This is a genomic window from Legionella rowbothamii (assembly GCF_900639985.1).
Classification (GTDB): Bacteria; Pseudomonadota; Gammaproteobacteria; order Legionellales; family Legionellaceae; genus Legionella; species Legionella rowbothamii.
In genome coordinates, this window is the sequence record NZ_CAAAIM010000002.1 from 1 (window position 1) to 57,671 (window position 57,671).

The window sequence follows — 57,671 nt, forward strand, 5'->3', positions numbered from 1 at the left end:
CCTGCCTATACTATTTGATAGGTTTTTAAGAGTCCCTATAGTTTTTAAGCCATAGCCTATGCCTGCGGTAGCGGCTGTGGCCAGACCGGATATCAATGCCCCGCCAAAATCAACACCACTTTGCATCCCCATAAGATTGGCTGCTGTTTGGCCCGCTATGCTGCCAATGAAGCCTGCCGCAATCCCGACGCCGAGCACAGAGCCAACACCGGCCGTGCCAGTAATAGCTCCCCCCAATGCGGATAGTCCTGCTGAAAATAGAGAACCAGTGGCCCCCATACCCAGGGCAAACGCGCCAGCAGTTACAACAGTTGCAACGGTTGCAACAATTGCAACAATTACCTTGCCCCAGAAATTCCCATGCTTTGGTTTCGGGGGTTTTGGCGTGGGCATCGCGGCGTTCGCACTGGTGTTGCCGAGCATTTTATTCGCATCTAAGATGCGGTGTGTTGCTTGGGTGTGGTGTTGTCCTGTTGCTGCTGGGGGAATGGTTAGGCGTTGGCCTATGTAGAGCTGGCTGTCTCGTCCTGCGACTGCGCCGCGATCGCTGATGCCATTGGCGTCAGCAATTAGGTACCATAAACTGCTGTCTCCGTAGACTTGTAGAGCTATTGATTCTAGGCTATCGCCTGATTTTAAGGTATAGCTACCAATGGTGTCTTGTGGAAGCTCTATTGGAGTAGGTGCTTTGTTAAAGGGATCTTCTGTTACGCCAATCATGGACATGAGCTCACCCATCATCCCTTGTAGCTCTTTGCTCAATTTAACATGCCGGCCCGTGGGGCCTCCAGTGGGGGTAAAGCCGCCGTAGATATCCAGTTCCTGTTTGCCTACCGCATCGACGCGAAGGGAACCTATGGTTTTTCCTGCTATGGATAGATAGCTGGTGGAAGAACCATCGCCGTCTTGTCGGGCACGCAAGCCATCTATAGAGCTGTATAAATACTTAATATTGGAGGAGTGGTTATTTTTATCTACATAGGAATCCACAACATTGTTTAATAAGCCATTTTGGTCGTAGTTACGAGTATTGCTTCCATAGGATGGGCCTTTGCTGTTACTGGCTGTTATGGTTACTGAATCAGTCTTTTGCTGGTAGCTATCCCAGTACTCGTACGTGTACTTATGGGCGATGGTAGAGCCGTCTTTATGCTGAGAGCCACCGTTATTGGTAATTACCATATCGGTAATGTTATCTGCATCATCATACGCATAATTCACATAGGATTTCTCATTACCCTTATGGTCGCGGATCGATTGATGCGTTAGTAAACCGTCCTTGTAAGTAAGAATGGTAACTTGTGATTTATTGCCCTTATTGTCATATGCATGTTCTTCAGTGACACGTCCGGCTAAGTCGTACTGTTTAGATTGGAGCTTCGTCCCATTTTTCAAGGCTTGAACTAACTGATTGGCTTGATCATAATCGTAGTGATATTTCGCTAACGTTCCTTTCTCATAACTTTCTGCATCGCTTACATTGCCCGCGTTATCGTAAGTCAGGCGACTTCCTTTGGCGCCGAGAACAATTTGTCCATTTTGCAGTTCACCTTTATTTAGGGTCATGCGGTTGTTTTCATCGTATAGATAATAAGCGTCACTGGCTGAGCCTGAGCGGGTGCCATTTGCTTTGGCTTGTACTGCAGTATGGCGGATATTGCCTGCCTCATCGTAATCGTAGTCGACCCAAAGTAAGGATTTATCTGCGTCGGGTAAATTATCGGGATTGCCGCGACGTAAGGAGGCTAAACGTCCTAACTCGTCATAGTTGTAGAAGTCGGTTTCGTAGAGCCAATTGTCTTTATTGCTTTGGGAGCGGCTGGATATCTTACTGCGCATTTGCCCTTCCAGATCGTAGCTGTAACGGACCGTTTCCTGACTGGCCTTATCTTCGTAAGTAATTAATTGCCCATCGCCTTGATATTGACGATAAATCTCTTTACCACTAGTAGAAGACTCATGAAGTAGTAGTCCATTGACGTTGTATTTATAAGTCGTGGTGCGATTGCCTAAATCCGTATGCGACAGTAAATGACCGTGCGCATCATAATTCCAGGTTTGTTGCTTTTTGTTCGCATCCGTTTCTTTGGCTTTATGTCCATAGTCATCGTAGTCATAGGAGGTAGTAAGTCCACGAGCATCTGTTCTTTTTATCTGGTTGCCAAGTGTATCGTAGGCAAAGGTTATTTTGTCATTGGCCCCATTTTCCTGAATAAGTAATTGCCCTGCTTCATCATAAGCGTATTTTTGCTTGCGTAGCTCCTTTTGGCTGTTGTAAGTACGCACTTGAGTGAGGCGATTTTCACGATCGTAACTGTATTCGGTGATGCCATTTAATCCATCCACAGAGGAGCTTAATTGTCCTAGGAGATTATACTTCTTGATTCTTGAAATTCCTTTGGCATCGGTTTCCCGGACCACATGTCCTTCCTCATCATAAGCCCTTGTAGTCATATGTTTATTGGTATCAATCGCTGCAATCACTTGCCCTAATTCATCATACGCAAAAGTATTCACTGGCTTAATACGGCTTTTTACACCTTGTGCATTCATGAAGGAAACTTCGGGCAGCTCCTGTTTAGTGACTTGATTAAACAGATTGTATTCATAATTGGTGGTGTATTTCAAAGCATTGGTATGGGAGAGCATATTTCCCCAACGATCGACTGTTTGGGTTTGGTTTGACTCCACGACATTACGCAGCCCATCTTTATCTAGGACATCTACGGTATACTCTCGGGTTTGGGAAAGCAGGTGGCCTAAAGCATCATAGGTATTATTTTGCCGTTGTAGTTGTTGGTGCAAATTGCCATTATCGAAGTCCATGCAACTTTTAAAATAATCGTCGCCTAAATTAGTCCCACGCTCGCCGCCTTGCGGATGAAAACCATTGGCCGAAGTGACAATCTGCGTTACTTCATCTGCGGCATCATAAAGGAAAATTTGATAATAACCTTGTACATTGGAACGCCATGCATGGCCTAAAAGATCGTAATCAATATGAATATGAAGTGCACCGGTCATCCCTTTGTCTGTCATTTCACCAAAAATATTATAGCGCGCCTCCTCTATATGCTGCTGATTATTTTCTTTATAGCTGCAGGTTTTTATTAAATTATTTGTACTATCATACACATAACGCACGTCGCGGACTTGTTTTGAGCCATCAACTCGAGTCACCGTTTGGAAACTGCGTACTAAATTTCCGACCTCATCATAGCTGTAGTTTACGGTATGGTTTATGGCATTAGTTTCGCTAATCACCTGACCAAGGGCATTAAATTCCGCAGAACTTACTTGGTCGGCAGCAGAAGCCCCTTTTACCACAAAGCCCTTATTCTCAGTTAACTCCGCTCCATTGGCCCATTTATGAGTTTGGAGCAAGTTGCCTAAGGCATCATAGTAATACGTCGTCGCTGCACGGGTTTGTTGACCGGGGCCTATTTTCGCCGTTAACTGGCCTAAAGCATCGTAATAGCAATAAGCAGTATTGTTTTTGGCATCCGTAGTTTCAACTAAATGCCCCATCGCATCGTAGCGGTAATAGGTAGGAATATCCTGGCGTATCGTTTCTAACTTACCATTAACTAAACGGGAAAATTCTACATTTTTTAGGGTTTTAGAGGTTACTTGTCCTAAAGCATCATAAGTAAAGCTTACTGTGCGATCTTTGCTATGAGTTGCTGGGGGAGAATATTCATTAACATTGGCTGCTTGCGTACGCGAGGCAAATTCGGTACAGAATTCTACTTCACCAAACGCATTAAGTTGATACGTCGTCAGGTATCCTTCCGCATCAATCTGTGCGGTTTGTTGCCCATCCTGATTATAATACATCATGGTCACCGCATCACGGCTGGAGTCAATCCGCTTGCTTGTTTTAACAACCTCACCAAAAGCGTTGTATTCGTTGCGTGTACTTGGCAGCACTTTGCTGTACTTTTTATCCCGAGGATTATAGGTAAGCACGGCATCGCGTGTGGTTTCAATGAGGCGGTCATCTAAGTCATAGTAATAAGACTCTGTACGATCCGCATCACCTTTACGACGCGCTTGAGCAATTTCCTCGGTGCTGTATTCATCCAATGCCACCTGGCTTTCATAGCGAATTTTGTGGGTTACTCGACCGTAAGCATCATAATCATATTGAGTTAAGCCACCACGAGTGTCTACCTGATAAATGAGCTGGCCTTGCGTGTCATAAGCAAAATGCTGCCAACGACCAGCGCGGTCACTGCGAGCGATTACTTCTCCAAAGGCATTGTAGGTCGTAAGCTCACTCAAGTCTTTGCTGACCTCTTGGCGCTCTGCGGATCTAGCCTGGCTTGCATTATTCACTTTAACACTGGGATAAATCGTTTTCGTGAGGCGGTTCATCGCGTCGTATTCAAAGCAACGTTTTAGGGCAGTACCTTCGGCATCACGTGTTTCACTAATCACATTACCAAAACTGTCATATTCTGTTTTGGTAATACGTGAGCGCAAGGTTACCTGATGCTGATTGTCCATTACCGTTACTTTAGGGGAAACGGTTTCGGTTAACCGATTTAGCTCATCGTAAGAATAAGTCCATTCGGCTTTATTCGCTTCTATTTTTTTCGATACATTGCCATTACTATCATATTGATAACTGGTTTCCAGATTATTGGCATTCACCTCTTTTTCTAAACGGCTAAGGGCATCATAGTTATAAGTGCTGCTGCGTGCTTTGCTGTCGGTGGCGAAAAAAGCATCTAAGCCAGTTAACGTTTTGTCTTTTAATGTAGTTGCTCGTTGGGCGTGGGTAATCTGTGAAAGTACATTACCGACGTCATCATATCGGCGCTCCACTACTTGCCCCTCGGCACTGATGCGATAGCGCTCACGCCCTGCGGTATCATATACAAAATAATTACTGCGGTCTTGATTGCTATGCACCAGGGTATCTAAGGCTAAGCTGGTGGCGTTATCGCCCGTGATTAGGGTGGCGTAGCGCGTGCTGGAAATGACTTGGTTTAATTCGTTGTAAGTATAGGATTTGGCAATGCCTTGAGGGCTGAGCTCTATGGTCATGCGACCGGCTTGATCATAGGCATAGCGGGTTATTTTATTTTGGTTATTGCTTGCGCAATTTTCCTGGAAGTAGTTTAGATCAATTGCACTCTCTTTATTAAAAGCAACGGGCATCATATATTGGATGCGTGCAATAACCTGACCATAGACATCATATTGTGATTCAGTCACATATCCGTTATTAGAACGAAAACGTAGCTGATTTAAACCATCGTAAGCAAAATGTTCATAGCGCGCTTTTGTATGATCTAACTTGGCAATCCTACCTACCTTTAAATCTTCTATAGAAGCAGGTACGGAGTATTTCGTTATGCAGACAACATTATCATTGTGGTCATAGGCATATTCGGTAGCATAACCTAAAGCATCAAATAATTTTTCCAAACGGCCGGCAACATCCCAGATGCGAAAGGTATATTGATCTTTAGCATCCTTGACCAACACCGCACTGAGCCTCGACTCAGAGTAGTTTTCCCCTAATTTTATTGGCTTAGCATAAATAATGGTTTGTGTTTCACAACCATTTGCATTGTAAATGTGCTCGGTAACGACTCCGCGCGCATTGATTTGATAACGGCATTGATTATTCACATCATAGACGTAATAGATACTATTGCCGCGAGCATCCGTTTGGCAAATCAGGTTATCATTTTCATCGTATTGATACTGAGTTCTGAGGCACAAATTGTCAGGATCTTGAATGGTAGCAGTACAGCGATCTAAATTATCCCAGGTGTAAGCAGTTACCTTGTCATGCCCATTACGGTTCAATTCCGTTTTACGTAACAACTGCCCTCGTGCATCGTAGCTGTAGTCGGTAATGAGATTTAATCCTTTAGGGTCAACACAGGATTTAACTAATAATCCCTGATCATTATAAGTAAACTGGGTTACTCGTTTATTTTCGGTGATTTGCATTTGTCGACCAATAGCATCATAGGCATATTCACTAACCAGATTCAGTCCCTCTGGATCAATGGTTTTGGTAAGAACATGGCCTTGAGCATCATAAGTGTACGCAATTTTATGCCCCCCCGAATCCTCTTGCCACTGCAATTGTCCGGCAGCATCATAATGATAAGTTTTAGAAGTATTTTCCGGAGCATCTACGCGGGTGAGTAAACCTCGTTCATCGTAAGTAAATGTTGTGCTATTTTTATTGCCATCAATCAAACTTAGCTTATCACCAAAAGCATTAAATTCGGTGATGATTTCTGAGCTTCGACGAGAGTCTTTCAGGGTTAATTTATTATTTTGATCGTCGTAGATATACTGCTTGATTTCTCTTTGTAAATTATTTGTTTCTGAAACCATCCGACCAAAAGCATCATAACCAATTATTTTAAATTTATTTTTAGGATTAAAAATCTTAATTTGCTCCCCACGCTTATTCCATTTATAGAGCGTAGTATTTTTACGTCCATCAATAAATTTATCCATAAAACCAAAGGCATCGTAATACATTTGTACTGACCGATTTAAGCCGCCTAGATCGTCAGTTCGCTGCAATAAGAAACCACGTCGGTCATAACTATATTGCGTGCTTTTAGCATGGGTCGCGTCAATAGTTTCAATGCTTCGTTCCAATTCACCAAAAGCATTATATTCGGAAGTCACTAATCCTTTTGCTCCCTTGTGTTGAGCGATTACCTGACCGAGTGAGTTATATTCATACCAAGTAGTTTCATCAAAATGCTCGTCTTTTACCTGTTCTAAATAAGCCTGGATATCTTTAAGCGTTACGCTATCCAAGCTCTTTAATGATAGTGGTGCACTGTATTTACGAGTGTATTCAATTTGATTCAAGGCATTATACCGAGTCTCTACGATGCCGCCTTGCGCATTAACAGTAAATTGCAGCTGACCATATTCATTATAAAAATAGCGAGTCGTGCGCTGTAGCGCGTCTATCTTGGAGCGCAGTAATCCGGCATTATCATAAGTATAATGAATGCTATGCTCCTGCCAAATCTGTTCAATAGCCTCATTCGTTAATGATTGTTGCTGCTTGAGTTTAGCACAACCTAATTCATCCAACTCCTGAATAATTCGTCCTAAAGCATCATAACGATATCGTTGTTCTCTTATGGCTTGAGTACGTGCATCCATGCGGCTTTTAATAATGAGCAATCCTATCTCGTTATACGTGTATCTGGTGATTAACCCATTTGGAGATTTCTCTTCACTCAATTGCCCCAAATCATTATAGCTATAATAACTATGATGATCGTTACCATGTTGCTGCGGGCGAACCATTTCCAGAGTTTCGCTGCTCAGTTTAAATGCAGATGCAATTGCGGTGGCATAAGCAATACGTTCGATTAACTGGCCATTCGCATCATAGCGGTATTCGGTAAGGTAGCGCTCGCCATCAACGCTAGCAATTTTTTGTCCTTGTGCATCATAAAAAGTGTACGTATGAATATCCGTGCTTTGGGCACTGGGCTTATCCAGTTGCCAATCTCCGCTCAATTCGTTTGTGATTGCTTGGCTATAACGAATGGTTTCAATCACATGGCCCTGACGGTCATAACGGTATTCGCTCACATAGCCTTCGGCATTCAGCTCAGCAATAACATTACTATTAAGATCGTAATAATAATGAATGCGGCGATCCGTGGCGCTAGAACTTAGATTAAATGAGGTTTTAGATAGCAATGTTTCAGGCTGATAATCCGTCAAGCGTTGTGCGTATGCTGTTTTACTGGCTATTTTTCCTTCAGCATTGTACGTATAGCCAATCACGGCTCCTGTCACGTCAACAGTGTAAGCAACTCGCTGATATTCATCATAAATTATTTGACTAATGCTGTCGTTTTTATTGCTAACTGGGATAATGGATGCAAAAGCAGGATAATGCTCCAACCAACCTGTAGTGCTTATTCGTTGGCTATATTGATGAGTTTGTACTAACAAGCCTTCCTTGTTATACGAGTACCTTGTTAGTTGGCCTTGTTTATTTACCTTGGCATTTAAACGGCCTTGAGCATCATAAAAATAAAAAATGTTTAATCCGTCTACGCCAGTTTCAGAAATCAACCGACCAGCGTCATCATACTGGTACGAGGTGGTACCAAAATCATGATTTATATGCAAACAATGCGTTGCAATTAGCAAACCGCTACGATCATAGATTTTTATTGTTTGTAGACCATTGGCATCGGTTTGGATGATTTGTTGATGGGCATCATCATAGTTAATATTTTGTGTGTGTCCTTGATTATCTATAGTTTGCGTTAAGCGACCCAAATCATCATATAAATAATAGGTGGTACTCCAGCCATTTGCTGTTGGCGTGCTTTTCTCACGCAACCGTCCAGCGGCATCGTACACCATATGACTGCGAGTGGCTTGTGCATCCAAAATGCCAAGGCCTTCTGCCGTTATATGAGAATAATGAGTTTCCTCACTTAATTGACCGCGCCAATCATAGCTGTACTCCACTAAACTGACTTGTTGGGGGTTTTGCTGGGCACTCCATTTCTCCATCTGCTCCTGACTGAGACAGAGATCTTCGCCTAAAGAACTTATGTTATAAGCAGCCTTTAGGTAGCGGCGACTACTCGCCAATTGCCCTTGAAGATTATAACGATATTCAGTAACGATGCCATCCACAGCAATAAGAAAACGTAAATGCCCTTGTGCATCATAAGTATAACGCGTGGTTTTCGGCTTAATGGGATGGTGATTACCATCAAAAGCCTGATAGCTAGTTTCTAAAAGCAAATGATGGTCTGCATCAAAACTACGTTGCGTTATTTGCCCATTAGGTTCCTGGATGTAGATGCAATCGCCTGCCTCATTATAACGATAATGCCATACTTGCGTACCTTGAATAACGCTGATTAATTGAGTTCCTTCATAACGGTAACTAATACGATAATTTTCTGGGCCTTCTACCGCAATCAAGCGATCACGCTCATCGTAAAAATAGGTCCAAGATTCCCCAAGACTATTGGTTAAGGTAGTATGCCCTGATTCATAGATATAGGTGGTACAGCGCCCTTCACCATCGATTAGTTTATGCACTCGTCCTTGAGCATCATACTCAATATTTAAGACTGTACCATCAGACTGTTTTACTGAACTAATACGGTTAGAATCGCCTACATAGTCATAGGTTATCCAATAGATTTTCCCATCGCCTAAATCACGGCTGACTTTATGTAAACGCTGGTGCTCATCATAATCGTAATGTAGGTGGTGCACTTGTTGCGTATCACTGGTCGTTGTGATGTCGGTAAGTAAACCGCGGTTAAATGTCCAAGTCACTTTTTGCCGGTCGCTGGTACTAACAATCGAGCTTAAATGCCCATCAACATAGTTAAATTTAAGGTGATGATTATCTTGATCGCTAATTTGCATTAGCTGGCCATTGCGATCATATTCATAGGTCGTTTTGGCATTGCCATCCTTATAAATCCATCCATTGGCAGTAAAGCGCAAATTAGCAGTGCCGCCCTCTTCAGATACATAGTGCTGACGGGTAGCATTCCAGTTAAAACGAGCCCGATGTCCATCTTCACCAATTCGAATAACATAAGAACCCTCGTGGTTTGCCTCGCCATGCAATTCAATCCGCGATTGCACGTTAAAACACCAGGAGCCACCCCGTTCGCCTAAGGAGTTATAGGTTTGCAATAAGTCAAAGCCAAAACCTATATCCGCGAGAAAACCATCGGAGTGTCGTAGAATTAAGTTGCCATTAGCAGCATTAACGTAGGCCGACTCACCGCCTTGACCTAAGGAGGCGCTACCATGCGTTGCATGGCCTCCCATACCAATAGATGAGCCATAAATTCCTAAACCATTGCCAGTAATTGTTTGTGTCATGATACATCCTACGCGTAATTATTCTTTTTTATACACATCAAGCCGTGGAGTCTCGCCACAAACTTGAACATACATCCATTTTTATCAAGGTACGATTAAAGACAGGGTTATCGGTTTTGAAACGCCCCCGGGAATATTTTTAATCACTAAAATAACTTCTATATCTTTCGTTGCCATTGGAACATTGGCCACTGAAAAAAGTTTATTGTCTTCCAACTTTAGCCATTGTGGCGGAGTGTAATCATCAGCAAAGCTGATTTCATACGGCATATCTTCATATTCAGGCCATACATCACGATTGGCGACAAAATCATGAGCAAAGGGCTGGCCAGGAATCAGTAAGGGTAGTTGTGGATTATCCTGCCTAAATTGAGGAGTAAGGGCTTCGTCGATACTTATTTGCAAAGGGACTCTTATTTTTTCTGAATCGCCGCCAGTATGCGTATTGGCATGCAAAGTAATATAATATTTTTTACCCACCGCGTTTTCAGGAATATAGCCTTCTAACATTTTAGGATTTTGCGCAGCAACCCCTATTTGAAAAGCATATTTATCAGTTTCTTCAAGCTTCGGCTCGACTTGATCAACTCTGATCACAAGAGAGGAGTCTTGGGCGGGATCGTTAAGGTATTGAGATAAATCCGCAGAAAATGACTTACCGGCTCGCCGTTCCAATTCAAACAGCGTGATACTCGGTCTTTTACTGCAGTCATAAGCCACCGGTATTCTCAGTTTATACGGCTCTGAATCGCCACCTGTATTAGAAGTAGCAATAACGGTCAATATTGCCATATCTCCAGCCAATGCAGGGTTTGCTTCACCTTCAAGTACCAAATGATTCTCGGCACTCAGTGCTAGTCCTGACGTGACTTTAGAATTGTCATCAATTTTAAACCTTACTTGATTGGTGGTATTAAATCCGGGCACCTTTTCGAGCAAAGTCATTAAATTGAGCTGATATTTTTGATTAGGCGTGGCACTAAGAATAGGAACTTTCGATTTAAAGAGAGGTTTATTCTCCTCATTATACTTCACCTGAATCGTGAACGGGACGAGCTCTGTTTTACTCTGTCCATTAGTGGCCCCGACATGAAATTTAAATTCACCTGCTTTTCTAGGGTATCCTCGGATGGAAAAGTCATTTTTATCAAAATGCAATCCTATATCATTTAAGGCGGGAGCCTCTCCATCGCCCATCATTAGAAACACAGGGGCCTGACTACTAACGCTTTCCCCATAATTATTTACTGCTTTGCTTAACGGATATTGAAATTCTACACCCAAGGTGGCTATTTGCGGCGCAATGACCTGCATTGATAAAGGTCTACGGACTACCGTGACTGTAAAAAAAGGAGTCTTAAAAGAAAGATCAAAAGATGTACCATCTTTTTCACCAAATACTCGATACACTATCCTACCTTGAATAATATTACCAATGCCGTTTCCGGTTATTACAGCCTCCATATCACACTCACCACTGTGCCAAGTAGCTTTATCTCCCGTAACGTCAGGGCATTTACCTCCCTTATTGCTAACATAAATACGACCATTGTTCTCGTTTGACCATACTTTGTATCTACGCATATGCACATAACTCATATGCATAGGAACACGTAACTCCTGCTCATTATAGATAGTCGCTGGAAATCCTTGGGGGAAGGTTAAGGTAACTTGAGGGGGGTGAAATTTTTTGTAAAAACCCTCAGCCCTGCAAACACCGCACAACAACATCAAACAAAACAACACTAGTTTTTTCACAACGAAATCCTTTAAACAAAAATAATCCGGCACATCAACACCAAGCGGTAAAGTGAATTAATGATTTTTTGGTTTAATACTCATGTGTCACACATGAAGTAGAGAAAAAATAGGATGAGAAAAAAAAAGGTGCGATGTTGGCTAACTAGCGATAACGTGCATTCCATAAGTTGGTTCTTGTATATATTCTTCATGATTTTATTCCGTATTTTCCATGGCATCTTCCAAGCCAAGGCTATCCTAATAAATTGATACTGCAAGGTCAATGAAAATGTTACTTTTTATTAACTTAATTATGTAAAATCAATACTATTTAATATCAAAATGTATGGACCGAAGATAATTTGCATTTTTTTTAACCGGGCCGCATAAGCTCTATGTAGGCCCTTATATCTCCTTAAACTGCTTCAGTGTTTGGTATTTAAACAGTGATATACTTGGAAGGAGCCGTAGCCGCCGAAATATAGGAGGGCAATCTATAGACAAAGCAGAAACTAATGAAAGGGAAAAGATCATAAAAACTTCCGTTAATACTGTAAGATGCATGATAATAATCCTTTATTTAGGTACTTGCTGAGGCTATGGTATATGAATATTTATTCATATTCAATTGCTTCAAAAGTGTAGTGTTTTTAATGTCAAACCTGTTGTTTATTAGCTTATCGTGGCCTTATTGCCAATTAATTCGCTGCGCTCATGGTTCCGGTTGTTAGCAACCGTGCTACCTTTGATTTTTATTTTGATTTAAAATTTGCATATTTTTTTGAACACCCATCTCCCCCCATCCCCCCCTCAAAAATGAGCTATAATTTAACTAACCGCACTATAGCAACGCATAAAGATAAGTAATCTGAACTCAACATCGTTCCATGGTGCGCCCGGGATAATAACCAATGGTGAATCTGTGGGGAACTAGTCGTATGGCAGCGTTAGCAGAGGAAAGTGAAAACAGACAACTCAAGGACATAATCATTCAATTACGAGTGAAATTAGAAGCAAATCATATGGAGATGCAGCGACGCATTGAGAAAGAGCGCTCAGATTATAACCAGATTATTATCCAGCTCCAGACCTCCATCGTTGAATTAAGAAATGAGTTGGAAAATATCAAACACCGGCATTTAAAGAATATAGAAGAATTAAAAAAAGATAAGAATAATGAAATTTATCAGCTGCAAGAAACGATAAGGGAATTGAGAAGCATACTAGAAAAAGGAAATTTCATTGACGACCAAACTAAATAGTTTAGTTCTGGTGTAATTTTAAAAGTCAGAAAAATACTTTTTGAGAAATTAAAATGCGAGATGTTGTCCGTTATAAGAATATGAATTCAAAAAAATTTTACATGCTGTTATCACAGATCTATCGTGATTTGGCAGCCACGTCTAATTTGAAGGAAATCACCAAAAAGCTTATCGACGTCACGGTTGATGTTATCGGCTGTGAACGGGGCACCATCTTTTTGAACGATCAACAAACCAATGAGCTTTATTCGTTCATCGCGCAAGGAGATTTGCATTTCGAAATTAGAATTCTCAACGACAGTGGTCTTGCTGGTTGGACCTTCAAAAACAATGAAGCGGTTTTTTTAACGGACGTTGATGAAGATGAGCGCCATAACAAACAAGTAGATAAAATTACCGGGTTTCAAACCCGAAGTATTCTGTGTGTGCCGCTAAGAAATGCTAATAATGAACTCATTGGCGTCACGCAAATGCTTAACAAAATTGAGGGTAATTTTTCTGACTCCGACGTTAAGTTTGTGCAAACCCTGACTGAACATGCGGCAATGGCAATTCAAAATCAATTAACCATTGAACAAATCGAATTATGTCATCAAAAAGACTTACATTTTTTGGAAACCATTTCTAATGTTTCTTCCGAAATTAATTTGTCTTTATTGTTAGAAAAAATCATCGATACAGTTACCAAAGCATTAGATGCTGAACGTTCGACTTTATTTATCAATGATGAAAAAACCAATGAATTATTTACCGAAGCCGGTATTGGTTTAGCCAAAAAACAAATTCGTTTCCCAAATCATTTAGGGATCGCTGGCTCCACCTTTACTAGTGGGGAAGTGATTAATATTCCGCATGCCTATGCCGATTTGCGTTTTAATCCTTCGGTTGACCGCCAAACTGGTTTCTTTACTCGCTCTATCTTGTCAGCACCGGTAAAAAATAAGAATGGTAAAGTCATTGGCGTTACCCAGGTTTTGAATAAACGCCGTGGTGAATTTAACTCTGATGATGAATCACAACTGCTAGCGATTAACTCACAAATATCTATTTCTATTGAGAATGCTAAGCTCTTTGATGAAGTCCAAAGCATCAAAAATTACAATGAAAGTATTTTGGAAAGTATGACGAATACGGTATTAACCATTAATACCAACAACCAGATTGTCACCTGTAATCGTGCAGGGATGAAAATGTTGAATCTCTCCTCCCTCAATCCATTGATGTTAAAAGATATTTCCATCTTATTTAACGATGATCCCAATAATTTGGTCGAAAAAATAACCACCATCAATCATGAGTCATCACAAGTAAGGCAAGAAGTCATGGTGGATGTCGAGCTGGAATTAATGAATGTAAAAATTACGGCAAACATTACCATTGTTCCCTTAATTAACGCCAATAATGAGCGTTTGGGTACCATGATTATGATTGAAGACATTAGTTCGGAAAAACGCATGAAATCAACTATGTCGCGTTATATGAGCCCCGATTTAACTGAAAAATTATTGCAATCCAGTGATTATTCTTTAGGGGGAACCAGCACCATTGCGACCGTCCTCTTTTCTGATATTCGCAATTTTACCACTATTTCCGAATCGCTGGGGGCGGAAGAAACGGTAAAATTATTGAATGAATATTTTTCCTTAATGGTCGATTGCATTCAAAATGAAGGGGGAATGTTAGATAAATTTATTGGCGATTCGGTAATGGCGGTCTTTGGTAACCCCTTCCCCCATGATGACGATCCCGATCGTGCCTTACGTGCCGCCATTGCCATGATGCATGCCTTGGATGAATTAAATCAACGCCGTATGGAACGTGACTTGCCTCTGTTAGATCACAGTATTGGCATTAATACCGATAAAATAGTAGCCGGTAATATTGGTTCGAATAAGCGCATGGATTTTACAGTGATTGGTGATGGAGTGAACTTGGCCTCCCGCATTGAAAGTCTATGCAAACACTATGGTGCGCATATCCTCATTAGTGAGTTTACCTATGAGCGCTTGAAATCTACCTACCGTATGCGTCCGATTGATAAGGTTATTGTTAAAGGCAAAAATAAAGCGGTTTCGATTTATGAAGTAATTAACTTTTACGATCAACAAATATTCCCTCATCAAATTGATGTCATCACTCATTTTAATAATGGCATCGAATTTTATAACAGTGGGCAATGGGATAAGGCCATTTCTTGTTTTAATGCCGCATTGATCTTGCACCCTAATGATAAGCCTTCAAGCGTGTATATTGAACGCTGCAAGATTCTGAAAGAACAACCGGTTGACCCAGAATGGTGTGGCGTTTGGAAAATGTTGAGTAAATAATTTCCTCTCAAGACACTACTATTAGCGCCCAAAACGATTTGTTTTATTTTTTCTCTCTTCCTAAATTTTAATGTAACTACGGAATCTAAAAGTAAGAGCTAAATACTCACTAAAGATAAGGTCGCATCACGGCGGCCTCATTGCACGGAAAGATTTTGTGACTGGGCTCTAGAAACTTCAAAGCTTGATTTAGACCCCCGCCCCATTTTTCCTCTTGCCCGCCTTTGCTGCGAAATCAATAATCATGTGCTAGAGTAATAATTGTTGCATAAAAGATATTGTTAACAATTAGTTATGGATGAATGGCATTTAACATGGAATCGGCAAAAAAAAATTTATTTAAAACGAGTATGGTTGCCATCTTATTGGTTTTGGGTGCACCTGTGTTTGCAGCACCGCCAAATGCAGGACAATTAGTGATAATTAACGGCTTGGATAATTTAACTACAGCTAATGCACATACTAATTCACGCTCTAACCTTAGGGTTCAGGTGTATGACACTCATACCCCGACCACCCCCTGTTTCACCGCCCAACGACTAGGATATTATAACGTTGCCACGATTAGATGGCAGGCGAATGGCATCCATAGCGCCTCTTCTTGCGCAGGTACAGGTATTGGTACTGCGGCCATTTCTAAAGTAGTAATTACTCCACTAAATAAGCTGATTAATAACCGCATAACCATTGTTTATGATGCCACAGTCGACACCAGCGTCCCTAAGGCAACAGCAGATTCCATTGACTTTACTCCCCCAACAACTATTTATACAAATATGACCTTAGTGATTAATGGCAGTGGCATTCCCAGCACCGTTGGCCAAACCGCGAGCTCAACAAATTGGGGATTTACAGTAACACCAATCGCTCCTGTTTTTGATATGGTTACAGGGGAATTAAATGCAACCGGTGTTCCAGGCGCGGTTGGAGCTTATGGCATAAGCGCTGAAAAACAGATGCGACATTATGGCATTATTCCTTTTCATACAGCCGCGAAGAACGATGGGTTGTTCTAACTAAGAATAAATATGAGCATAAAAAATAATTTATTGAAATCAACGGCTTTTTTTGCATTACTTGGATCGCAAACTATTTTTGCTATAACCCCAAGTACCGGGCAATTAGTCATAATTAACAATCTTGGTAGTGATGGGGGCGTAGGTAATACAGGCTTAACGCAGTCCAACATCATGATCAAAGTGTATGATCATGCAAACAATAGTCAACCCTGCACCACCGTTAAAAGTCTTGCTTACGGGGGCGTCACTATCATCAGGTGGGCATCTACAGGAGTACACCGTACTACTTTTTGTACTGGCACAGGTCCTGGTACAGCAGCCATTTATCAAGTCCAAATTACCCCGCTGCCAAGACTCATTGGTAATACTAACCAAGTCATCTATGATGCAACAGCCACTACCCCCCAATCCAGTGCTAATCCGATTATATTTACACCACCAACAACAATTTATGGAAATATAGTATTAGTGGTGAATGGCAATGGCACCCCTATTACGAGCAGTGGGCAAATGGCAGATGCAACACATTGGGGATTTACGGTAAATCCCGTAACACCCGTTTTTGATTCGGGTAATGGTGGGATATTAACTACTGGCATTCCAGGAGCTTCTGGGGCTTATGGTTTAGAAGCGGAAAAGATCTTAAGGCGTTATGATATTCAGAAAGAGTTGTAGCCTAAATAATGTTTCTGATGCCGGGCTCAACAAGGTATTGAGCCGGCTCAGAAACTGATGTGCAACCAAAGATCCCATATCCGTCTATCTTATCGATTATTTAACAATAACTTTAGTGAATTAGGCATCCATGCGGCACTACCCGCAGCACTACCAAGGTTATTAAACGTTCCTCCATTTAAATAATCTGCAGGCAAGGCAGGCGAAATACCATCCACTCGATAATCCCAAGTGACACCCCCATCACTGCTCACCGCTACTAAAGGATATGAAGTTCCAGATGTCGACCGATATGATCCCGCAGCCATACAATAAACTCCTTGACACGAAGCCGTATTGAAATTACCCCCTTCCATAGTATCGCCAACTAATACAGGATAAGTGCTATTAATTCTATAAGTCCACGTTTTTCCTCCATCAGAACTTGCTGCTAATAAAGGGAAACTAGTTGTGGAATCCTTTAAATAAGAACCTACTGCAATACAAATATTGCCACTACAACTCACACCAGAAAAATAATTATCACTGCCAGCAAAAAAATCTGAGGGAAGCTGGGGTGTCGTAGCATTAATAGTATAAGACCATGTTTGCCCAGCATTTGAGCTGGTTGCAGCTAGAGGATAATACGCACTAGTGGTGCTAAAAGTTCCTACGGCAACACAAACACTACCACTGCAACTTACGGCATTTATTTGTCCAGACACCAAACCAGGCGGAGGAACTGGAACTGTACCTGTAAGAGAGACACTCCACGTCACCCCGTTATCAGCGCTCGACATCACTATGGGTTTTAAATCTCCTGACGTTGGGTAATAGCTTCCAGCCGCAACAAAATTAGTGCCACTGGCAGCAGCGCCAGGAAAATTATTTAACGTCAAATAATCCGAAGGTAATGGAGAACTTGCAGTCACAGAATTGGTCCATTGGGTTCCTTGATTGGTTCCCCTAGCAATTAAGGGATAATTAATAGAACCAGAATATATTCCTATGGCAATGCATACGGAACTCCCACAACTCAGATTAGTGAAATATCCAAAATTAAGATTTGACGGTACATTCGCACTAGTATAGGTAGAAGACCAATTCGCTCCTAAACCCGTGCTTGTTGCCACTAAAGGCACCGTCATACTACCATTATGATATGCACCTCCGGCAATACAAAAAGAATTCGCACATGCTGCAGCATTGAAATAACCATTAGAAGAATAATCTACCGGCAATGCCGTGAAATTAACAGCAGTCCAATTCTGTCCGGAGGAAGAGCTTATAGCCAAGAAAGGACCTGGCGACGATTCCCCACCCACAACACAAAAACTTCCTACACAACTTGCGCCATATAAATAAGTTCCCGCTGCAAGGCTAGCAAGTGATGCCAAAGGATAAGCCCAGGTTGCTCCTGCAACAGTACTATACACAATCAAGGGAGCTATCCCAGAACTAGTATTATATTGGCCTGCAGCAATAAAAAAAGGAGGCGGGCCCGGTGGCGGCGGTGGAGGTGGGGCTGGAGTTACCGATACATTCAAGGGAACGGCTGAAGAAGTACACGCTACCCCTCTACATAAAGCAAAATTACTGGAAACAGCCCCTGTAATGTCCAATTGCAGCACGCAGCTTGCTTTTGCCGCTAAGGAAAATACGGCCGGACAATGACCGTTGCTTGTATTTTGAGCCACAACAGAAGAAGGAAGCCCTTTAATGACATAGCCAGCTCTGGTAGCGCTTGTATTATTAGTAATCGTGTAATAGGCAGAAACAGAACTTCCCTGAACCACTGTAGTAGGCAACGAGGTTCCTGGCGTAGGAACAATATTAAACGTAGAGCCGGCAACGGCCTGATTGGCTATAAAAGCGGCAACTAGTAAAACTAAATTCTGTTTTTTCCCCATGAATAACATCCTGTTTTAATCAAAATAAAATGACCGTGTGTATTGTGTTATTGTTCGTGGTGGGCGGCGCGAGGCTTAACCCAGGCTATGCTTATCTCAGATAACTAATCTGCGCAATCAGTTGGTTTTTACCAACATGATGCATGCCTACAGCAAAAGATACTGGAGTCATATAATCACCTATACCTATCTGGCCGTCGGTTAAAGAGGCATTACCTAAACCACTAAAACGATAACCAAACCCTATACGAACATTTTGGCTCATATCAAAATCAAGACCAGCACCCAGATTATAACTAAATTCAGCCGCAGTATGGTCATTAAAAGAAGGCGTTAAATTGATACCCCCAGTTTCGGTGGTTGATGCACTAAAACGCCCTACTCTATTCCATGCAGCCCCTAAACCCACCTGTATGTAAGGATGTAACGATTTATCATTCGTGGCGAGAATTTTAAATGATGCTAGAAATTGTTGGCTTTGAAATTGATAATGGTAATGATACAAAGTGGAATAATCTGGCTCCATACCCACAGTATGCTCCCCGCGGATTTGGATAGGAGTAAAATAGTTATACTCTAGCCCCGCCTGAGCCAATAAACCATACCAAGGCAATGAATGCTCCATCCCCAAAAAGCCACCTATAATTCCTCCATTTCGGTTATTAGCCCTGGAATCATAAGCAAACAAGCTCTCATCATCTCCTAAAAAATAGGTCTTACCAGTCGCATCCATATTGGCATAACCGCCAGTTAAAGAAATTACTGGCCTATAAGCCGAGAGCATGGACTTAATACCCGACTCACCTGAAATCGCAAAAGAAGAATACAAAAGTGCTCCTACGATGCTCAGAACAGAAATGCCCGAACGCATATAAATCATCCTTAAAATGAAGAAGTTAAACCAAATGAAAATAACATATACTTAGCTATATTCAAAATTTTTACCCTACACCACAAGAACTACGTCATTGGCATAAAGGTGCTTATTGGAAATTTAGTATAATATCTGAGACTGATTGTAACGATAGTTAATTGTCCCGATCAAATTGCATTACGACATTAACCCTCAACGCAGGTGTTATGGATAAAGTGCCTTGAGCCGTCCCCGAATTTTGAGAAAAATCACCGGAAATATCACCATATTCAGTATGAATAATGGTCACTCCATTAACACAGGTTCCAGTTAAATGTTTTTCACTATGTGAAGGACAAAAAAAGCTTCCAGAATCCTTGTGAGAAACCACTTCCACGGTAAAATTACCGGCCTTATCTAAGGGACTAATAACGCCCACTCCATGATAAACACACTCCCCAATTGCCCAATTGCTCGCTGTACCGGTTCCTGACCAATGTCCAGCCAAGTGCTCACAAGCATCTGGAGTTGAAGAATAAAAAGTAAAATCAGCATATGCTATTTGTGTTAAAAATAAGGTTGCGACTGCACATCCCTTTAGTATGTTTTGTTTTCTCATTTTTTCGCCTTGAAAAATTATCCCTAAAAACAAACGCAACATGACTTGCGACCGAAAAAAACCAAACTACCTTACACAAATTAGGGATGCTTGGCAAATTAATGGCGTAGAACAAGTCCAGTGGGATTTAGCGATAAACATGATTGGTGAAAAAAGAGAGCAAAAAAAGGTGTCTATTTACAGCGGGCAACCCAAGCCAAAAGGAATTGATTTTGGCTTGGGATAATAGAAAATGAAAACCAGACCTAAAATATTTTCCTTTGCCCACGCACGACCTCCCAAAACATGACAAAGTCCGCCATCAAACTATAAATAGGGTAAGCGAGCGTGGTGGGTTGATTTTTTTCATAAACAAAATGTCCTATCCAGGCAGGTCCATAACCCGCAATAATCATGAGCAGTAACCAAGTCAAATGTCCGGTGAATAAAAAAAATAGAAAAAATAAACAGGCTAAGGCGGTACCGATAAAATGCAGTCGTTGACTCATGATATTTTGATGTTGGCTTAGATAAAAGGGATAAAACTCATCAAAACTTTTATATTCCTTCATTTTTCCATCGTCGTTCATGGCATTTACCTATTTTGAATAGTAAGAAATAAGGAGTGCGAACATAAATATGTTGACGCCAGCTTATTTAAATTATAGTCCATATTGGTTGCTAAACATCCATCAAGGCACCAGTGCCATTAAGTTAAGAAATTTGGTAATGGCTTGGAAGGAGATCCAACCTACTAGTTCCCGTGAGTCATTAAGTAGGAATTGCTCTAGGGAATAAAAAACGATGCTTGCTGGGCTTGACCCCGCCCAGCCTACGATTATTGCCTTACCACTGCCCCACATTTTGTGCAGAAGCCCAAGGCTCTTGGAGCGGTAAAGGTTCGCCTTTTTGCAGTAGTTCAATAGAAATGTTATCAGGGGAACGGATAAATGCCATATAGCCATCACGCGGAGGTCGATTAATCACCACACCAGCCCTACCCAAGCGTAAACAAGTGTCGTAAATATTATCTACGCGGTAAGCTAGGTGGCCAAAATTTCGGCCTTCGGTGTAGGGCTGAGGGTCCCAATTATAGGTCAGCTCCAGTAAAGGAGCCTGTGCTTTTTTAGCCTGCTCTACATCTCCCGAAGCGGCTAAAAAAACTAAGGTGTATCGCCCTTGCTCATGTTCACTTCGTTTTACTTCAACCAGTCCTAGCTTATTACAATAAAAATCTAAAGACTCATCTAAATTGGTCACTCGAACCATGGTGTGCAAGTAGTGCATAACTTATTCTCCCTAAAAATCGCCTGCGGCTGTTCATAAAAAGTTAGTACATACATAGATGATAACAAAATACTGGTAATCGTAATGTAGTTCCAATCCTCCTTTACACATTCAAATTGATCAATATTTAACCAAAACTCCATTTTAGTGTCTATAATTACAGTGTGGAACTTATTATCCAAGCATGGGTAGTAAGTGATGTTTATTAACCTGTCAAAGGAAATAACATGCCTGATAAGATCCAACATACAGCAGCCAGCCTGCAACAAAAAATGCTAGCTCGTTATGGGGATGAGCTACATCATAAACACAACAAACACCATCTGTCATACCGTAAACACTATCGATCCCATCCGTGCAACCAGAATAACAATGTCGATGAAGAGAACTCTACCGGCTCAACGGGGCTGGTGCGTGAACTTAAACTAAAGAAAATGAGAAAACGACCCGATAAAGGACAAATTCATTAATTGTAAAAACCTAACCTGAGTTCGCATGCGAGCTCAGGTGGAACTCTATTTAATTCTATTTTTGATAAACAAGGTACTTAAGTACCTTAACTACATGACGTACACCGGCGGTATGACGCGTGAAATTAATCACCGTAGCCGCCTCATCCGGACGGACATCTCCCATTAGATAAACAACACCATCGGAAGTAACTACCTTAAACGCATTGGGATCAATAGATGCATCTGCAAAAATTTGACTGCGAATTTTAGCGGTGATCCAATTATCTTCCATAGAATTCGGCGGATTAGTATTAACGCGCACTTCATTAAACATGCGCCGAGCCCCCTGCACTGTATTTAAACGTCGCTGTAATTCTGCATGCATGCTTTGACTGGGGACATGGCCGGCGATAAGAACATCCCCATTAAAAACTGCTATGTCGAGTGGAGAACGGCTGTCCTTAAACAATTTATCAACGGTTATCGCATTATTCACTTTGACGTATAAACGATAGTCGTCCAGCTTTTTATAAACGTCATGACGGTCATATACCAAATTAGCACCGGTCCAGATACTGCTGCAACCAGACAGGCACCAGAGGCTAAAAATAACGAGTATTTGCAAACATCCCTGTTTCAACATGATAGATAACTAACGAATGTATTGAAAAATTTTTACCACCTTTCTCACCCCATTAACGCGTCGCGCCACATCAACTGCTAAAGCTGCTTGTCGATCGGTTACTACTCCCATGAGATAAACCACACCATTTTCCGTCACGATACGAACAGAGCCAGATTCCAATCCTTTTCTCGCAAGCATACTGCTTCTAACCTGTCCTGTAATCCAACTGTCTTTGGTGCGTTGCGTTAACGGTATGGGATAGCCAACCGTTAGTTCATCATAAACACGTTCCACGCCTGGCGCATTATGTGCAATTTTTTCTGCTAAAACGCGTAAGGAGGCGCTTGGAGTTTGACCAACCAAGAGCACTACGCGATTAAAACTAGTTACCTCAATACGTGAATCACTAAATTGACGATTAGTAACAATATTTTTGTGAATTACATGAAATAAGCGGGCATCTGCTTCCATAGTTACTATACCGCGTCGGTCATAAACCATGCCTACCGCAGCACTGGTGACGACAGCCGCCACACAACCTGTGAGTAAACTAGAAACTAAAACAAAGATTATGGATTTTAATTTTAAATTTAAACTCATTTTTTATCCTAAAACTTGGCCAAATAGAGATTGGTCAATTAAATCACAAAAACAATGCAATATGAATAAGTGCATTTCTCTTATGCGTGCTGCATTATCGCAAGCCACCCGTACCTCAATATCTTCTGGACCTAAATGATTAGCAAGTACCCCACCATCACGTCCACTTAGTGCTATCGTGTCCATGCCTCGCTCATTGGCAGCTTGTAATGCATGGATCATACTGTCTGAATTGCCTGCGGTAGTTAATAACAACAAAACATCTTGCTCTTGTCCTAAGGCTTGGATTTGTCGAGCAAAAACCTGGCTGTAGTGATGTTCATTAGCAAAAGAACTGATGGTGGTTGCATCCGCACTTAGATTAAATACTGGCAACGAAGGACGCTCTACCTCAAAATGATTAAACATTGCGCTCGCAAAGTGCATGCAATTGGCACTCGACCCGCCATTCCCACAAATTAATATTTTTCCATCACCCAACAAACAATTCACCAAGCGTTGCCCCGCTTTAGCAATGGTGTCAGATAAAGCATCTGCTAATGCTATTTTTGTTTCAATATGTGTGCCGAAGAGGTGTCTTACTCTTTCTTCCAGTTGAACCATGTTTTAACCTTAATAATTATTCTCTATTGAATAAACTAATAATCCATACCAAAAGCATCTTTTATCCAAGTAATTGATGCTGACTTGCCATCGATGCTAATCACATCAAAACGCAGAGCAAATTTATTCTGTAATTTATGAACCATCGCATAATGCATTGCCGATTTTAATATTTTTTGCCGCTTAGCATAAGTAATACTTGCGAGGCCACCGCCAAAAGCAGCAGAAACACGAGAGCGAACCTCTACAAAAACCAAATGCTCGCGGTCGCGCATAATTAAATCAATTTCGCCCAACTTGCAATAATAATTTTGGCCAATCAACTTAAGTCCTTGCGCAGTCAAATAATTTATCGCCTGTTCCTCGGCGATACGTCCTTTATCCTGCGGAAGCATTTATACAGTCTCACCTAAAGAACGTGCTAAGCCCTGTTTAAACTGTCCCCACTCCAAAACCCGAGCAACCTGTTGGGAAGGTTTAAGGTATAAAATACCATCTCCAGAAAGGGATTCATCTGCGGGAAATAACATTAAGTGATTTAATTGAGTGGCTAAGGCATAGCTATCCTTACCCAAAGCATACAGTCTATTGTAACTGTTAAATTGCTCTGGCCAATTTCTTGCCCTCATTTGATGACCAAAAACCCAGGGGATATCACAAAATATAATACCATCCAAATCTTTATCTTTTAAAGGATTCGCATTCCCCCCATACACACTGGCGGTAGCATACACGGGAACATCAGCAGCATAGTAATAATTTAATAAAGGCATAATTTGCCGTGCTTTTGATGGATAGGCCAAGAGAAAGATCATATCAAAGTCTTGGCGACGGCTAACTATCGAGTGAATTGAATAACCCAATAACTCTTTAATATGTTTTTCTCGCTGTTGGCTGTTGGTTATATGGAGGAAATCCTTCATCTTTTTATTCAGATCGTCTTTAGTGCCATATAAAAGGGTGCCTGCAACCTGGCCACCCTTTTTTTGCCATTGCTTGGTAAATGCATTGGTGACTTCATTGCCCCATTCATTTCCCGGCGCAATAATCAGTGCGCGATGATAACCTTTGCTGCGCGCCCTAATGGCCACTTGTTGTGCTTCATTTACTGGTGACAAACTCAACGAATAAGAATTCTCTTGCGTATTCGTTGCAGCATCATTCAATAATAAGGTAGGTACTGGATGAGGTAATGCCGCAACTGCTGCAACTTGAGCCTTAGTTAATGGGCCCACAATATAATTAGCCCCATCAGTAATAGCAGACTGATACAAAGAAGTAACATCCCCTTTGCTCGTATCATAAGTTTTAACCGTAATTGCAGCACCACCAGAATTATTCTTTTGTGCCGCAATAAAGCCATCACGTATTGCCGCGCCTGGACCTTGTAAAGCGCCACTTAAAGGCAATAAAAGTGCCACTTGCTTTGGCTGATCCACCATTTTATTGACAATCGAATCTAAAGGATTGGGCAAAATGTTATTCGCAGGGTGATTATTAAACTGCGTTTGCCAGTGATCCAAGGCTGCCAGTAAAGACTTGGAGTTATCACGATATTTACGCGCAATTAGTGCTAATTGCAGCCAACCCTGCATTTCGGGTTGGGTTGCTGTTGCCGCGGCATTTTCGAGTTCAGCTTGAGAAAGATGGGTAATGGTTAGCCACAGCTTACGACGATTCTGTTTTTGACGGTTATCATCAAGAAGTAAAGGTTCTAAGCGCATACGCTCGGAAATAGACTCCATGGGCTTATCGGTGGCTCGGTATGCTTGGGCTAATAATTCATGGTATTGTGCTTGTTGGTATCGTGGTAAATCATCTTTTTGAGTAATGCTTGCCAATTTACTTAAAGCCCTTTGTGGCCTATCCCGCATCATATCAATTTGCGCTAATAAAATATTTTTTTGCGCCAGGAGCTCCGGTGTTAAATCAGCAGTCTGTGCTAAAATGGCCGAACCTTGCTGCCATTGGCCTTCAGAAATCGAACGCCCGGCAGCCATAAGCAAGGACTTTTGTTTTTCCTGACCTTGTTGGTTTTGTGCTTGTGCAAGATAACCGGAGGTTGATTGAGGGTAAGGATTTTCTGCTTTTTTCTTCACGACCACGGGTACAGGTGCGGGTGTCGGCACCTCAGGTACTGAAGAAGTAACGGCAGTAGTACACTGACAAAGAAAGAGAGTAGATGTCAGGAAGATAAGTACACGAATTTTATATATTTTTAACATGTTTAAGACACCCAATAAGCGATAACAAAAAGGATAAACTATGACAAACTCACTAGCAACAGGAATAGGTACTCTCTATATCGTTGCCACTCCAATTGGAAACCGTGAGGACATTACCCTAAGGGCATTGCAAGTACTGAAATCCGTTGATTTTATTCTGGCAGAAGACACCCGCCATTCGCTGCAACTATTAGCCGCATTAGGGATAAAAAATAAAGTGCATTCGCTGCATGCTCATAATGAACATGAAAAAAGCCAACAACTTATTGAGCAGTTTCTAGCGGGAAAATCAGCAGCCTTAATTAGTGATGCCGGAACACCATTAATCAGTGACCCAGGTTATGTTTTAGTTAAATTAGCTCGTGAACATGATATTCCTGTCGTTCCCATTCCCGGCGCCTGTGCATTAATTACCGCGCTCTGTGCCGCAGGTGTTCCTTGTGATTCTTTTTTATTTTCTGGTTTCTTACCGGCAAAACATAGTGCGCGCAAAGCAAAACTTGAATCCCTAAGCAATGAAACCCACACCCTTATATTTTATGAATCGACTCATCGCATTCTTGAATGCCTTAATGATATAGCTGCGGTTTATGGCGAGGAATGTAACTTGGTCTTAGCCAAAGAATTAACTAAAACATTTGAGCGTTTTATTAGCGGGAGCGTGCTGGAAGTCAAAAATTGGTTAATGGCAGATGCGGGGCATACTAAAGGTGAATTTGTGCTCATAATCCCGCCACGCCCAGAACTTGCGGAGCAAGAAAATCATGAGGAGTTACTTACTATTTTATTAGCAGAACTACCATTAAAACAGGCAGTGGCTATTGCCTGTAAATTGACGAAGGCCAATAAAAATGAGCTTTATGATTTGGCATTACAAATAAAGAATTAAACCATATGTAATTTAATTAAATCAGATAACTCATGAATAGCAATGTCCTGCACCAAAGGATTTTCATTTAATTTGTTCCATAGTACATCGATCATTTTATCTGCATTGGCTAAATGACGTAAGGATAAAATTAAATCATCACATCCTTTAGGTGGCGCCTCTCGATAAAGGCACGCTTCATTTTGAGGGTTGAGCCGCTCATAAGGCCAGAATGGCTAAGCATTGAATCTAAGCCATTCATTGTTTTTTGTTGTGAATCACGGATCACAAATTGGGACTCAACAACAGAAACCTCAGAAGCAATCAAACCGAAATAAATAATTGAAAGCAAAATAGGAATAACCACAGAAAATAAGAAAAGCCGACTCATTGAATTGACATGATGCATCAATTTTTGCATGACTTCAGAAAGTCGTTATCCATAAATTGCCCCTTCTAAGAACGCTATTTTCGGCCCTAAGGAAACTAATTTTTAAGCAAATTTTCCACAAGAAAATCTTAATGATAAATTTTTATAATAATCCAAATTATCATGAAGTTATAGCGCTGTTTTTAATTAAGACTGGCGAAGTAACCCCGCATGTAGAGAATTTTATAAATTTAGTTTTTGGCTAGGGCTTTCTTCTTCAATATCCTTTCCAACCAAATCATGCAATTTATTATGCAACAGCTTCACATTAATAGAATAACTCTCTATTCGAGTACCATCTTTCAAAACCGTAGCATTCTTAGGTTCTTGACGGGTAAAATGCTCCCCATCCACCAACCATACTCCTGAGCGAGTTAAGCGATTATGACCATCTGCTTGAATAATTACGCCCTGGCTAATTGAGGGGGTCACAATTTGATTAGGATCCATTTCTGGACGGCTTTTAAAAAGAGGCAAGGCCATAGAACTTGAAGAAATAACTTGCACCGCGGGACCAAACTCATCCGTGGAAAACTCATCTGCAAATTGTTTTTTTAAATATTTACCTAAGACCCCCTCTTGAGCATCAATACATACACTACCTGCAATGGTTACTCCCTTAAATTGTTTGAAATAAGCCAAAGGCATCAGCTTCTTATCAACAGAACCCTGCCAGTACGTATTTCGCTCCGCCTCAGACGAGGTTAATTCATTTTCAGGAATATCCGCCGGCCCTTTGTTTAATTTATAACTGGCATAAACAATAACGCCATTTTTGATACCAAGCAGCATATTTGTTTTTTGAATCTTAGACTTATGGCCAATATTCTCCCCTTCAGCATCACTAACCAAACGCGGGGTGGTTGCGGTCATATTAACCATAATTAATAAAGATGGGTATTTTTTACTGACCTCACTATAACCGGCTAATAATGCTTGTTGTGCGCCATAGGGCATGAATAAATGTGTTTTGCCCTCAAAGGCACAATGACTATAAAATTCCGGCATCACACAAATTGCCATTTCATCAGGAAAAAACTTTTTACGGTTCTCCACGAGAAGCTGATTAGATATATCTAAATGTTGATCAAATAAAGCAACTTGCTGTTGAATTGATCTGGGCTCCATTTGGGCATAAGATCCTGTAGGCATAGATACTGTAGCAATATTTAATTGGCGTGGCTCTTGTAATATCGGTCTTTGCTGCAGAGGGCCGGTGGCTTTAACAAATTCAGTCAAATAGTCAATCATGGGATGCGAGTTAACTCTAGGAACCGAAAGCCTGATGAACTCAGGGGTAATTTCCATACTCATTCGCGCACGTATCTTTTCAGGTAGCACAAACAAGTACGCAGTCTTATCCACTTCAGTAAGAGGAATATAAGTTACTGCATCAACATTATAATCATCATCCACCCAGCCGAACCAATCCAGTTTGGTGACATCCCGTAAAAACCTTACGGCTCCAGTATGCGCGGTCTTTGGCATAATAAACTCGAACGGTCACTTTAGCTAAATTATAGACAACAAATTTATTTAATAAGCAAAAGTGGCGAGCAGGATACAAACATGTCCTATAATTTAGATATAGACCCTAGGCCTAAAATAACTAAGCGAACTTAATCATGGATACTGAACTAGTAAAAGAGAAGAAGGGACCTAAAGGGCATCGCGCGTTGGTCATCACGCTCACTATTTTATTGGGCTTATTGATCTATTGGTTTCTTGGTTTTCTAATGGATGATATCGGTGATCAAGCAGGCCCCTCCTTGCAAGAAGTGCAAAAAAAATATCAAGACCCTACTTTAGTTAAAAATAAAGAATCGTTTAATCAACAGCTCACAAAGCTAATAGCTAAGGTCGATGAACAAAAACAACAGCAAGATATATTACAAACAAGCATTAATAGTTATCGAGATACCATGAATCAGCTACTGGACTTACAAAAAGCCAGTATTCAAAAGGGAGTCACCTTTTCTCCCGAATCTGAAAAAAATTTACAGCAGGTAACCAGCTTGTATTTGAATTATCAAAACCAATTTCAAGATTTAAACAGTTCCATCACTAAAGATAATTTGGCTAGACAACAGCTGCAAAATCAACTCAATGACATAGACCACCAATTAGACAAGCAAAACCAAAAAGCAGATAAAGAATACAATGCCTTATGGGTTCGCCATAATTGGGCAATGGCTGGACTGCAATTGCTGGTTTTAATCCCTTTATTGCTTCTATCTGCCTACCTATTTCGCCGCTATAAGAAGAGCATGTATAAGCCCTTAATAATGGCCGCTGGAATTGCTATTTTCTATAAAATATACGAAGTTATGCATTATTATTTTCCTTCTTATATTTTTAAATACATCCTGGTTTTTGCCTTAATCTACATTACAGCCCAAACGTTAATTTCCAGGTTACGCATGGTAGTGACTCCTAAACCCGATTGGTTACAGAAACAATACCGAGAGGCATATCAAAAAGTTCAATGCCCCATATGCCAATTCCCCATAAAACCTGGGTTTACCAAATTTGTTGCCGTGGAAAAAGGAATGAACCCTCCCCTAACTAACTCTAATTTACATGGGATTAATCGTTATACCTGCCCAGGCTGTGGAGAGAGCTTATTTGAGCAATGCACGCATTGTTCGCATATTCGTTATGCATTATTGCCCTATTGTGACTTTTGTGGGGCTGAGAAAGATAATGGAGCAGTATGATTGTAGACACGCTCCTAGCTCCTTAGTAGATATTTGCCTATGGCACCAGCCCATCACAGGAATATAAACTTCCTCTATACCTTTATCATCACTATTTAAGTTCCTCAACCATGAACTAGTCAAAATGCTGTTAGAAAGAGGAGTCAATATTAATACAGTAACAGCCGATGGCGCCACTCCACTGTATCTAGCAGCTCAGAATGATCATGTTGAAATAGTCAAAATGCTGCTAGAAAAAGAAGCCGATGTTAATAAAGTAAGAGCCAATGGCGCCACCCCACTGTTTATAGCAGCTCAGAACGGACATGTTGAGGTAGTAAAAATAGTGCTCGCTGCAAAAGCTAATATGTCGATCCATTTCAAAACTACAGTAAGTAGCCTACGCGAATGGGCAAATAGCACGAATGTAACTGAGCCAATAGAACGGTTAATTATCCAAAAAAATGCAACCGACGAACTCTTCACCTCCCCATTAGAAATTGCTGAAATAATGGGACACCTCGACATCATTGTCTTATTAAAAAATTCGCCCCAATTACCCTGTAATTCTCATGGATCACGTTTTTTCTCGCAGAACGCTGTGTTGCCAACAGAACCAGATTCTATGACCCCGGAATGCGATAACTATTCAAAGCCCGTGCGCACGTCATGGGATATTCTCTGATGACTCGGACAAACGAGACACATAGGTGGTGGAGATAAATAACACTGAGTAGGAAAAAAAATCAATGCATGGCAAACTGAACAGGGTTCATTGATACATTGGGAAGGAACATATGACTAAAGCCAGGTTGAAACTTATTAAGCCTTATGCCGGTTTGAGCGCAATATCATAAGCTTATGATACTGAAGGGTAGCTCTTCGACAGTTCACTTTTTGAATTTCTAACATCAAGGAACAAATTGTGGTGCTTGGCAAGGGCCACATAACCCTTGCTTTGTCTTCAAAGCGCTGGATGCCACCAATTGCTAGGGCTGGAGCGCATGGGTGATGGCAAGGTCTTTTTTATTACTGAGTCGTTCTAAAACATTGCCAAACAACGTATGAGCAAGACTTCCTCCTTCTTTGAAGGTCAACGAGGTCGTTTTCGATTGACCACTGACATAGGCTTCATGAGAATAGGATAAGATATCTAAGCCAATTTCCTCTACAAGCATGGTTCGGCTTACAACTTGTGCCAAAGCCGACGGCCGGCCTTTTTTGTCTTCCAGGTTTTTTTGTAATGCCTTGGTTAACTCAGGATGGTTTATACCAAGGACTCGCGTTACATTCGAACCTTCAAGTGCTTCCGCTAAATCTTTTGCTTCTTTATCCTCTAAGTCTTTTTGCCTTTTTTTCTCTTCTTTGCCAATTTCATAGTCAAGATTATGTAACTGGATATTATTGCAATCGACATTAAGCGTGTGCACATGAGTGTCTTTTAGCTGGCGCGCTAAACGTTCCAGGTCATCAATGAAATTATGACCAACATCAAGCGTGTGAACCAGCGTACGTTGAAGCGCTTCTCCTAATTGTCGTGCTCCTCCCCTAGCCAGGTTAAAATGACGCAACTGCATGTCTTGAGGTTCATCGGCTAACCGTTTACCGATATTATTGCCCCTGAGACTCAGCGTGTGCACTTGGGTGTCTCGAAGTGTTAAAACCAAGACTATGGCCCCGTAATAATGAAGACTATTGCAACTGGCATCCAGCACGTTTATCTGGGTACGTTTAAGTGTAAGCCCTAAATCTTTTGCGCCTTGGGGGCCAATATTATTATTCGCGACATTCAGGGCATACACCTGGGTTCCTTGAAGGGCAATCCCTACGTCTTTTGCACCTGGGGGGCCAATATTATTGTAAGCAACATTCAGGTCGCGCACTTGCGTGCCGCGAAGTGTCTCCGCTAAATCTTTTACACCTTGGGCACCAAGATTATTGCCAGCAACATTAACCGTATGCACCTGCGTGCCTTGAAGTGAACGTCCTAAAATTTTTGCTTGTTGGGCGTTAATTCCCCAGAAAGACAAATCAACTGTGGTCAGCTGAGCATTTCTGAATAACTCGTTTAAAGATGACACGTTTTCGGTTTCAAGATAATCTCGAATTAAACCTCTTAATGAGGACATTTTTTGGGTTTCCAGGGAGTCTTGAGTTGGACTATTTAAAGGCGGGACTTCTTCGATCTTAAGATACTGTTGAATATGGCGGATCATGGTTTTAAGATATTGGTACGATAGACTGAGTACATTGAACATAAAAAATAGCTTTCCAAAATGTTAAAATGTGCAAAATATTACCATTTAATGATCATATTGTCTATAAATTAGAAATTGTTCGTTGTGTTCAAGTTCTTTCAAGGCGCGTAGGCGCACAGGCCGACGTTGTCGGCGACTTGTCGTGTTCCGTGCCACACTAAGCCACTGTATTTTAACCTGTTTTTTGTATGCACCTTACCCTGAAAAAGTTTCTTCTCAAAGATGAGAACTGGTATCGCTATCGTCAATTTTATTCGGAGCATGGAGGAATCAGGGAGAGTGTGGATTACAGCATCAATAAAGTCTTAAGTTGCCGTCATTACATGCGAGGCCATGCGCATTATCATTGCTCCAATCCATCCTGTACGCATGAAAAGCGAGTGCATTTTAGCTGCAAAGATCGTGGCTGTAGTGCGTGCGGCAAAATTGCTACCGATAACTGGTTACAAAAGAATAAAGAGCATCTACCCCCCTGCCCGTGGCAGCACATAACCTTTACCATGCCCAAAGCTTTAAGCGATTTATTTCTGGTGAACCGACATCTACTGAATCAACTCCCTGCACTTGTGGGAAAAATCCTTAATAACCTTGCCAAAGCGAAGGGACTTAAACTCGGTATCTTTATGGCCTTACATACCTTTGGTAGAACCCTCAACTGGCATGTGCACCTGCATGTATCAGTAACTCAGGGCGGATTAACAAAAGAGCAGCAATGGAAAAGTCTCTTTTTCAAAAAGAACACGCTGATGACCATGTGGCTCTATGCGCTCATTACCTTTTTAAGAAATCAGTATCAACAAGGCGCGCTAACAAGAGTCCCTGAGATGAGAAACCAAAGCATAAGCTCCATGCTGGCACAACAATACGTTAAATACTGGCAAGTCCATTGTGCAAAGCCTCATAAAAATCCTAAAAAAGACATCGAATACTTAGGGCGTTACATCAAACGACCCGCCATTGCTAATTCACGCCTCGTTCATTACAACCGCTCTTCTCTGCTCTTTAAATTTCTTAATCATCGCACAAAAAAAACTCAATACACTGAGTTACATCCTTTTGATTTCATTGCCCGATTTATTCAGCACCTGCCTGAAAAAGGCTTTCGCCTCATTCGATACTTTGGATTTCTTGCCAATCGCTTGCGCGCTCAATTATTGCCTGTTGTTTCGTCTCTATTTAACCATCAACCCAATCCCAAACAACGTTCCTGGGCTTTGCGAGTAAAACACCAATCCGGGAACAATCCGCTCGATTGCATCCTGTGTAAACACGCCATGCGATTGTCGTTCCTGCTATTTAAACTCTCCTCAAAACAGCTGATGAATTACACCTCTCAGATCGCATTGCAAAAACCCATTCGTATCAATTAACGAAATTACTTTGTCTTTTTTTCAAAAACTCGACAATTTACATCCCATTTTGGAGTAAATTTATTCTTGGCTCTATCCCTCTTCCCTGATTCACAACAAATAGTCATAAACTACAATAATATTGCTGTACAAATATCATTCTTTTATTCTTTGAATTTCCTATAACCTCGAGCCAACAAACCCAATGTAACCAACTCTAACCTTTTGACTTCTTACTCACGCCAAGTAATTTTCCCATGGGCATGCAACCTGATTGAAAATAAAAAAGAGATGCTGTATGTTGAAAATGGTTAATAAATTAGTAGCAAGTTTAGGATAATAGGGAATGAAACGAGAAGGGATACGTCAGGTTAGTGGACAGTGGGTTAGGTTTATTGGAGTTATCTTTACCAAGTTATGGTCTAAGCGAAAAACCTTAAAACAACGCAATAACCCCTATTTGTTACGGGCAATATTTTTTTTGGGTGTATTTGGACTAACAACCTCTTCCGTTTATGCAGCTAAACCCGTTTTCCTTATTAAACCGATAAGCAAAGCACCTGCCGTTTTGTATTTGGGACAAACTGCTACTGCAAATTATCTAGTAACGAATAATACGCCTTATGTTTTAAAAAATAGTGGCTTATCACAATTACCTGCCGGGATTAGCACAAGTGGCGGAAGTTGTCATGCGAGCTTTGATTTAGCTCCCGGTCAAAGTTGCAACATTCAATTAACAATCATTGCCGATAAGTTAAGTGGCGATATTCACGGTGGCCCCACAGTCTGTAATACCATAAACAATCCAGTTTATTGTGCTCGCCCTACGGAGCAAGATGGTTTAGAAATTAAAAAAATTAATACTCCGCCCCCGACTTCACCTCCCAGCATACCGCAAAATATAATGGCTAATGTCCATATTGCTGCTGATGGTTCCTTGTCGGCGCAAGTAAGGTGGGATCCCCCCAAAAATGATGGTGGTTTACCAATTGTTGGTTATTTAGTAACTGCTGACTCAAGCTTTTTTGCTGCTGCAGATAGCTGTTCCACGGATGCGACTCATCTCAATTGTACTATTAGTGGGCTTAATCCAGGTACTAAGTATATTTTTTCTGTTGCTGCAATCAATACGTCAGGTAAAGGCCAACCGGCTCCCTCCCCTTCAGTTATAACCCCAACGGTGCCTTTTGCACCAACGGCGGTAACCGCTGTGGCCAATGGAAATGGTACGGTTGACATAAATTGGACCACCCCGAGTGATGGTGGCTCTACCATTACCGGGTATATGGTAAGCTCCTCTCCTGATAATGTAACGTGTAGTACCTCTGGTGCAACACATTGTACTTATTCGACCCTGACCCCTGGTTCTAGCTATAGCTTTACCGTAAAAGCAATTAATGTTATTGGTGTAGGAGCTGCATCCGAGCCGACCAATATTGTTAATATACCAGCAGTTCCCGGTGCACCAACTTCGGTAATCGCCACTGTTAGCGGGAATGGAGCAGGTACTATTTCCGTAAGTGTTAATTGGGTAGCTCCCATACATGATGGGGGTACGGCAATCAGTGGTTATACTGTGACCCCATCGCCTTTACCATCTTCAGGAAACACAACCTGCAGTACAAACGGAGCCACCAGTTGTACTTTTACAAATTTAACTCAAGGCTCAACCTATAGTTTTGTAGTAGCTGCTGAAAATTCCGCAGGGGTCGGTATTCCTTCCAGTGTCTCCAACACTATTCGGGTACAAGATTCACAAACGATTACCTTTACTTCGAGTGCTCCTTCGAATGCAGTGGTAGCCGGTAGTTCATATCTGCCCAGTGCTACTGCCTCCTCTGGATTAATGGTAAGTTTTAGTGTTGATACCGCAAGTGCAGGTATTTGTTCTTTGAGTGGTGGTGCTCTTACCTATCAAGCTGTGGGCAATTGCATATTAAATGCCAATCAAACTGGGGATAATAATTACATTGCGGCGACTCAAGTACAGCAAACTATTAGCGTAGGTAAAGGCTCACAAACTATTAGTTATACCAGCACGGCCCCCAGTACCGCAGTAGTTGCGGGCGCCACCTATACCCCAACAGCAACGACTACTTCCGGGCTTACGGTGACACTAACTGTGGATGCTGCCAGTAGCTCAATATGCTCCATGAGTGCTGGGGTGGTATCCTTTATCGGTGCGGGAACTTGTACCCTAAATGCGAATCAGGCGGGTAATGCCAATTACAATGCAGCGCCTCAGGTGCAGCAAAGTTTTACCGTTGCAAAAAGTAGCCAAACCATTAGTTATACGAGTACAGCACCTTCTCTAGCACTAGTGGGTGGAACTACGTATACGCCAACGGCAACAGCAAGCTCTGGATTGGTAGTGACTATTACGGTGGATGCTACCAGCAGCAGTGTTTGCTCTATCAGTAGCGGTGTGGTTTCATTTAATGCCATAGGTATCTGTACTTTAAATGCAAATCAAGCAGGTAATGCTGATTATAATGCTGCTACTCAGGTGCAACAAAGCTTTTCAGTCATCACGACTCCTGGGGCGCCTACCGGAGCTACTGCAGTTGCTGGAAATGGTTTAGCTTTAGTTAGTTGGACTGCGCCTGCATCTACGGGAGGAGCCAGTATTTCTAGTTACCAGGTAACATCTTCACCAGGTGGATTCACTTGCAGTACTTCCGGCCTTGCTCGCTGTAAAGTCACAGGCCTTAGCAATGGAACCAGCTATACATTTACCGTGACGGCAACCAATAGTGCAGGTACAAGTCCTGCTTCTACAGACTCTAATGCAGTAATACCTTTTCCTGATCCCACAACCACACAGTTGTATTCTTCACTAAATCCAGTAGCTGTTAGCAATACAGTGACCTTAAGTGCCCAGGTAACATCGGTGAATGGCTTTTTATCCGTGGGAACGGTTAATTTTTTCAATGCTGGGGTTGCTATTAGTGGCTGTAGCAACATTTCTGTCGTCTCCGGCAGTGCGAGTTGCAACACTTCTTTTGCTAGTGCAGCTACGAATACTATAACTGCAACCTATAGTGGCTCGGCTGCCAATTCAGCAAGTACCTCTGCTGCATTTAGCCAATATAGTGTGCCCGCCATCAGTCAAGTCACTTTAAGCACCGCTCCTCGACAAGTAACAGCTATTCCGGGAGACTCTCAGGTTATAGTTCGCTGGTTACCTCCATTTAATACTGGAGGACAGGCCATTACGGGCTATTCTGTAACCTACGGTCCAACCACAGCCAGCCCCACTTCATCTTCTTATCAAACTGTGGGTTGCTCCACTGGCGGAAGCTTATCCTGTACTGTGACAGGTTTAACCAATGGAACCGCTTATACCTTCCGTGTACTTGCAGTTAATAGCAGCGGCAATGGGATTCCCTCTTATTCAAGTTCGGTAAAACCTGGAAGCGCAGTTATTGTTTCTCCCTCAACTTTGGCGTTGTCTGGATTAGGGAGTGGTATTTATCGTGCATTTACCTTAAAGAATACGACATTATTTCCGGTGACGATTACCCAAACGCCAACAACCAGTGATTTTTCCCCCGCACTGCCTACAGGTACTACCTTGTATACAACCACCTGTACTATCGACACGGTGCTTAATCCTGGTGATTCGTGTAGTGTGACCATTAAACCTGGTTCGATTGCTTCAGCGATGTCTTCACCAAATACTGCTTCTGCGTGTACTGCCAATGTTGCCGGGCGTACAGCACCGGCAGCCAATGTGATTCAATTGCAGACTGATACAGGTACGATTAGTGCCCAAGTCTTAGTATTAGGTTATGGATGCACCTATCAGTCCGGTTATGTCTTTTCCATTGATGATAGCGTGGCAAATATTTTGAGTGTGGCGGGTAAAGTGGCAGCCACCGCTGATCAAGGGTCAAATAAGATTTGGGCTTCTAATGGAGCAGGCTCAGCGGTTAGTCAGGTTAGCTTGGATTTGATTCCGGGTATCGATTATACGTCGACTGGAGCTGCTCCTTCTCCCACTGGTAGCGCTTTTGTCTCGTTTTTTTCTTCCTATTATACGAATATCAATCCCTTTGCGACCGCATCTTTTATTGCTTGTGAAGGAAAGATGGATGGGCAATGTAATTCTTATAATACCCTACTCTTTTATAATCAGTTTATTACCAACTATAACAATTCAGGCTCTCCTAAATTTACCGCTAGTGCTGGACCAACTAATACATCCTATTATGCTGCTGGCTTATGCTCGAATACGATTAGTAGTTATAATGATTGGTATTTACCAGCGATTTGTGAAATGGGATATGATCAATACAATAGTGGTACTGGTTGTGGTTCCTCAGGAACACCTTTTATGCAAAATATACAATCTAATCTGATCAAGTATAATGGTCTTAATCTCTTGAATGCGTTCTCAGCAAGTTATTATAGTTCTTCAGAATTTGCGACGGTTAGTTCAAATAATCCGCGTACGCAAGCTTGTGGGCAACAATTTGACCCCGACGATACTTATGTAGCGCAAAGCCCTTTTACTAAAAACAATCAAGCTTTAATTCGCTGTGTGCGCTTATTCACGCACTAGTTATGATCACTATGGAGTAAACGCTTGATGGTTGAGTTTGGTTAGTGAAAGACCTATGGGGAATCATCATAGGTCTAGATCTCAACGAGATTCTACAGGAAGGATTCCAGACTCTTTTTTTCTTTATTAATCAGGCTTAATTGTATAAATAGTTTCTATTAATCATTATAATGACAAGTTTGTAAAAGATACTTTACCGATTTTGATAAAGGAATTTTTTATTTAAGTTTATGTTAAGCGTATTTTCATTCCTGTTTAATTGATGAATGGTAGGTGTTGAATATGGAAGTTAAATCTCATGTATTAGGCATGTTGATGTTAGTGGCTTATGCCCCAGGCTTCGCAGGGACTATGGCTACTCAAACCAAAAACTTAGCCTATCGTCCTTATGCAGTATTTACTGCTGCAGCTAATTTTACGAACACGGGACGTGCACAGACGCTCACGTTGCTTCCACCATTCAATAATTATTATACCAAGCATTCTTCTTATGCCAGCAGTGCTGACTTTGGTTTGGGCGGAGGAATTGAAGGACGCACGCTCTCATTTTTATCATGGCAGGCAGGGATCTCAGGATATTGGAATACTCCCCTTACTCGTCAAGGGGATGTATGGCAATTTGGTTTACCCGAGTTCAATAATTTCCATTATCACTATAAGATTCAATCCTCACGTGCTATGGTTACAGCTAAGCTATTAACTACATATCGTGAACGTATTCATCCTTATATTTCTGGAGAGTTAGGCGCAGCGTTTAACCGCTCCCGTTCTTATTATGAAACTCCTTTGATTGAGGAGGCTGTGGCTATGGCTCCCTTTAGCAGCCATACCCAAAGTTCTTTTTCTTGGGGAGCTGGTGCCGGAATAGATATGGATGTGTGGACGCATTTACGTTTAGGGCTAGGTTATCAGTTTGCCGATTTAGGGCAAGCAAAATTAGGCCTCAGTCCAGCAGAAGAGACTACACAAACATTGAATAATTCTACTTTATATACACATCAAGCTCGTTTCCAATTAACGGCTTTACTTTAAGTCCGTGTTAAACTACACGACTTTGCTGGAAGATACCCGTATTACGACTAATACGGGCTACATTAACCTACTATCTACGAGCTAAATGATGATTCCGCAACAACACTAGCTTTAGGCGCGGTATTTTCCTTCTTAGATTTTGTAGCAGTACTTGCGAACATACCGTTCATACTCAACCTAGTTTCTAAGTGATCCACTTGTTTACGCACCCGACCTTTTTCATGAGGAACTTCAGACAACTTAGCTCCTTGTAATGTCGCCTGTGCTTCAGCAAGTTTTGCTTTTAAGTCTTTAACTTGCGCTTTTAATGCCTTAATTTGCGCACTTTTTGAGGGTTTAGCTTCAACTTCTATAACCTCATCCACAGATGTTCCTACAACTTGAGCTGCCAGTTTAATATTCTTAGCTTCTTCCCTCTGTTTCAATACGTCTTTTAATTCAACACAAAGTATTCCATTAATAGAGCGTAATTTTCGTGGTGAGCCTTCAGCAGGAATAAAACTTGCTAACATATCATCAGGTAGGCCTGTACTACTTAAATTAATGCGGATTAATTCTTTTGCTTGAGAAACGGATAAAAGCAACTCTTCTACCTTCGCTTTTTCTGCGGTAATCGTTTTATTTGCTCTGGGACCTTTTTGAGATTTTGCACTAAGAATAGAAAACATAGAGTTAGTACTTACATCTAAAGCTTTCAAGTGTTTGCTAGTTAATAAATCTTCTACTCCAACGTGAGTCAATTGATTATTGGCTATTTCTAAATGGGTTATATTAGGAAATAACGCAATTAAAGAGGGTACATTAACATCTTTAAGCTGGCAAAAATTAAGTTTCACCCTTTTGATTTGCTCTAATCCATTTAATTCAGTATCTTTTTCATACAATTTAAGTGCAGGATTATAACTAAGATTAACTTTACGTAGCATTGTCATTGTTTCTAATGATTGAAAAACATGAGGAGATAGATTACAGCCCTCAATATTCAATGTGCGCAAAGCTGGGCATTGCAACCGTCCTACACCATAATCACCAATTTGATTATTACGTCCTAAATCTAAAACTTCTAATAAGTTCATTCCTTTTAAGTAGTCGATTCCTATAGAACTTAATTTATTCCCATGTAAATGCAGCTCTTTTAGAGTTTTTAAGTTAGAACCCTCCCTCATTAAAAATTGTAAAGCGTTATCATTAATTTTACATCTATTTAAAGAAAGAATTTCCAACTTCTTCGCATAAGTTGAAAATCGAAGTAAAGCTGCTTTTACATTAAGATCAGGGTTATCATCTAAATAAAGGGCTTTTAGATTTTTGTTAAAAGCAGGTCTTTGTCCTAATAAATTACTTCTTAATGAAAGACTTATAACATACTCTAATTCAACTAAGTGGCGCGAAGTGTAATCATCGGTGATGGCGCAGTTGTCTAAACGTAGGGTTTTTATGTTGGGAAGTTTGTTTAAAGCCTTAACTAAAGCGACTATATCTTCATCTCTAAGATTTGAACCACTTAAATCCAATTCTGAAATATTCGCGCAACCTTCATTCGTCTCATCACTGAGTGCTGCTAATAATTTTTTTACGTTACCATTTTGTGTCAGACTAAGCTGCACCGTTTCCAAAGATGAATTATTTTGTTTTATCTGTTTTAGAAAAGTTTTCAGTTTCATAATAACCTCATGTAATTAAAATGATCCGTGCAACTACAGGGTTGGGCTCGCCTCATATGCTGGAACGGGGTTATTATAAAGGGCAACAATAGGCCAAACAAGTTTGTTTTTGATCAATTGAATTTTGTAAGTTAATCCATAGACATAGACATAGACATAGACATAGACATAGACATAGACTGGATGGTGGCGCAGCTCAATGCAGGGAACAAGGCTTTGCTTACGCTTAGCTCCCCGGATTGCGGCTGCGCCTTCAACTAGACTACAGGTTCGCTTAAATCCTTATTTACATGCTAAAGGATAGTTCTTGTATTTCTTCATTACGTGCATGTTGGTCTTGGGCATGCAACAGTTCATATCCTAAATAAGCTACGGTGAATGCCACGGCAGCAGGCCAATAAAGGGCGAAAGTAGCGATTAAAACTGAGGGTATTATTACGTTTTTCGCCATGGTAAAGATAAAATCACTACGCGCTGCGTCAAATTCTTTTTGAGCAAGTTCTAAACCTGTATTGTAAAGCTCTGCATAAGGTAAACGTAAACTTTTTTCCTGATATTTCCCGTAATTACCTGTAGATAAATACATCGCAATAGCGACCGTACATGCAAAATAACTGGCAATAATGATACCCGGAGGACTAAAAATTAAAGTAGAAGAAAACCCTAACATCAGCAAAGATGCGGCAGAAGCGGCAAAATATAGTTTTCCTTCTTTAGTCTTCCAGTCCACTTCTAATTCTTGGAGTTGTTTCGTTAATATATTAGCATGCTGCAGGCGTTCATCGCTGGTTAAATCAGCTATATAACTCCAGCCCATTTCTAATTCTTGGAGTTCTTTCTTTAATGTATTGGCACGCTGCAGGCGTTCATTGCTGGTTAAATCAGCTATATAACTCGAGCCTACTTCTAATTCTTGGAGTTCTTTCTTTAATGTATTGGCACGCTGCAGGCGTTCATTGCTGGTTAAATCTCTTTTATAAGCAAGTGAATTATAATTTTGGTAGTATTCTAGTTCCAGCGAATATTGTGCCTTTTTAACTAGATATTCCTGTTTAAATAAATAAGATTGATATAACGTCATACATACATCAAAACCTAAAAATACCGCAGTAATTGCCCCAGCAACAGGACCTGGGATATTAGTAATATGATTAAAATTAGTTAAAAAGTTCACTCCTGCCCACGTTAAGTCGTTACCAAACGCCCAATGAAGCTTATATAGCTCATATTTTAAACGTTGCCCCATGGTTGATTCTTTATATTCATCATCCGTAGGAAAAAAGACATGGCGCACTAAAGTTCCAGCATCAATCATAAAACGGGTTAAAAAGAAACCCACACTTAAATAATTAAGAATGCCATTTGGAGCTTGGAATATAGAAATTATTTTATCTATATCAGTATGCGTTCCCAGAATAGCATCTAATTGTTCAATGAATTGTAATTCTTTGGCAAATCTTAAGCCATTTACTAAAGTTAGCCGAGTAAAGGTCCAATACAAACGACAAACATTAGCATAACCAACATAATCGCGCAGCAGTGACGTATGATAGGGTGCATTTGTTAAATTACGTAAGCTGCCAGTAAAATTATTCACTAGTGATTCAGCGAAAGCGGTCTTAGACTTAGTATCCTCTCTTTCTTCATTTAATATGCGTTTCCTTATTTGGACCCTTAAATTACTATACTCATTTTCCTTAGCTTTATTTGAATAGGCTTTATAAAAGGATTCCAATAAGGAGGCACAATAATAACAATACATCCAAAACTCTTTATTATCTTGGCCTTTCTGTTTTAGTAATACAGCAAATAGTTGGGTAAACTCCGCCTCTAAATCGATTTGGTTTTCTAATAACTCCCAGTAATGGTGATTTCTTGCTGTATCATCCACCATTTCCAGCTCTTCTACCCTATTTTCTTCTTCCTCTATCTCTGTGCGTATGACTTTAGAGTCACGAAGCAAGCTAAAAAAATTGTTTTTATCCCTAATAAAAGCTGCATTTGTGTACCCCATAATCACAACCTCACAAAAAAAAGACAGAAAGATTTACTACGTTATCATTAGGGTTTTATTTTGACAAGCGTTTTTTGTGTTTTTTTTACACATAATGTAATAATAAATAATTGGTTGTTTATTTGCCAAATAAGAGGTAAGTAGAAGGATTTTTGTCATAGGGATTTACTAACTAATTGAATAGGTTAAATTTTATATTGATGCTGTAGGTTTTAATGCGATACTCCGACCTTATAGATACCCTCGGCAACAAGGGTGAATTCGCCGCGGTTGCAAGCAGAAGCAAAATCCGGTAGCAATTATGAAGAAAGCAAGTCAACATAGCCAATCAGATTCAAAAACTACTTTCCAATACAGAAACTAGAAAAAATACGCCCTAACAAATCATCCGAAGAAAATTCGCCTGTAATCTCACACAAGACTTGATGCGCCAATCGTAAATCCTCAGCTAATAACTCACCAGCTCGATGTTCTGATAATTGCTGTTGGCCAGTGACTAATAAATTTTTAGCTTCATCCAAAGCCTGTAAATGCCGTCTTCGAGCTAAAAACTTACCTTCTGTCGGTTGATACCCAACCACATCTTTAATCACTTGCTTTAAACCATCAATACCTGAAGCCGATTTTGCAGAAAGATAAACGTTGTGTTCTTGTACTTGTGGTGGATGATTTACGGTATCAATTTTATTAAAAACGGTAATAATGGACACTTCCTTAGGTAAAGTCGCTTTAATTTCTTTGGTCAAAATATGATGATGCTCAGGATCATTGATATCAACGACCAAAAGTACACAGTCAGCTTGTTTTAACTCCTGCCAGGCACGTTTGATTCCTTCTTTTTCGACCACATCATCGGATTCACGCAGACCTGCGGTATCAATGATATGAATGGGGATATCATCCAATAAAATATGCTCACGCATGACATCACGGGTTGTACCCGCAATCTCAGTCACAATGGCTATATCCCGCCCCGCTAAGCAATTAATTAAGGTTGATTTACCTGCATTTGGTCTGCCAGCAATAACCATAGATAAACCTTCACGTAGCATGACTCCTTGGCTGGCCTGAACTCGGATGCTATTAAGCTCATCTAAAATGCTTTGCAGCAAACCGGAAACCTTTCCGTCATTGAGAAAATCAATTTCCTCTTCGGGGAAATCAATTGCAGCCTCAACATATAAACGTAGATAAATAAGCTGCTCATTTAGTTGATGTATTTTGGTGGAAAATTCGCCTTGTAAAGATTTCAGGGCCATACGCGCAGCGGTTTGTGAGCTGGCTTGGATTAAATCAGCGATTGCTTCTGCTTGCGTTAAATCAATTTTGTCATTGAGAAAAGCGCGCTCAGAAAACTCCCCAGGGCGAGCAAGTCGGGCACCGGCGTTAATGCTTGCTTTAGTCAGCATGTCTAGGACCACTGGTGAACCATGCGCCTGAATCTCCACCACATCTTCACCCGTAAATGAATGCGGGGCTTTAAAATAAAGCATCAAGCCTTGATCAACCAAGCTGTTATCAGCATAAAACGAACTGAAGGTAGCTAATCGTGGGAGTAATTCTTTGCTGCCATTGATGGTCATGGCAATGGAATAGGCTTTAGGGCCTGATAAGCGGATGATGCCTACCCCACCTCGACCAGGTGGGGTAGCTATGGCTACTATGGTATCAGGATTCATTTATTTTACAGTAGCCACGACTTTCTTTTTAGCGGGTACGTCATCGGAATATTTCCGCGTAATGTACCATTGTTGCAGAATTGACAAGGTGTTGTTGACAATCCAGTACAATACCAAACCTGATGGGAAGTTCCAGAATAAGCCAGTAAAAAGTATAGGTAAAAACATCATTACTTTAGCTTGCATTGGATCGGGTGGCGCTGGATTCAATTTCTGCTGAATCAGCATGGTCGCACCCATGATCAATGGCAACACATGGAAGGGATCAGCTGCAGCCAAGTCTTTTATCCAAAATATAAATGGAGCTTGTCTTAACTCAACACTTTCTAATAAAACCCAATACAAGGCAATAAAGACTGGAATTTGAATAAGAATTGGTAGGCAACCACCTAATGGATTTACTTTTTCTTGCTTGTAAAGTTCCATAGTCGCTTGACTGATTTTGGCCTTATCATCACCATAACGCTCACGTAGTGCTTGCAGTTTAGGTTGTAGCTTTCGCATACCCGCCATGGATTTATAGCTGGTCGCAGAGAGTCGATAAAACGCTAATTTAATCAGTACCGTAACTAAAACAATAGACCAACCCCAGTTACCCACAACATTGTAGATAGCCTTCATTAACGAAAATAACAGACTAGAAACAAACCACAGGATGCCGTAATCCACAGTCATATCGAGCGATGGAGCAATGTTTTTAAGTACACTGGTGATTTCTGGGCCAACATATAATTGCGCAGATATTGTTTTTTGCTCTTGAGGTTTTAAAACAATCGGTTGGCTCACTGCGCCAATCGTATAGTCATTATTCACCGCACGAGTATAAAACTTGTTTTCACTATCTGCTTGTGGAATCCAGGCAGTTAAAAAGTAATGTTGTTGCATGGCAACCCAACCACCTTTACTGTCTACATCCAGATTAGCTTTGCTCATATCGCCAAAACTAACTTTTTGAAAACGATGTTTACCAGGCTCAGAATAGGAAGCTCCCGTATAAGAACCTACCTGAAACATACTAGGTTTGTCTTCTTTAGGGGAACTACGTACTAGTTGAGTGTTCATGTACCCTTTCCACTCACTGGTACCCTGATTGACAATTTTATAATTTACATCAATAAGATAGCTGCCTTTGGTAAATATTAATTCTTTATTCACCGTTAGGCCATCTTCGTTTTTTCCATTTAAAGTAACTACTAACTGCTTTTGGTCAGGAGCTAACTCATAGTGAGTTTGTTCCGTGGTAAAGCCCAAGTTAAGTGCTTTAACACCTTGAGCGGAAGGAACTAAAAGACCGCTGTTAGCAACATAACGCTCATTCCCTTCATTTTGCAACAATGAAAATGGCTTGTTTTTTTCATCTACATTTAAAGGATAATCCAGTAATTGACCAGAAACGACATCACCGTGCTGTAAGTCAATCGCCACATTTAATACATCGGTTTTAACATCAACCAGAGTTGCTGGTTGAGTGTTTGGTTGCTCAGGTGAAGGAGCTAATGACGTAGATTCTACCGTATTGCCTGTAGAACTAACTTGCGGTAATAAAGGCTCAGCGGTATTTTTTTGCGTAACAGCGGTGCTTTCTACTGTTTGCGGGGGGTAATCTGTTTGCCAGGCATTCCAGAGCGATAAACTAACTAGCCCAAGCGCCATATATGAAATAATACGTCGTATATCCATCAAAGCTTCTCATCGTTAGGGAGTACGGGATCATAACCACCTTGTGCCCAAGGGTGGCAACGTAATACTCTTTTTAAAGCCATCCACAAACCTTTGGTTATGCCACATTGCTTGATAGCACGTTCCGCATATTGCGAACAACTAGGATAATAGCGACAAGAGGGTTTTAGCAAGGGACTAATCAAATACTGATACAATTTAATTGGTAAACAAATTATCTGCCGAAGCATGAGGTTAATTTTTCCCATGATTTGCCCAATCTGGTGTTGATGTTTGAGTTTGCTTGCTTTGCGACACCTTGTCTGGCTAAAAAAATCATATCAACGGCAGGTAAATCCCTTTGCCGAAAGCTTTCTCTTATTAACCGTTTAATACGATTTCGGTCATGAGCCTTTGCTATCATTTTCTTCGATAACGCCAGCCCAAGCCGGGCATAACCTAAATTATTTTCTCTAAAGAGAATAATAAATTCGGATGTGACAATTTTTTTTGCTTGTTCAAACACACGATCATAATCATTCTTGATTAATAATCGTTGTGTTTTTTTGAAAGCAAACACTTAGGCTGACAAACGCTTACGGCCTTTAGCACGACGACGTTTAATTACTAATCTGCCTGCATGAGTTGCCATACGCTCACGAAAACCATGATCGCGTTTACGCTTTAAGTTACTTGGTTGAAAGGTGCGTTTCATGATGAACCTGTTAATAAAATTATGAGGCTGGCAATGATAGAGAACTTTTTTTCTACTGTCAATTTAGATGATTGATTATTTTTTGCTTATTGAGCATAAAACCCTAGAATTTTATATTTTATCCACCGCTGTTATTAATTAAATAATTTTTCTTTTTAAAATACTTATGTTTGTTATATAGAACAGATTTATCTGTTGATAACATTTATATATTTAGTTAATTCAATGAGTTATAGCGTGTTTAATCTTGTTTATAAATCCTATCGAAGCTTGTGATCTATTTGTTGTTTCTTTTGAAATTTTATTTATCCACGATCTTATGCGCATCTTATTCGCGTTATTTGATCTTAGTTATTCATAGCTTAATTGATTCATTTTGCATTATAAAATAGCAAATAGATTGGATTTTGGCGAAGAATAGATCTTTATCTGTGTTAAAAACCAACATAATTAAGATTATTTTGTTCCATACAATTGTAAAGGGGGCGATTTATTCTTGATGAATAATTAAATCAAGAAAAATAGTTAGTGGATTAAGCTTAAATTTAGTTTTATTTGCTAGTTATGATTTTTTAGGGAAAGTAAATATTGATTATGCAGAATTGCATTAAGCTGGATTCCTAGAATATTAATTAGAATTGAGCATTTTTTCATATGCTAAATATAATAATATTTCTTTTATTTAAAATACTTATGTTTATTATATACAAAAAGGAATTCTGTTGATAACTTTTATATATCGTTTAGATACAATAGGTTATGTAAGTTTTAAAGCTGTTTGTAAATCTACTTTAAGCCTGTGATCTAAGTGTAAACAATTCATGCTGTAGTTGATGCCCCCAGGTTTCCATGTTGCTTATCCCTAACATGTGTACTGATTTATCCATAGCTTATTAATAGCACTCAAATCATTCCTTACTGATTAGTTTCCGTAAAATTAGATAGCCAATTTGGGCTGCATTTGCTTTCGCTTTATTTGTTAACACCACCACGCCAAGTTTGTGTGAGGGAGAAAAACCAATAAAAGTACTAAAACCTTGATTACCGCCATTTTTTGTAATTAGTAGTCCTTGCTTTATTTGGACTCGTTGCCAACCTAATCCAAGCGCAAACTTTGGCGTTACTACAAAATGGGGTTGTTGGGCCAATTGCATTGCAGATAAAAGTTGTGGAGTAGCCTGTTCTACCTTAATTCCTAGATTAGCTTTCATAAATGTTAATAAATCGGCTGCGGATGAGCGTAATGCGCCTCCACCGAGAAAGTTGGCTGCAGCATAATGAGGGGCAGGTGTCCCGTTTGGATGATAGCCTTGGGCCTCGAGCGCCATTTTCTCTTGAGGCAATTTAAAATAAGTATTGTTCATTCCTAATGGTTTTGTTATCCGTTCCCGTAATTGACATGCTAATGATTCGCCGGTTGCATGAACTAAAACATTACCTAACAATCCGAAACTCACATTAGAATATTTATATTGACTACCTATAGGTGTTTGAGGTTTCCAAGTTTTTAACCGATTAAAAAAGGCTTTTATATTGCCCTTATTAACCCCAAATTGTTCCATTTGGCGGGGAAAACTGGCTGTATGTGTTGCTAAATTGATTACCTGGACATTATCAATAGGTAAATTGTGAGTATTTGCTAGCGCAGGAATATATTTAACGATTGGATCGCTTAATTTAAGGTTGGCTGCATTGACCTCAAAAGCAAGCAAGGTAGTAACAAAAATTTTAGTAATTGATGCGAGTTCGAAAATAGTATTTTGGTTAACAGGGAGTTTTTTTTCCCTATCCGCATAGCCATAATTAAAATAATAGTCTTGTCCATTATAATAAATGGCTATTGCGATGCCCGGAATCTGCTGTTTCGTTATCTGTGGCCCAATGGTTTTTGCTATTAATTTCTCCAAGGACTTATTTTCTGCGTATACAGACGAACTTAGCGATACAAGAAGCAGGCAAGAATTTATAAGGCGGGTAACCGAGTCCATTCTCATCTTAATAATCATCCATTTAATTTGTTTATGGCTTACACCTCAAACTTTGGTGATATATAACGAAATAAAAATGGACAAAAGCGAGCTAGAATCGCGCCAAAACGTTCTTTAAGGCCTGCTATGACTACTACAGGCTTTTCATGGCGAATGGCATGTACGATTTTTTTCGCACAAATAGCGGGCTTTATTCCGCGTTCGTGGCTTTTATCCATTTTTCCAAAGGATACTCCACTGGCTAATAACGAGTTTTGTGCTATTTGTGTATTTACAAAACCTGGGTAGATTAGGGTGATCTTGAGCTTACTGTTGGCTAATTCATTACGAAGGCTTTCAAAATAACCTCTAAGTGCGTGTTTGCTTGCGCTATAGGCTGCTCGTGTTTGGATTCCATAAAGCCCGAGCATGCTGGACACAACAGCTATATGGCCGCTCCCTCGCTGCAGCATTTTTTTTAATATGGGGCGAGTTAAGGCAACGGCACCAAAAAAATTGACGTCCATTATTTTTTTATCCAATTCAAAGGCAGAATCGGCTACGAGATAACGTTGAGATAGACCTGCATTATTAATTAGAATATCAATAGGGCCATATTCTTCCCAAACAGAAAGCGCTTGGTTTGCTAATGCTTGATGATGCTCGAGATTGAGTGGTACTACAATGTGTTTTTCTGGGCTCGTGCAGAGGTTTTTGACCCGTTCTAATTCGGCTTGACTTCGTGCAGAGAGAATAAGTCTGGCTCCCGAACTTGCTAGTTCATAAGCTAATGCTTCTCCAATTCCTGAGGAAGCCCCGGTAATCCATACCGTTTTATTATTTAGATTCATGATCAATCTCTTTAAATATCCTATAAAATGCCTCATTAGGCTAAGTGGTAATACAATTAATTGTGTCACTACCACGAGTAATACAAATATCCGCAAACAATTTTGGTCTATGATGAAATCAGTTATAGCTTATTTATTATGTTTGAGCAAATTATGTACTGTTTTTTGGACGTGGATAACTTAGCTTTTTTTTTTCCTAAATTTATATTTCATGCGTTTTTTATTCACAGAGTAGGTAATATAATTATTAAATTGTAGGTTATTTGGTCAATAAACGCTTTTTCTTTGTGGATAACTTTGCCTTTATTCTAAAGGCTGAGTATAATTGCCGCCTCGCAGTTTAGAGTAAGTTGTGGTTGTTTCGCTTTAAATTTCATGCTTAGATTATCTTGTTGCCTGGAAACATTTCAGTGGCAGTATTTATATTCATGGATAATTAGGTTCTGTTGGTAAATGCCTTAAAATCTTTATGGAGCAGTATTAAAGGCTGCAGATAGGCTGTGGCATGCTGTAGGGCATTCTTTATTTGTTTAGAGACCATGGAGCTTATTTAAATTTGATTTTCAGGTTTTATCTATTTTTATCTTCTTCATTAGATGAGGAGTTGTTTTGTGTCAGCAGCAGTTTGGCAAAAATGTTTAGGTTTGCTGCAGGATGAATATTCTGCCCAGCAATTTAATACTTGGTTACGTCCCTTACAGGCACATACTGAGGAACAACGTTTAGTATTATTAGCGCCTAACCGCTTTGTTGTTGATTGGGTTAAAAAACATTTTTTTTCTCGTATAGAAGAGTTGATTAAACAATTTTGTGGTGATGAGATTAAATCCATCTCTATTGAAATTGGCAGCAAAGCTTCAGTGAGCACTGATTCGGGTTCAACAACGGTTAGTACCGGAGATAATAAAGCAGTATCGAGCTCCATTGAAACTTTAGTTGCTAAAAGTGCTCCTAAAAAGGCCGTAGATTACAAAAGCAGCCATTTAAATAAGAAATTTTTATTTGAAAGTTTTGTAGAAGGTAATTCGAACCAATTAGCGCGTGCCGCATCCATGCAGGTAGCCGAACGTCCGGGAGATGCTTACAACCCCTTATTTATTTATGGGGGCGTAGGGTTAGGTAAAACTCACTTAATGCATGCTATTGGTAATGAAATTCTTAGAAATAATCCAGATGCTAAAATATTGTATCTGCATTCTGAACGTTTTGTGGCCGATATGGTAAAAGCGCTGCAGACTAATTCAATTAATGAGTTTAAACGCTTTTACCGCTCATTAAATGCCTTGCTTATTGACGATATTCAATTCTTTGCTGGTAAAGACCGTTCTCAAGAAGAATTTTTCCATACTTTTAATGCCTTATTAGAAGGCCAACAGCAAATTATTTTAACCAGTGATCGTTATCCCAAGGAAATTGAAGGGATGGAAGAGCGATTAAAATCTCGTTTTGGTTGGGGGTTAACGGTTGCGGTAGAACCTCCTGAATTAGAAACACGGGTTGCGATTTTAATTAGCAAAGCAGAACAATCAAATATTGAATTACCTTATGAAGTTGCTTTCTTCATTGCGAAACGTATCCGTTCCAATGTGCGTGAACTTGAAGGGGCTCTGCGTCGTGTTATTGCTAATGCACATTTTACTGGTAAGCCGATTACGATTGAGTTTGTTCATGAGGCATTGCGTGATCTGCTAGCACTACAAGATAAGTTAGTAACCATTGAAAATATTCAAAAAACCGTCGCTGAGTATTATAAGGTCAAGGTGGCTGATATTTTATCAAAGCGTCGTAGCCGTTCTATTGCTAGACCAAGGCAAATGGCGATGGCTTTAGCTAAAGAATTAACGAATCATAGTTTACCGGAAATTGGTGATCATTTTGGCGGTCGCGATCATACTACAGTAATTCATGCCTGTAGGAAGGTTAAAGAGCTAATTCAGGATGATAGTGATTTTGCTGAGGATTATAAAAACTTAATGCGCATCTTATCTTCTTAACATAGGAGCTTGTGGTGTTTGAATTTGCGATAAAAAAGGAAGATTTGCTTACCCCTTTGCTTACCGTTGCAGGCGCGGTCGATAAAAAGCAATCTTTAGCTATACTGTCTAATTTTTTATTTAAATTGGTGGACGGGCAATTAGCTATTACTGCCACTGATTTAGAAATAGAAATTTCTGCCCAAGTTCCTTGTGAGTCTGAGCACGCTGAGGGTTCAATTACAGTACCGGCAAAAAAATTTATTGATATTATTCGCTCTTTAGATGATGAGGCTAGCCCTAATTTACGAGTAGATAATGGCATTTTAACAATTAAACAAGGTCGAAGCTCATTTAAACTAACGACCTTGCCGGCTGATGGCTATCCCTTGAGTGAAGATGAGTGTAACGAGGTTGAACTTAGTATCCCGCGTTTAGTATTGTTGCAATTATTACAATCCACCCATTTTGCCATGTCACAGCAAGATGTTCGGGTGTTTTTGAATGGCTTGTTTTTAGATTTTGAACCCAATCTTATTTCTGCGGTTGCAACCGATGGTCATCGCATGGCCATTTGCCGTCATCAATGTGAAAATACTAGTGATAAAAAATTGTTAATTCCTAAAAAGGGGATTCAAGAATTGTTGCGCCTTTTAAATGGTATTGATGATGAGCAGGTTTTACTAGCTGCAGGTAAATCACATTTCAAGTTAGTAAGTAAGCAATTTGTATTTTTATCGAAATTAATTGAGGCACGTTTTCCTCCTTATGCTAAAGCAATCCCTCGTAATCAAGACAAACAAATTACCATTGATTGTGCCGTATTAAAACGTGCTTTATCAAGAATAGTTATTTTGGCGCATGAAAAGTCTAAGGCAGTGATGCTGCATTTGCAACCGGGTTTATTGACCTTAATTGCTAATAATAATGAACAAGAAGAAGCGGTTGAATCTTTGGTTGCTGAAACGCAGGGCGATGAGCTAAAAATTGGTTTAAATGCTACCTATCTATTGGATGTGCTCTCTCACTTTGGTGATGGGCAAGTTCGCTTGTCATTATCTCATATGGACAGCAGTATTTTAATTGAGTCAGTAGAAAATGAGCATTATCAATATATTATTATGCCCATGAAAATATGATCCTCTCTGAATTAAAAATTCACTATTTACGTAATCTCTCTTCGATCAAACTGAAATTGCACCCCAGATTTAATTTTATTTCTGGGGCTAATGGCAGTGGAAAAACGTCTATTCTTGAAGCACTTTATCTTTTAAGTTGTGGTCACTCTTTCCGTTCCCGTGAAATTGCACCCATCATTCAACAAGGGCAATCAACATTTACCGTTTTTGCACGCGGAGTAGAGCAAGAAACCATTAGCATTCAAAAATCATCTGCTCAATCCACGCAAATTAAATTGAACAATCAGTTTTGTTCTAGCACCAGTCAATTGGCTTATGCTTTACCGTGCCAAATCTTTTATTCAGATATTTTCCAAATCATTGACGCTGGCCCTGCAGTCCGTCGCAGTGTATTGGATTGGGGATTGTTTCACGTGAAACCTAATTACCTGAGTTTGTTAAAGGATTATAAAAGGGTGTTAAAACATCGTAATGCGTTATTAAAAAAACACGCGCCTTATACACATTTTCTACCTTGGGATAAGCAATTAAGTGATTTAGCTACACAATTGGATTTACTTCGACAAGAGTATTTTATACGCTGGGAGCAAGAGTTTCATGGGGTTTTAGAACTGCTAACCGATCTTGAGTGTAGCTTGAATTATTTTAAAGGCTGGGATAAAAAAAATTGCGGCATAGAATTGCAACAAGTTTTGCAAGACCATTTCGAGAGTGATAAGCATAAACAATATACTCAATACGGTGCCCATCAAGCAGATATTCTTATTGAAAGTAATTCGAATAAAGCGAAGCAGTTTCTTTCCCGTGGGCAACAGAAAATTATTTTAATCGCTTTAAAACTTGCACAAGCGAACTTAGTTGAACTTGATTGTTTATATTTACTTGATGATCTACCTGCTGAGCTGGATGAAATTCACCAAAGAAAATTATTAACATACTTGTCTTCGCGCAGGGGACAGTACGTAGTTACTACAAATACCAGCGCTGAGTTTTTACATTCATTATGTCCTAATGAATCTGGTTTTTGTTATGAGCTTAATCAAGGAGCAATGCAAAATTATGATGTTCCACGTGAAACATTAATCTAATTAACATCCTAATTGCGTGCAACCGTACTATCTTTCCTATGATTTTAGTTAGTTAAAATGGATTATTCTGCATAATAACTATACATATAAATTCAAGTTAAAATGTTCCACGTGGAACATTTTAACTTGACCAATGCAGCCGATACTTTCTCGCTTGAATACGCCAAATACATGCAAAATACAAGCAAAATATGCTATCATAAGGCTAATTTTAAATGGTGTAATAGGGTTTAAGAGGACCTTCTAATGAGCGTTGATGCCAGTTATGATTCAAGTAATATTAAAGTCCTAAAAGGGTTAGATGCAGTAAGAAAAAGACCTGGAATGTATATTGGTGACACGGATGATGGCACTGGTTTGCATCATATGGTTTTTGAAGTAGTAGATAACTCTATTGATGAGGCGTTGGCAGGTTATTGTAAAGAGATTTTTGTCACAATTCACTCAGATGAATCAGTTACAGTAAAAGACGATGGACGTGGAATTCCAGTAGATATTCATAAGGAAGAAGGGCGTTCTGCTGCTGAAGTAATTTTAACAATTCTCCATGCAGGCGGTAAGTTCGACGATAACTCCTATAAGGTTTCTGGTGGTTTACACGGCGTGGGTGTTTCGGTTGTAAATGCTTTATCTGAAGAATTGCATTTAACGGTGCGTCGTCATGGCAAAATCCATGAACAACATTATCGTAATGGGGTGCCTGATGCACCGATCGCGATAACTGGCGATGCCAATAATACTGGAACGCAAATTTGGTTTAAGCCCAGTGCGCAAACTTTTTCTAATATTGAGTTCCATTACGATATTTTAGCCAAGCGCTTACGCGAATTATCTTATCTTAATTCAGGCGTCTGCATTCATTTATTTGATGAGCGCTCACAAAGACAAGATACCTTCCATTATGAAGGCGGAATTCAAGCCTTCGTCGAGCATTTAAATAAAAACAAAACAGTAATTACCCCAGTTGTTTTTTCTATGACAGCTGAAAAAGAGAATATTACTGTTGAATTATCAATGCAGTGGAATGATTCGTACCAGGAAACTCTGTATTGTTTTACGAATAACATTCCTCAGCGTGATGGGGGAACGCATATGGCAGGCTTTAGAGCAGCTTTAACGCGAACATTAAATAACTACATTGAAGCTGAAGGCTATGCTAAAAAAGCTAAAGTTTCACCCACTGGTGATGATGCTCGTGAAGGCCTAACCGCAGTGTTATCAGTAAAAGTTCCCGATCCTAAGTTTTCTTCACAAACCAAAGATAAGTTAGTTTCTTCAGAAGTGAAATCAGCGGTTGAATCCAGTGTGTCGGAAAAATTTAATGATTTTCTTTTAGAGAATCCCGCGATTGCCAAAGCAATTGTGGGTAAAATAATTGATGCTGCAAGAGCGCGCGAAGCTGCACGTCGTGCACGTGAAATGACACGGCGTAAAGGGGCGCTAGATATTGCTGGTTTGCCTGGAAAATTAGCAGATTGTCAGGAAAAAGATCCGGCATTGTCTGAATTATACCTAGTGGAGGGAGATTCCGCAGGTGGTTCGGCAAAACAAGGGCGCGATCGAAAATTCCAGGCTATTTTGCCTCTTAAAGGTAAGATTCTAAACGTTGAAAAAGCGCGGTTTGATAAAATGCTAGCTTCTCAAGAGGTTGCTACCTTAATCACTGCTCTAGGTTGTGGTATAGGACCGGATGAGTACGATCCGGATAAAGTACGTTACCATCGCATTATTATCATGACCGATGCGGACGTTGACGGCTCCCATATTCGTACTTTATTACTTACATTTTTCTACCGACAAACACCTGAGCTTTTAGAGCGAGGCTATATTTATATTGCTCAGCCACCTCTATATAAAGTGAAACGTGGAAAACAAGAGCAATATGTGAAAGATGATGAAGCCTTATTTGATTACTTAACACAAAGTGCATTGGATTCTGCAGCGTTTTATCCTTCAAAAGAATCTCCCCCGATTATGGCTGTAGCTTTGGAAGAGTTAGTACAGCAATTCAGACGCGTAGAGAAAATTATTAAACGCTACAAACGTAGATATCCTTCCGATATCCTGAAACGTGTCGCTTATTTGCCAATTTTACATAATGAAGATTTTAATCAGGAAGAAAAAGTAACAAGTTGGTGTAAACAGTTACATCTTGGTTTGCAACAACTTGATAATAAAACAGAACACTATCATGTTGAGTCTCATGCTTTACCGGAAAGCAATTTATTTGTGCCAAGAATTACCATGACGCAGCATGGTATGGATCATCATATTTTAATGAATGCTGAGTTTTTCTATTCTAAAGACTACAAAGAAATGGTTGCGTTAGGCTCTAAATTAGCAAGTCTTGTGGAAGAAGGCTGTTTTGTTAAGCGCGGTGAGAAAGAGCAAATGGTAGAAAGCTTTGAGCAAGCATTGGCTTGGCTAATGGATGAAGCAAAAAAAGGCCAAACCATTCAGCGCTATAAAGGTCTTGGTGAGATGAATCCAGATCAGTTGTGGGAAACTACAATGGATCCTGCAGTACGACGTATGCTGCAAGTGACTATTGAAGATGCAGTAGCGACGGATGCAATCTTTACCACATTAATGGGTGATAATGTAGAACCAAGAAGAGATTTTATTGAGTCGAATGCCTTGGAAGCAGAAAATATTGATGTGTAGGTAGAGTGCGAGTTCATAAGTAGCTAGCCTGGTTACTTGCAACCAGGCTAGGCCTCATGTGTTACTGCTCTAATGACTTTGTTCAAGCCATATTGATATCAAAAATGATTCACGCAAGGGCAAAATAGTGTATTAATGCTAAGACTATTGAGTTAGACAGTGACGGGTTTTATCGGGCTCTACTTTCTAGTTGTAAGCCAGGTCAATTTAAACAGAGTAATTCTAAGTAATCATTCTTTGGATGAATCAATTTAAGTGATGGCCAGGAGCAAGAGTTATCTAATCGTATGTAGAAGCATTTAATCCTACCCAAATACTCCTCTGCGTTTTAGGACATCGTCGAATACGAGCTACATTTTGAATGTAATCGCGTGTAAACATAAAAATAGAATAAATTACTCCCTTTTGTTAAGAAATATATACTAAACTAATAGAAAAACAGAATCATATTAATAGGTTAAGGGTGGTGCTTATGGATTTCACCGGTTCAGGACAATCTGATGTGCTTATGGCTATTTATAATGCGCATATTTTTTCCGGCATAGGAATTGTGGAACAAAAAATGTTGGCTGATAAAAGCGTTGTTACTCGTTGTGGTACAGAAGAAATCATCATCGAACAGGGTGAGATAGGGGATAAGCTTTATATTATTATTGAAGGTCAGATGTTGGTTTCAGTAAAAGATATTAATGTAGGGCGCAGACGGGTTAACACCTTAGGGCCTGGAGATGTATTCGGGGAAATCGCCATTTTACGACGTATTCCTAGAACGGCACGGGTAAGTACACTTACACCATGTAAATTTCTGTCTATTAATGCACATGACTTTTTTGATGCCTATCAATATTTTCCGCCTAGAGCACGTGATAATATTCAATTAGTTATTGCAAAACGTTTAGCACAATTAGGTACGCATGCACGGTAGGAAAAAATGTGGGGGTAAAAGAACAGTGCTGCCTCCATGCAGCGGAGTACAATCCATGTACTTGTCCATTTAATTTTGACATCCTGTCAGACATAT

Annotated in this window: 41 protein-coding genes; 17 read left to right on the top strand and 24 right to left on the bottom strand. The window is 40.3% G+C overall.

Translation table 11 applies throughout. The annotated features are described in order from the left end of the window. On the bottom strand, window positions 1-9,885 hold a 9,885-nt coding region (locus tag E1P08_RS05390), incomplete at its 3' end, for a LysM peptidoglycan-binding domain-containing protein (RefSeq protein WP_133136011.1). 84 nt (window positions 9,886-9,969) lie between these two features. Then, on the bottom strand, window positions 9,970-11,643 hold the full coding sequence (locus E1P08_RS05395) for a hypothetical protein (protein ID WP_133136012.1): 1,674 nt from the start codon (window positions 11,641-11,643) through the stop codon (window positions 9,970-9,972). A 920-nt stretch (window positions 11,644-12,563) separates the two neighbouring features. On the opposite strand from E1P08_RS05395, the gene E1P08_RS05400 reads away from it, so the two are divergent. The 4 genes from E1P08_RS05400 (at window position 12,564) to E1P08_RS05415 (ending at window position 16,908) form a co-directional block, all read left to right on the top strand. After that, window positions 12,564-12,887 carry a hypothetical protein gene (locus tag E1P08_RS05400; RefSeq protein WP_165485098.1) on the top strand — a complete coding sequence of 108 codons (324 nt, stop codon included), beginning with the start codon at window positions 12,564-12,566 and terminating at the stop codon, window positions 12,885-12,887. A gap of 80 nt (window positions 12,888-12,967) precedes the next feature. Further along, entirely contained in the window at window positions 12,968-15,214 is a 2,247-nt protein-coding gene (locus E1P08_RS05405; RefSeq protein WP_242602382.1) for a GAF domain-containing protein, read from the top strand. A 314-nt stretch (window positions 15,215-15,528) separates the two neighbouring features. Then, window positions 15,529-16,230 carry a hypothetical protein gene (locus E1P08_RS05410; protein ID WP_242602383.1) on the top strand — a complete coding sequence of 234 codons (702 nt, stop codon included), beginning with the start codon at window positions 15,529-15,531 and terminating at the stop codon, window positions 16,228-16,230. A gap of 12 nt (window positions 16,231-16,242) precedes the next feature. Next, window positions 16,243-16,908 (top strand): hypothetical protein, encoded by a 666-nt coding sequence (locus E1P08_RS05415; protein WP_133136015.1) that lies wholly within the window; start codon window positions 16,243-16,245, stop codon window positions 16,906-16,908. A gap of 89 nt (window positions 16,909-16,997) precedes the next feature. Here the strand turns inward: E1P08_RS05415 and E1P08_RS05420 are convergent, their stop codons facing one another. From E1P08_RS05420 to E1P08_RS05430, 3 genes are all read right to left on the bottom strand, one after another. Further along, window positions 16,998-18,797, bottom strand: coding sequence for a sialidase family protein (locus E1P08_RS05420; RefSeq protein ID WP_133136016.1), 1,800 nt, complete (start codon window positions 18,795-18,797; stop codon window positions 16,998-17,000). Between the two features lie 91 nt (window positions 18,798-18,888). Next, a complete protein-coding gene (locus E1P08_RS05425) occupies window positions 18,889-19,668 on the bottom strand; it encodes an outer membrane protein (RefSeq protein ID WP_165485099.1) in 780 nt (259 codons plus the stop codon). Window positions 19,669-19,825: 157 nt separating this feature from the next. Beyond that, on the bottom strand, window positions 19,826-20,269 hold the full coding sequence (locus E1P08_RS05430; RefSeq protein WP_133136018.1) for a hypothetical protein: 444 nt from the start codon (window positions 20,267-20,269) through the stop codon (window positions 19,826-19,828). 40 nt (window positions 20,270-20,309) lie between these two features. On the opposite strand from E1P08_RS05430, the gene E1P08_RS05435 reads away from it, so the two are divergent. After that, the gene (locus E1P08_RS05435; protein WP_133136019.1) at window positions 20,310-20,495 is read left to right on the top strand and encodes a hypothetical protein; all 186 of its coding nucleotides are present in this window, start codon (window positions 20,310-20,312) and stop codon (window positions 20,493-20,495) included. Between the two features lie 19 nt (window positions 20,496-20,514). On the opposite strand, the gene E1P08_RS05440 is transcribed toward E1P08_RS05435, so the two are convergent. Beyond that, window positions 20,515-20,838, bottom strand: a complete 324-nt coding sequence (locus E1P08_RS05440; protein WP_133136020.1) for an Mpo1-like protein — start codon at window positions 20,836-20,838, stop codon at window positions 20,515-20,517. 256 nt (window positions 20,839-21,094) lie between these two features. Next, a complete protein-coding gene (locus E1P08_RS05445) occupies window positions 21,095-21,535 on the bottom strand; it encodes a VOC family protein (RefSeq protein WP_133136021.1) in 441 nt (146 codons plus the stop codon). Window positions 21,536-21,762: 227 nt separating this feature from the next. Between E1P08_RS05445 and E1P08_RS05450 the strand changes: the two genes are divergently transcribed. Beyond that, window positions 21,763-22,005: a hypothetical protein gene (locus E1P08_RS05450; RefSeq protein WP_133136022.1), complete on the top strand. Its 243-nt coding sequence runs from the start codon at window positions 21,763-21,765 to the stop codon at window positions 22,003-22,005. Between the two features lie 55 nt (window positions 22,006-22,060). Here the strand turns inward: E1P08_RS05450 and E1P08_RS05455 are convergent, their stop codons facing one another. From E1P08_RS05455 to E1P08_RS05475, 5 genes are read right to left on the bottom strand one after another with little or no spacing between them, the layout of a single operon-like run. After that, entirely contained in the window at window positions 22,061-22,630 is a 570-nt protein-coding gene (locus tag E1P08_RS05455) for a BON domain-containing protein (protein ID WP_133136023.1), read from the bottom strand. Between the two features lie 9 nt (window positions 22,631-22,639). Further along, window positions 22,640-23,212 carry a BON domain-containing protein gene (locus tag E1P08_RS05460; protein WP_133136024.1) on the bottom strand — a complete coding sequence of 191 codons (573 nt, stop codon included), beginning with the start codon at window positions 23,210-23,212 and terminating at the stop codon, window positions 22,640-22,642. Between the two features lie 3 nt (window positions 23,213-23,215). Continuing rightward, entirely contained in the window at window positions 23,216-23,815 is a 600-nt protein-coding gene (locus tag E1P08_RS05465) for a D-sedoheptulose-7-phosphate isomerase (RefSeq protein WP_133136025.1), read from the bottom strand. Between the two features lie 35 nt (window positions 23,816-23,850). Then, window positions 23,851-24,210: a YraN family protein gene (locus E1P08_RS05470; RefSeq protein ID WP_133136026.1), complete on the bottom strand. Its 360-nt coding sequence runs from the start codon at window positions 24,208-24,210 to the stop codon at window positions 23,851-23,853. Continuing rightward, entirely contained in the window at window positions 24,211-26,040 is a 1,830-nt protein-coding gene (locus E1P08_RS05475; protein WP_133136027.1) for a penicillin-binding protein activator, read from the bottom strand. Window positions 26,041-26,080: 40 nt separating this feature from the next. On the opposite strand from E1P08_RS05475, the gene rsmI reads away from it, so the two are divergent. Then, a complete protein-coding gene (rsmI, locus tag E1P08_RS05480) occupies window positions 26,081-26,929 on the top strand; it encodes a 16S rRNA (cytidine(1402)-2'-O)-methyltransferase (RefSeq protein WP_133136028.1) in 849 nt (282 codons plus the stop codon). 130 nt (window positions 26,930-27,059) lie between these two features. On the opposite strand, the gene E1P08_RS05485 is transcribed toward rsmI, so the two are convergent. Then, on the bottom strand, window positions 27,060-27,329 hold the full coding sequence (locus tag E1P08_RS05485) for a hypothetical protein (RefSeq protein ID WP_133136029.1): 270 nt from the start codon (window positions 27,327-27,329) through the stop codon (window positions 27,060-27,062). Between the two features lie 192 nt (window positions 27,330-27,521). Next, window positions 27,522-28,826 (bottom strand): hypothetical protein, encoded by a 1,305-nt coding sequence (locus tag E1P08_RS05490; protein ID WP_133136030.1) that lies wholly within the window; start codon window positions 28,824-28,826, stop codon window positions 27,522-27,524. Between the two features lie 137 nt (window positions 28,827-28,963). Between E1P08_RS05490 and E1P08_RS05495 the strand changes: the two genes are divergently transcribed. Then, window positions 28,964-30,055: a hypothetical protein gene (locus E1P08_RS05495; RefSeq protein WP_133136031.1), complete on the top strand. Its 1,092-nt coding sequence runs from the start codon at window positions 28,964-28,966 to the stop codon at window positions 30,053-30,055. Between the two features lie 76 nt (window positions 30,056-30,131). Further along, on the top strand, window positions 30,132-30,719 hold the full coding sequence (locus E1P08_RS05500) for an ankyrin repeat domain-containing protein (RefSeq protein WP_278042444.1): 588 nt from the start codon (window positions 30,132-30,134) through the stop codon (window positions 30,717-30,719). 304 nt (window positions 30,720-31,023) lie between these two features. On the opposite strand, the gene E1P08_RS05505 is transcribed toward E1P08_RS05500, so the two are convergent. After that, window positions 31,024-32,292 (bottom strand): leucine-rich repeat domain-containing protein, encoded by a 1,269-nt coding sequence (locus E1P08_RS05505; protein WP_133136033.1) that lies wholly within the window; start codon window positions 32,290-32,292, stop codon window positions 31,024-31,026. 188 nt (window positions 32,293-32,480) lie between these two features. Between E1P08_RS05505 and E1P08_RS05510 the strand changes: the two genes are divergently transcribed. From E1P08_RS05510 to E1P08_RS05520, 3 genes are all read left to right on the top strand, one after another. Beyond that, the gene (locus E1P08_RS05510) at window positions 32,481-33,662 is read left to right on the top strand and encodes an IS91 family transposase (protein ID WP_133136034.1); all 1,182 of its coding nucleotides are present in this window, start codon (window positions 32,481-32,483) and stop codon (window positions 33,660-33,662) included. A gap of 325 nt (window positions 33,663-33,987) precedes the next feature. Beyond that, a complete protein-coding gene (locus tag E1P08_RS05515; RefSeq protein ID WP_133136035.1) occupies window positions 33,988-38,205 on the top strand; it encodes a fibronectin type III domain-containing protein in 4,218 nt (1,405 codons plus the stop codon). 282 nt (window positions 38,206-38,487) lie between these two features. Next, entirely contained in the window at window positions 38,488-39,237 is a 750-nt protein-coding gene (locus E1P08_RS05520) for an outer membrane protein (RefSeq protein ID WP_133136036.1), read from the top strand. Between the two features lie 74 nt (window positions 39,238-39,311). Here the strand turns inward: E1P08_RS05520 and E1P08_RS05525 are convergent, their stop codons facing one another. From E1P08_RS05525 to E1P08_RS05565, 9 genes are all read right to left on the bottom strand, one after another. Continuing rightward, complete coding sequence (locus tag E1P08_RS05525) at window positions 39,312-40,901, bottom strand: leucine-rich repeat domain-containing protein (protein ID WP_133136037.1); 1,590 nt, start codon at window positions 40,899-40,901, stop codon at window positions 39,312-39,314. A 286-nt stretch (window positions 40,902-41,187) separates the two neighbouring features. Beyond that, entirely contained in the window at window positions 41,188-42,915 is a 1,728-nt protein-coding gene (locus E1P08_RS05530; RefSeq protein WP_133136038.1) for a hypothetical protein, read from the bottom strand. A 341-nt stretch (window positions 42,916-43,256) separates the two neighbouring features. Continuing rightward, window positions 43,257-44,594: a tRNA uridine-5-carboxymethylaminomethyl(34) synthesis GTPase MnmE gene (gene mnmE / locus E1P08_RS05535; protein WP_133136039.1), complete on the bottom strand. Its 1,338-nt coding sequence runs from the start codon at window positions 44,592-44,594 to the stop codon at window positions 43,257-43,259. Then, on the bottom strand, window positions 44,595-46,274 hold the full coding sequence (yidC, locus tag E1P08_RS05540; RefSeq protein WP_133136040.1) for a membrane protein insertase YidC: 1,680 nt from the start codon (window positions 46,272-46,274) through the stop codon (window positions 44,595-44,597). Beyond that, window positions 46,274-46,522, bottom strand: a complete 249-nt coding sequence (gene yidD / locus E1P08_RS05545) for a membrane protein insertion efficiency factor YidD (RefSeq protein WP_133136041.1) — start codon at window positions 46,520-46,522, stop codon at window positions 46,274-46,276. The genes yidC and yidD overlap by 1 nt, the downstream gene beginning before the upstream one ends. Further along, window positions 46,489-46,833 carry a ribonuclease P protein component gene (gene rnpA, locus E1P08_RS05550; protein WP_133136042.1) on the bottom strand — a complete coding sequence of 115 codons (345 nt, stop codon included), beginning with the start codon at window positions 46,831-46,833 and terminating at the stop codon, window positions 46,489-46,491. Before rnpA ends, yidD begins: the two co-directional genes overlap by 34 nt. Further along, the gene (gene rpmH / locus E1P08_RS05555) at window positions 46,834-46,968 is read right to left on the bottom strand and encodes a 50S ribosomal protein L34 (RefSeq protein ID WP_133136043.1); all 135 of its coding nucleotides are present in this window, start codon (window positions 46,966-46,968) and stop codon (window positions 46,834-46,836) included. A 908-nt stretch (window positions 46,969-47,876) separates the two neighbouring features. Then, the gene (locus E1P08_RS05560) at window positions 47,877-48,956 is read right to left on the bottom strand and encodes a serine hydrolase (RefSeq protein ID WP_242602385.1); all 1,080 of its coding nucleotides are present in this window, start codon (window positions 48,954-48,956) and stop codon (window positions 47,877-47,879) included. A 38-nt stretch (window positions 48,957-48,994) separates the two neighbouring features. Next, window positions 48,995-49,786: an SDR family oxidoreductase gene (locus tag E1P08_RS05565; protein ID WP_133136045.1), complete on the bottom strand. Its 792-nt coding sequence runs from the start codon at window positions 49,784-49,786 to the stop codon at window positions 48,995-48,997. Between the two features lie 611 nt (window positions 49,787-50,397). On the opposite strand from E1P08_RS05565, the gene dnaA reads away from it, so the two are divergent. From dnaA to E1P08_RS05590, 5 genes are all read left to right on the top strand, one after another. Beyond that, on the top strand, window positions 50,398-51,780 hold the full coding sequence (gene dnaA / locus E1P08_RS05570; RefSeq protein ID WP_133136046.1) for a chromosomal replication initiator protein DnaA: 1,383 nt from the start codon (window positions 50,398-50,400) through the stop codon (window positions 51,778-51,780). Between the two features lie 14 nt (window positions 51,781-51,794). After that, entirely contained in the window at window positions 51,795-52,898 is a 1,104-nt protein-coding gene (gene dnaN, locus E1P08_RS05575; RefSeq protein WP_133136047.1) for a DNA polymerase III subunit beta, read from the top strand. Next, complete coding sequence (gene recF / locus E1P08_RS05580) at window positions 52,895-53,986, top strand: DNA replication/repair protein RecF (protein ID WP_133136048.1); 1,092 nt, start codon at window positions 52,895-52,897, stop codon at window positions 53,984-53,986. The genes dnaN and recF overlap by 4 nt, the downstream gene beginning before the upstream one ends. A 246-nt stretch (window positions 53,987-54,232) precedes the next feature. Continuing rightward, window positions 54,233-56,650 (top strand): DNA topoisomerase (ATP-hydrolyzing) subunit B, encoded by a 2,418-nt coding sequence (gene gyrB / locus E1P08_RS05585; protein ID WP_133136049.1) that lies wholly within the window; start codon window positions 54,233-54,235, stop codon window positions 56,648-56,650. A 472-nt stretch (window positions 56,651-57,122) separates the two neighbouring features. Next, on the top strand, window positions 57,123-57,575 hold the full coding sequence (locus E1P08_RS05590) for a cyclic nucleotide-binding domain-containing protein (protein WP_133136050.1): 453 nt from the start codon (window positions 57,123-57,125) through the stop codon (window positions 57,573-57,575). Window positions 57,576-57,671: the final 96 nt, after the last annotated feature.

Excerpts from the sequence above, each read along its gene's own strand:
- E1P08_RS05400 (WP_165485098.1), top strand. The coding sequence starts at position 12,564 with ATGGCAGCGTTAGCAGAGGAAAGTGAAAACAGACAACTCAAGGACATA.
- E1P08_RS05405 (WP_242602382.1), top strand. The coding sequence starts at position 12,968 with ATGAATTCAAAAAAATTTTACATGCTGTTATCACAGATCTATCGTGAT.
- E1P08_RS05410 (WP_242602383.1), top strand. The coding sequence starts at position 15,529 with ATGGAATCGGCAAAAAAAAATTTATTTAAAACGAGTATGGTTGCCATC.
- E1P08_RS05415 (WP_133136015.1), top strand. The coding sequence starts at position 16,243 with ATGAGCATAAAAAATAATTTATTGAAATCAACGGCTTTTTTTGCATTA.
- E1P08_RS05420 (WP_133136016.1), bottom strand. The coding sequence starts at position 18,797 with ATGGGGAAAAAACAGAATTTAGTTTTACTAGTTGCCGCTTTTATAGCC.
- E1P08_RS05425 (WP_165485099.1), bottom strand. The coding sequence starts at position 19,668 with ATGCGTTCGGGCATTTCTGTTCTGAGCATCGTAGGAGCACTTTTGTAT.
- E1P08_RS05430 (WP_133136018.1), bottom strand. The coding sequence starts at position 20,269 with ATGAGAAAACAAAACATACTAAAGGGATGTGCAGTCGCAACCTTATTT.
- E1P08_RS05435 (WP_133136019.1), top strand. The coding sequence starts at position 20,310 with ATGACTTGCGACCGAAAAAAACCAAACTACCTTACACAAATTAGGGAT.
- E1P08_RS05440 (WP_133136020.1), bottom strand. The coding sequence starts at position 20,838 with ATGAACGACGATGGAAAAATGAAGGAATATAAAAGTTTTGATGAGTTT.
- E1P08_RS05445 (WP_133136021.1), bottom strand. The coding sequence starts at position 21,535 with ATGCACTACTTGCACACCATGGTTCGAGTGACCAATTTAGATGAGTCT.
- E1P08_RS05450 (WP_133136022.1), top strand. The coding sequence starts at position 21,763 with ATGCCTGATAAGATCCAACATACAGCAGCCAGCCTGCAACAAAAAATG.
- E1P08_RS05455 (WP_133136023.1), bottom strand. The coding sequence starts at position 22,630 with ATGTTGAAACAGGGATGTTTGCAAATACTCGTTATTTTTAGCCTCTGG.
- E1P08_RS05460 (WP_133136024.1), bottom strand. The coding sequence starts at position 23,212 with ATGAGTTTAAATTTAAAATTAAAATCCATAATCTTTGTTTTAGTTTCT.
- E1P08_RS05465 (WP_133136025.1), bottom strand. The coding sequence starts at position 23,815 with ATGGTTCAACTGGAAGAAAGAGTAAGACACCTCTTCGGCACACATATT.
- E1P08_RS05470 (WP_133136026.1), bottom strand. The coding sequence starts at position 24,210 with ATGCTTCCGCAGGATAAAGGACGTATCGCCGAGGAACAGGCGATAAAT.
- E1P08_RS05475 (WP_133136027.1), bottom strand. The coding sequence starts at position 26,040 with ATGTTAAAAATATATAAAATTCGTGTACTTATCTTCCTGACATCTACT.
- rsmI (WP_133136028.1), top strand. The coding sequence starts at position 26,081 with ATGACAAACTCACTAGCAACAGGAATAGGTACTCTCTATATCGTTGCC.
- E1P08_RS05485 (WP_133136029.1), bottom strand. The coding sequence starts at position 27,329 with ATGCAAAAATTGATGCATCATGTCAATTCAATGAGTCGGCTTTTCTTA.
- E1P08_RS05490 (WP_133136030.1), bottom strand. The coding sequence starts at position 28,826 with ATGCCAAAGACCGCGCATACTGGAGCCGTAAGGTTTTTACGGGATGTC.
- E1P08_RS05495 (WP_133136031.1), top strand. The coding sequence starts at position 28,964 with ATGGATACTGAACTAGTAAAAGAGAAGAAGGGACCTAAAGGGCATCGC.
- E1P08_RS05505 (WP_133136033.1), bottom strand. The coding sequence starts at position 32,292 with ATGTTCAATGTACTCAGTCTATCGTACCAATATCTTAAAACCATGATC.
- E1P08_RS05510 (WP_133136034.1), top strand. The coding sequence starts at position 32,481 with ATGCACCTTACCCTGAAAAAGTTTCTTCTCAAAGATGAGAACTGGTAT.
- E1P08_RS05515 (WP_133136035.1), top strand. The coding sequence starts at position 33,988 with ATGAAACGAGAAGGGATACGTCAGGTTAGTGGACAGTGGGTTAGGTTT.
- E1P08_RS05520 (WP_133136036.1), top strand. The coding sequence starts at position 38,488 with ATGGAAGTTAAATCTCATGTATTAGGCATGTTGATGTTAGTGGCTTAT.
- E1P08_RS05525 (WP_133136037.1), bottom strand. The coding sequence starts at position 40,901 with ATGAAACTGAAAACTTTTCTAAAACAGATAAAACAAAATAATTCATCT.
- E1P08_RS05530 (WP_133136038.1), bottom strand. The coding sequence starts at position 42,915 with ATGGGGTACACAAATGCAGCTTTTATTAGGGATAAAAACAATTTTTTT.
- mnmE (WP_133136039.1), bottom strand. The coding sequence starts at position 44,594 with ATGAATCCTGATACCATAGTAGCCATAGCTACCCCACCTGGTCGAGGT.
- yidC (WP_133136040.1), bottom strand. The coding sequence starts at position 46,274 with ATGGATATACGACGTATTATTTCATATATGGCGCTTGGGCTAGTTAGT.
- yidD (WP_133136041.1), bottom strand. The coding sequence starts at position 46,522 with ATGGGAAAAATTAACCTCATGCTTCGGCAGATAATTTGTTTACCAATT.
- rpmH (WP_133136043.1), bottom strand. The coding sequence starts at position 46,968 with ATGAAACGCACCTTTCAACCAAGTAACTTAAAGCGTAAACGCGATCAT.
- E1P08_RS05560 (WP_242602385.1), bottom strand. The coding sequence starts at position 48,956 with ATGGACTCGGTTACCCGCCTTATAAATTCTTGCCTGCTTCTTGTATCG.
- E1P08_RS05565 (WP_133136045.1), bottom strand. The coding sequence starts at position 49,786 with ATGAATCTAAATAATAAAACGGTATGGATTACCGGGGCTTCCTCAGGA.
- recF (WP_133136048.1), top strand. The coding sequence starts at position 52,895 with ATGATCCTCTCTGAATTAAAAATTCACTATTTACGTAATCTCTCTTCG.
- gyrB (WP_133136049.1), top strand. The coding sequence starts at position 54,233 with ATGAGCGTTGATGCCAGTTATGATTCAAGTAATATTAAAGTCCTAAAA.
- E1P08_RS05590 (WP_133136050.1), top strand. The coding sequence starts at position 57,123 with ATGGATTTCACCGGTTCAGGACAATCTGATGTGCTTATGGCTATTTAT.